The sequence below is a fragment of the Bacillus cereus group sp. BfR-BA-01347 genome, assembly GCF_022663835.1.
Lineage (GTDB): Bacteria > Bacillota > Bacilli > Bacillales > Bacillaceae_G > Bacillus_A > Bacillus_A thuringiensis_K.
Map to the genome: position 1 here is coordinate 1 of NZ_JAKUGG010000017.1, position 57,671 is coordinate 57,671.

Here is a 57,671-nt window from a genome sequence, read left to right on the forward strand (position 1 = left end):
TTTGTTTCTCCTCAGCCTCTTTTTGTTCTTTAGCTTTTTGTTTCTCTTCGGCTTTTAGCTTTTCTTCATCTTCTTTTTGCTCTTTAGCTTTTTGTTTCTCTTCGGCTTTTAGCTTTTCTTCATCTTCTTTTTGCTCTTTAGCTTTTTGTTTCTCTTTGGCTTTTAGCTTTTCTTCAGCCTCTTTTTGCTCTTTATCCTTTTGCTTTTCTTCGGCTTTTAACTTTTCTTCAGCCTTTTGTTTAGCGAGAATTTCTTGTTTTTCCTGTGGTGTCATGTTCATGTTAACTACAATTAATGAAATAATAGATAAAATAAAAGCTATTCCTGTAAACTTAAAATATTTCTTAGTGTTTGGTTTCTTTTTTAAACGAAATACCAAAGATGTGATTAATAAAATAAACGTGGCCAGCATTGCTATTGCAAATAGAAATGAGAAAAATATTTTCATTTATGTAGCTCCTAACTTATAAAGTTGTATTTAAAATTCATATTAATAGCTTTTTAAACGAGCAAAACTTTCTGGAATTCCATAGATTTCAGCTATTTCTTGAATTGATAGATTTGTATCTTGATATTCAGAAATCATTTCATCAGGTAATAAGAGTTCGACTGCAAATGTATTTGCTTCGATCTCTAATCGATCTACAGAAAAAAAGGTTTTATTTCGTAAAAATGGAGTATTAGCTTTTGGGTGTAATAGGGCATGTCCTAGTTCGTGGGCACACACAAAGCGTTGTGTAGTTTCGTCAATCCTATTATTAATATGAATGAATTTAAAGCGTTTATAAGTGTTGTAAAAACCAAGAGTATTCCCTAGGTCTTCAAACAACACTATAATATCTTTTCGTTTAGCGATTTCAAAGGGGTTTGTTGTGCCGTGTTTTTTTACGATTTTCATTACGTAGTCTTTAATTTTCATTTCTCGCTCCGTTCAATCTTTTTTGTACTTGTTTGGAGTGAATTTTTGTTTTGCTAATTGTTTTGCCATGCGCATAGAGTTTTCTAGAGAAATACGAATCATTTCTTTTGTGTGTTCGTCTATTGGTTCGCCGTCAAACATTAAAGCATCTTCGCTATTTTCTAATTCTTCTAATGTTTTTTCTAAATCACGTGCAATATCGCGTTCTTCCTTTTTAGAAAGTTTGTTAGACCTACCCAATAATTCGTCTGTAGATATTTCATATAAATCAGCTAATTTGCCTAATGTTGTTGTATCGGGATCACGATAGTCGCGCTCATAATTTGAAAGGACAGTATTTGTAATACCGATTTTTTCGGCGACAAACTTTTGAGACCATTTGCGTCTTTCTCTTTCTTTTTTTAATCTATAGCCTAAAGTCATAGTTTATCCTTCCATTCTTCCATTTGTCTTTTCGTTAATTATTTTAACAATATTTCACGTTATGTGAAACTTTATTCACTAAAAGTTAAAAAATTCATTGACTTTCACGTTACGTGGAATTATTATTGATACATAAGGTTCACGTTACGTGGAATGAGGTGGTGTTAAATGGAGATTAATCAAAAGATACGGGAATTAAGAATTTCTAAGGGTATTTCACAAGTATTTATGGCAAAAGAACTTAGTATTTCTGTATCAGCTTATAACATGAAAGAAGCAGGAAAACGTTCGTTTAAAGCACAAGAATTAAAGTGTGTTGCAAAGGCACTAAATGAACATCCATCAATTTTTTTTGAATAAATATTACACGTAAAGTGGAATTTGTTGTGAAACTTGTGTAAAAGTAGGTGAGAAAATGCCAACAACTAACATGGCAGTACCAACAGACCCGTCGCATAAACATATAAAAAGCACTTCAAGAGGTGACACCATGAGCCAACAAGAAGAATATGCGGCGACTTATGAATTTGGAAAAACGAAAGTCCATGTTGTGGCTCCTGAGCCAAAATCACAAAAGGATATTGATAAAATCCGTCAAGCATATTACAAGGCTGGTTGGGCCATCATCAAAGAGATACAAGTAAAAGCAAACGTTGAGGAATAGTTCCTCTCTTTTTATACGAAAAGTAGACAAGTTACATATGTACTAAGTTCATTGTAACCATTTGAAAACTAAATATGGAGGCGAACAGATATGGGAACAAGCATATACTGCAATTCAGCGATAGGGGAATTATTACAGAATGCTAGAGAATGTTGTGACAATGTTCAGCTGAAAACGAAGAAAGGGCTATCTAAGTACCTTGGTATTACACATGAAAGATTAACCCGTATTGAATCTGGACTTTCTAAACCAGAATTTGAACTTGCGATGGATTGGTGCCATGCAACAGGAGCAAAATTGAATCAACAAGCGATTAAACATATTTATGGTGTTGGGTTACCACCTACAGATCCACGTTTAACTCAAGATGTAAATCTACAATTGATGAACTACATTAAGCAAGCTGAAGAGGGAATTGCGGCAGCAAAGGAAATCATGAACTTACAAGTTACAACAAGGTCATGGAAGCATGATGAAAAAAAGAAACATGAATACGCAGTTCATGCAAAAGAAATCTTCGATACAATCCAAGCTACTCAATGTGTAGTACAAGCTCTTGAACAAGTTCATTTTGGCATTATGGAACAAATACAAAGAAGTTGGTTGCAAAAGGCTATGGCAGAAAACGTTATTATTCAATCGGTGGATAGCTTAATGACTTTAACGAAGATGCTGTAAAGGAGGAAGAGAAATGACAGTAGATTATAAGAAACCTAGTTTAAAAGAATATAAGGAATTAATTCGATATGACGCAAAACTAACTGGTGAAATAAAAATAGCAGAATTACTTAATGAGGATGTAAAAACAGTTGAGTTAAAGCAAGAGAAGAAATTGTTGGGGATTCGAATCAAAATTATTGAAGCATCATTTATTTTGAAACATAAATGGGTAAATAAAAAAGCTACCGCCTAGACAACAGTAGCTCTGAAAAATATCGTAAAGCAATTATAACATTATATAAATCATTTGGACAAGCCGCTGTGCTTGTCGTTATGACCAGAAAGGGATTATTCCTCCCTTACCTCTACAATGTTCCTTTCTGGTTGTAACGATGCGTACAGCATCAATTTAATTAGAAAGGAGATGTAATTCATGAACGATAAAAACAATTGTCTTCATGATCTTGTTCTTCCTGGAGATTTTTCATTTGCGAATAAACTTCGTAACTGTATGAGTGAATGTATTTATAACATGTTTAATGCAGAATCAACCGAAGAATCAAATCACTGGGAAGAAGAGCTGGAGCGATGTACAAGGGAATTTAAAATGCTTCGTAATACAAAAGAGGAACATGAGGCATCAATGAGTTATCGTGTAGTGATTAAAGATTTAAGAGCAAGAGGAGTTAACGCTTCGTTAGTAACACGTAGAAAATAAAAAAGATCTATCACTTGGCAGAGTGATAGACAAACGGTCTTGCAAAGATCTTAGGATTAATTATATCAAATTAGCATTCGTATAACAACGGAGTGTGCTACATGCTTTTAGACAAATCGTTACATAGAGTGTTGCTGAACCCTAAAGTGTTTCAACAAGCAACATCAGAGCAACACCTAATTTACTTAATAAAACAATATCTCAAAATAGGATATAAGAATTATCGCTTATTACGTGTAGAGGACGGATTCGCGATATGTAAACGGGAGGATGAATAATATGGCAGTTTATAGACCAGTACACGTTTCATTTTGGCAGGATTCATTTGTTTTAGATCTTACACCGGAGGAGAAGTATTTCTACTTATATTTGATGACAAACAGTAAGACCTCTCAATCAGGAATTTATGAGCTTCCACTTCGTATCATTGAAACTGATACAGGATATAACCGTGAAACTGTTATGAAGCTATTAGAACGTTTTGCTGAGTACGGAAAAATTAATTACAACCAAAAAACAAAAGAGTTATTTTTAATCAACTGGTTGAAATTCAATCCAATTAAAAATGTAAACATTGAAAAATGCGTTTTAAAAGAGATTCAATCTGTGAAGGACCAGGATTTTTTAGTTGATTTCTATGAAACTTGTTTGCAATTAGAAAAAGAGCAAGATTTTAAAATTCCTCGTATTAAGGAGTATTTATCAGTCCGTTTGGAGGGGCTTATAAGGGGCTTCCAAGACCCTAGCAAGGAAGAAGAAAAAGAAAAAGAAAAAGAAGAAGAAAAAGAACAACAACAAGAAGAACGCGCAGGCGCGGAAGAAGTTGTTGAGATTAATCCAATTTCTTTTTACGAGCAAAACTTTGGATTCATTACACCTTTTATCGCAGATGGTATTTATGCTTGGATAGATGATTTAAATGCAGAGCTAGTTATTAAGGCTATGGAGATTGCTTTAGAGAAGAATACGAGAAACATGTCTTACGTAAATACGATTTTAAGGGATTGGCATCTTAAAGGATTTAAAACAGTAACTGATGTTGAGGCAGCTGATAAAGCATTTCGTGCTCAGCGATTAACGAAAGCTCAGCAACAGACACAAACACCTTATCAACAAAAAGGCTTATCGGAATCTACTAAAAACGTAATACAGCAGCAACAAGCATGGGAGCAGAACATTCCAACAGAAGAAGAACTTGCAGTACTTAACCAACAGAATGCGTGGTTGGCCAAATGAGTAACGATATGATTCGTAATGTTGAAGCTGAACAAAGTGTTTTAGGTAGCATAATCCAAGAAGGCGATTTAATTAAAGATTGTCAGTTAAAGGTAAAACAGTTTTCTTTACCAACACACCAAGTAATTTTCAAGGCAATGAGAGAATTAGAGGATGCTGAGGTTCCGATAGATCTTGTTGCCCTCATTGGAAAATTCGACGAAAGCTTTATGCATCAAATTGGCGGAATTGAATTCTTTGTAAACTTAACAGAAGTTGTTACGACTACTAAAAATTTCTCGTATCACGAAGGTTTAGTTATCGAAGCTTGGAAAATGCGGCATGCTCAGGAGGTTGCTGGTAATTTATATAACCGCCTTCAGCAAGATAGGGATATGAGTGCTATTAGTACATCAATTGATGAATTAAGCGCCATTGAAGAAACAGGTTACTCAGATGAATTTAACTTGAAAGATACGCTTGTTGATTTGTATAAGAACATGCAAATTGATGTAGGAGATTTAACCGGTATACCAACTGGTTATGACGACCTGAACAGAATGACAGCAGGATTACAAGAGGGTGATTTAATCATTGTCGGCGCCCGTCCTTCAATGGGGAAAACAGCATTTGTATTAAATGTTGCTTTTCATGCAGCAAGTGCTCATACAGCAACTGGAATCTTCTCGCTCGAGATGGGGGAGGAGCAGCTACTAAAGAGGATGATCTCAAGTACTGGAAATATAGATGCTACGAAATTAAAGAATCCTAAGAAGCTATGTAATTTAAAGGATTGGGAAAAAATTAGTCAAGCGATGGGATTGATTAATGATTTGCCATTAGAAATTTACGATAAAGCAAATGTAACGATGCAAGAGATTTATGCAAAGGCTAGGAAATTAAAGCGTAAGTACCCTGATAAAAAGGTTTTAATTGCAATTGATTATTTGCAGCTTATTGTAGGGGATCCAAAGCATAGAGGGAACCGCATGCAAGAAATAGGTGAGATTAGTCGTAAGTTAAAACTGATGGCAAGAGAATTAAATGTATGTGTAGTTGCATTATCACAGTTAAGCCGTGCTGTAGAAAGTAGGCAAGATAAGAGGCCGTTGCTATCAGATTTACGTGAGAATGGTCAAATTGAGCAAGATGCGGATTTAATAGCATTCTTATACCGTGAAGATTACTATGACCGCGAGACAGAAAATAAAAACATAACAGAAATTATTTTAGCGAAACAGAGGAACGGTCCGGTTGGTGTTGTTGAACTAGCATTTATTAAAGAATTTAGTAAGTTTGTAAATTTAGAGAGAAAGTTCATCCATCAACAGGAGGCTTAATCATGTTGTTACGTCAGGAAGTAGAACGTAAAAAACTAATAATCATTCGTAAATTATTGGGATTAGGATTAACTGAAATTAACGGACAAACATTAGATCAACTAACGTTAACGCAGCTTGAAGGAATCTTACTTGCAAGCTTGCGGGTATTGGAGGGGAAAAACAATGCCAAAGCAACTAACAATTTTTGATGTGGAACCAGTTGTATCATTTGATCCTAAGAAAGCTCATATTCAACGTTTAAATTCAAAATTACGGTATGCAGATGTGGTTGTGCAAATACCACGTCAAGCTAAAGCAATTGATGAATTAAAACCAACGACAGCACCTGATGAGCGGTATGAGTTATTTGAGGATTATACGATTGGGATTTGGCGTTATAAACGAGCGGAGGATAAACAATTTGTATGGGAAGAGGCAGAAGAAATGTGTAAGCGAGCAAGAGATGAAAAAAAGCCGATTCCAATACGGCTCCATTTATCGCTTGAACAATCATTTGTTCCAGAAAATGTTGTGCAATATTTGTAGACAAATAAAAAAAGCTGAGATCACTCTCAACTCACTCCGACAAAGTAATTATAACATATGGGAGTGATTTTAGTGGGAATTAGAAAAGAAAATATTGTTGAAATGACAGCTGAAATAGATTTGAAAACAAATGGAATATATATTGTTAAAAATGGTCAGGTGCAACTAATAGAACCACCTCAAGGTGGATTTGGTGAACAATCATTTATATATCAAAGCGGAAAAGTAATTCGTATGGAAGAACGAAAAACACAGTTATTATAATCAAATTTGAATTTTGTTAAGAAAGGGAGAATGAGAAATGGTACAAAGAAAGTTTTCAATTGAGGAAATAGATGGTGTGTTACAAATGTTAGTTAACCAAGGACACCTTGCTGATGGTGATGCTGATGAAATACTGAATGTACTTTATGGAAAGTTAGGAGAAGATGGTTTCGAAAAAATCTAATCAAAGCGTTATTTGAATACAAAAGGGGGAAGTGGAAAATGGAATACGTTGAAAAAGCAACTAAAGATATTAGAGAGAATTGGTTTGGAGATCATGTAGCTGAAATTCAAGGTGAAGAAGGATTACAGGTTATTTATTGGGGCAAGCCTGGAACAAATATGTATCGTACTAAATTTGTTCTTGCAGGATATAACGTATTTATTTCAGGTGATATTGGCGAAGCGGTGTATAACCTTACATGTCCAGCAACATTAGAAAATATTAAAGGATTCAATTTAGGGTATTTCACTGAAAAGTTAACGGCTTTTTGTGAAGAACGTTGGAATTTTGATGAAGAAAAGGCAAAAAGGGAACTTGATGAATATTGGAAGGAATACGATATAAACGAAACAAGAGAAGACGGACAGGAAGTATATGATCGTATTATTTCAGCAATTGATGAGAGTTCATCTATGGAAGGTTACCATTTTTGGTTAAGTGACGTTTATCATAGCAGCTCATTAGATTCTGACACGTTGGAAGACATTTGGAATTTCGGTAAAAGGTTGCCACGTCGTTTAATTGGTTACTGGTTAGGATTGCAAATGGCAATTGAACAATTAGAGAAAAGTAAACCTGCAGCAGAAGCAGTGACTTTATAACAAAATAGTTATTGTATGATGAAAAAATTAAAGAACCTGTTATTACTAACAGGTTCTGTGTACAAGGAGTTCAAGGAATACAAGGTAACTGGTCCAGAGAAACCTGTGTATTTCTTGGCTTAGTAGTAATGTATTCAAAATAAGCAAAAAAATGAATAAAAGTTAAATAAAAACTAAAGAAAATCTATATTTAATAAAAAAATCGCGTACAAAAAATGTACACGATTATATAGGAACTATGTCTTGTCTGCTCATTACATTGTATGTAAAACGTGACACATTGCAATAAATTAAAAGAGCACTTTTGACAGTGCTCTTAGGACCAAGACTCTTATTGTAAAAGAGTACATGATAATATATGTGACTTTTTTAAGAAAGTGAATCATTTGACCAGAACTTTTATTTGAAAACTAAAGAGCGCTTTCAAAGGCGCTCTTTAAGTAAAACGAAATTTGAAAAAGAATACCACATGATAGAGTATGTATGCTGTGTAAGTATGTGCAGTTTTACAACAAAATTCTTATTTAAATAGAAAATGACAGCTGAAATGTCAAGGACGTATCAGCTGTCACTGAAATAGATATTAACTTTTATTATTAGGTTTTTAGTTCGTACTTTTGCTCTTATTTCTAGAAGAGATTGTACCAAATATTGCTCCGGACATTGCTCCGATTAAAGTCATAAAAATTGCACTCCATGCTGCAAATGACATAATTACACCTCCTAATAATAAATTTTTGCAACCATATATTTTATTATATCTTAATTTATGGATGTAAGGTAGGCAAAAGGTTAGAAAACTAAACAAAATCGTTATTTGAAAAAATACCAGCTTAAATATTGCGTACATACATTTAAGCTGGAACAAAAAAATAAAGTTATTGTTTATGTTTTTCCTCTTTATCAAGGAAAAATACGACGAATATTGCTAGGAGTATCGGAAACCAAACTTCGTGTGGCATATTAAAACCCCCTTAAAATATATTCTTACTATATTTTACCATATGTAAGAGGTTCAATGTAAGGCAACGAAAAAGATGAGTTTATAACAAAAACGCTATTTTAGTAGAAAACATTAAAAAGGACCCGATTAGGGGTGCGGGTCCTTTTAATGGAACAATAGAACTTTATGGGATTACCAATACATTACCATAAAAGGTAATCAATTTCCATAACTGGAGTGTTGAGAAACCTTTTTATAAAAACTTCATTTTACACAACAAAGCAGCTAGCTAATCTAGCTAGCCGCTCCATTGTAATGCACTGAGGAGTCCTACTAAGCATACATATTATGAGTTGTAACAAAAAGTTACAACTATAGTATAAACAAATCACAAAATAGTATGTATGAAAGAAAACTAAATAAAAATTTCATTTTGTAGAAATAAGGAAAATAAAAAAGAGCACCATGCATAAGTGCTCTTTAAGATAGGAGGTAACACTTTGAGCTGGGTCTAGGTTAGAAGTATATGGTGTAAAAAAAGAAATAAGAACAAGATTTTATTAACTCAGTACAAAAAGCAGCTAGCAGAAGCTAACTGCTCAGCCCTCAGAGAAAGGGAAAAGAAAATTACAGAGGTCACTGTGAATTCAAGCTGTATCAGCCCATTTATAGTATTGGAAAGAATCTAGAATTTTATTCGGACAAACTAAAAAAGAGCAGTTATCATAGCTAACTGCTCTGTGAATAAGAAGAACACAATGGTCATTCGTATTCAACCTTGGTGTACGTATATTGTTAACATGTTTTAGAAATTTATTCAATATAAGAGCAGTTAACTTTTGTTAACTGCTCAAGTAGATACAACTTGGGTAAGAAGCAAGTTGTATTGTGATTAGTATTGTTTGAATATCGAATTTTATTCGTTTTAATAAAAAAAGCAACTAGCAAAAGCTAGCTGCTGAGCCCCAGGGAAGGGAGAGGAGCGATATATTAGGTCTAAGTTTGGAATAAGGGTTTAAATTTTAAGACCTAACCTAAATATAGTATGGATTTTGTTTGAGTTATTATGCATATAACTTGTTCCTCTTAAAAGAATGATTAACAAACAAAGCAGCTAGCAAAAGCTAACTGCTCAGTCTTAAATAAGATTCTAACTGGTTACAGCACATTAAAGATGGGTTATCTATAGTATGGATGGAATATTGAGTTTTATTCAAGGGGGTAGAAGGTCTTTTGCAAAAGAAAAGGCTAGGATTTCTCCTAGCTAGTCATAGGGTATTCGTGCATAGACGAATTTACGTATATTATAACGTAATAACTAGCTGTATGAGATGTTAATGTAGTTAAGTTTTTTACAAGATAATTACATTTATTAACTAAAGTTTAAGTTAGATTTATACAAAATAATCCTTTTAAAGTAAAACAAACAGAATATAGTCCGGCTAGAAAACTAGAGGACACCAATTCATTAAAGCAGCAATTAAAGCTGTTTTAATGAATTGGTGTCCTTTTTATTTTGAAAAGGGAGATGGGGAAATATGAAGGCACTAAAAGACCAATTACGCGAGTGGAAAAAGCAATCCAAGCAAGGAAAGAAGAAAAACAAGAAAAAACAAAAAGAGAAATTAAGTACTCGTGAAATTGAGGATTTAATGGGGATGCATAGACCTTGTTATGAACGAAGACGTGGAGCTTTAAGACAAAAGTAATTTAAAAATAAAAAGGAGTGGTCTTACATGACTAAACAATTATCTTTCTTACCAAAAATTGATAGAACAGCAACACAAGAGGAATTAGAAGGTGTGTTGGAAAGCGTACGTATATATAGACAGTTTGGGATGATGCGTAAAGAAATGAAAGTCACTCCTTCTTATGAAATACGTGAGCATGGTCCTACACATGCAGTCGGAAAACCGTTAGAAGATGTTGCTATAGCGAATATTCAACAAAGTAAACGAGAAGAGTGGCTTGAGAGAATGTCATTACGTATTGATCAGTTTCTAACTCGATTAGGAAACGGTCGTGCTGGAAGTATTCAAAGGGATATTATTTATAAACGTTATTTAGAAGAAGAGGACGTATGTGATTACATGGTTTATAACGAAATAGGAATGTCAGAGCGTACTTACCGACGTTGGAAGTCTAAAGCGTTTTATAAACTTGCTTTTGCGCTTGGATTAGAAGTTTACGAGGCAGAAGAAACAGGAGGTAATGAATAATGAATTTTGTTCAACCGATACGTGATCCAGAGCAAATACAACAGCTAAAAGAGTACTTTAAGGAAAAAAGCGTACGTAATTACATTCTCTTCATTATGGGTATTAATACAGGTCTTAGAATCTCAGATATTTTGAAATTGAAGGTAGAAGATGTCAAAGGTAGTCATATATCCATGAGGGAAAAGAAAACAGGGAAGCAGAAAAGAATACAAATTACTGCAGCACTGAAAAGAGAACTTAAATGGTTTATTGAAGAAAGAGAAGACAATGAGTATCTATTGCAAAGTAGACAAGGAAAGAATCGTCCTATTGGTCGTAGCATGGCATATAAGATACTCAGTGGAGCAGCAGCAGAGTTTGGATTAGATGAGATAGGAACACATACGTTAAGAAAGACGTACGGGTATCATATGTACATGCAAACGAAAAACATAGCATTACTCATGGAGATATTCAATCATTCGTCAGAGAAGGTCACATTACGGTATATAGGTGTTAACCAAGATGCAATGGATAAAGCAATGAGTAGGTTTAAAATCTAATCACCGCTTATTTCTTTTTAAATCTAGGGGTATTGTAGCATTTTGGAAAAACTCACGCTAAGAGTAAGCAAGATCTTATACAGTTCTAGTAACAAACAAGAATCCTAAAACCGCGCTAGGATAGGAATGTATAAAAAAATGCATAGATCCATAGAACAAAAAAGAAGGTTTCTTGGTGAGAGTACTGTTTCCTTCCTTTTCCTTGCTACCGATAATGATGCGTTATGTTAACTAAAATTGTATACCATATACAGCTTAAAAACAGAAAAAGACTACCTTTTCCCAGTTAAAAAAAGTAGTCTTTTTCTATTACGTAATTGGGTTTCATAAATGATGCCTTATCGCATCTTGGATAGTTTGCTCAAAGGATATTTCCCACCATTATGGAAAATATCCTTTGTTTGTTAAGTTTATTGTTGGCTAGATTGTTGGTTCTTTTTAGCTTCTGCTTGAGCGTTTTGTTGTTTTACTGCTTGTACATCTGTTTCACTAGCAAATTCCGTTCCAAATTTGTTAGATGCAGATGCAGCATTTGTTCCTACAGAAGTTTTATTTGGTTGTTTGTTATTATTCATTACAATCACCTCCATAAAAATTAATGTTCCCAATAAGATCGTAATTATCCCAAAAAGCTTTTAACGAATATACGATTGCTAATAATAGGACGTTATGTTAACTTCACGTGTATATGTTATACATCAAAACTCCTCATCCAGCGTTCCCCCACATGGTACAATTAAGAAAAGGAGGAGAACTTCAAAATGATTTTAGAAGCAGTCATGTTGCAAGTAAAAGACGGTATGGAGACGGAGTATGAATCGGTATTTAAGCAAGCATCCTCAATTATCTCTTCCATGCAAGGATACATAAATCATGAATTACAACGCTGTATGGAGCAGAAAGGAAAATATTTGCTCCTTGTGCAATGGGAAACTTTAGAAGACCACACGATAGGATTTCGTCAATCTGAACAATATCAAGAGTGGAAAGCATTATTGCATCACTTTTATGATCCATTTCCAACAGTTGAACACTTTGAGCGTGTAGAGTTATCACGAAACTGAACTTGACCGTCTATTAATACTTGAAAAGTAACTTCCAATAACCATAATTATGTAAATAAGCTGTCCACATGGGCAGCTTATTTTATTTTTCCACATAGCGTAGGTTATTTTGCAAAATGCTGGTGGCATCTCTATACAGTTACTCATAATTTTTGTACTGTGTAACTCAAAAGAGAAAGTTAAATGAAATCAATGATACCAAGGGATTCAGCGAAGGGGTCAGTTACACACAATATAAGATATGGGTAACTAATCAAGTTCAAAAGGCAGGTTGTTAGTGTTACAATATTCAAGTGATAAAATATGGAAAAGGATTGATGTAAGATGAGTTTTGTTTCTGTAGTAGGAAGAAGTGACTTCTTATCTGTAATGACGGATGGGAGAGTAACTGATGGAGAAAAAATTTTGCAAGAAGATTATCCGAAATATAGGATGATAGGTGAAAATATAATTGTAGCTTTTACGGGAGATCGTGCAGCATGCGAATGGATATTTTATGTGTTAAATCAAGAAGTAGTGATGAAGCAGGATTTTATGATAACTGCACGAGATATAAAGGAATTGTTAAATCACCATCCGAAATTAAAAGGATGTGATGTTAGATGGATTATTGGAGGAATCAATCCACAGAATGAAATTGAATGTATAACTATTAGTACAGAGGAGAAAGAACCAATTCGGCATGAAGTACCTTCTGAGAAGGTATTGGCGGTGTATGCATATGCTTTCGATGCGGATCAAAAAGAGCTCGGTGAAAAATTTGCTGAATTTATTAAACAGGAAGGCGAGTTAGCAAGTGCGCAACAACTTCTTAATGATTATGTTGCAGATAAAGATTTTACGGTTAATAAAAATACTTATCATGTATTAATCCGAAAATAACTGGCAGAGTCGTGACCGTTTTTTGGCAGTAAATGTGCCGATTGTTTTGGATTCAGCGTGATATATTTGTATTGTGAGAAGTGGCGGAAAACACAGCTCATAAAGGTTCCTTTATAAACTATATGTTGTCTAAACGGTTTCATAATGACGGCACATAAAATCCGAAACCAGCAGATGGTACTGATTGAGTGATACCGTTATTAAGGAGAGCTTTTGCTCTTCTTTGAGCTAACAACATCCTAGGTAGATGGAATGAGGGAAACTTGATAAGTTTGCCAATAGTGTCTGTCGTGGTTGTTAGCTGAAAGAAGAATAAAACTTCATTTACCGTATGTTAATTTACTGTAAATAATAAAAACCTCCATAAATTCAGAATTATATATAGATAAAAGGATATTACGTCTCTTTGTCGAAATATAGAATGATAGAAAGGAGGTGTGCAAGGATGGCTAGAACATTGCATACAAGAGTTATTATGGATAGCGGTAAAGAGTATGATCTTGATGTTCACCCAGAAGACTTTATGAGTAGTATCTCAAATAAAGAAGGTGAATTGTATAAAGGGTTTGTTCACTTTTTAAACCTTTCAATAAATCCTCTACATATTTCTTCAATTGAGACCCTAGAAGTGCAAATTGATGAGAGTTTAGGAGTTGCTGCAAAGTCTGTACTTAAACCATTTATTACAGGTATTAAAAGAGGATAGGAATAGTTAATAACTGCAAGGTCGCTATCGATATGGATGGCGACCTTTTATTTTGGAATTAAAAGGTGGTGAAAATAATGGATGCCATGTTAGAAAACATCAAGTTGAAAAAGAAACTTGGATTTTTATCTAATATAGCTAAAGAAAATCAAGAATTAAGGAAATCAGTAAATGCATTATTTCAAACTGTGGAGGGCTTAAAAGATAAGGTAAATCTATTAAGTGATCAGGTAAGTGCAAGTTATAGCGCGGATAATATCTTAGCTACTCTTGAGGATGCACTTACAAGAATAAGAGAATATGAATTAATGGAGGATGAATGACATGGCTAATAACAAATCAAAGATTAATATCGATACGGATACTCCTGAAGCATTAAAACAAATGAAAGAAGTAACTGAAGCTGTTAATGAATGTGTAGATGCATTAGAGAAATTGGAGAAGGTTATGGGTAGATTTGCAAACCAAAGCGATACAGTAGAGCTTTATTGTCAAGGTAATAAGGATTGTTTGGTAAAAACAAATGAAACGGTATAAAACCAAACAACAGAAGCGTAAGTTTTATGACAGTGGTGATTGGAAGAGTGTTCGTGAACAAGTAAAGAAGCGTGACAACTATGAATGTCAGGAATGTAAACGTAATGGTCGAGTACAAACAGACACGAATGAATACAGTGAGAGTGCCAAGCGTAAGAAGATACAGCTCGTTGTCCATCATATCAAAGAGCTCGAGCATCATCCAGAACTTGCATTAGAAATGGACAATCTCGAAACAGTCTGTGTGGATTGCCATAACAAAGAACACGGTAGAACATTCAAAAAGAAACCGAATAAATGGAAAAACGATGAAAAGTGGTAAAAATGATTCGGGAACAGTCCCCCCCTTAAAATATTTCATCAAAAATTGCTCTAAGGGGCACCGGAGGAGGGGGTTAACTGTCAGGTTTTTTTCGATTTTACGCACGTAAGGGGGGTGGGTAGATGGCTGTTAGTATTGTGAGGTTAAAAGAACAGCTTATGAATAGTATTGATATTACAGATTTAGTCGAAGTTGAAAAGGTAGAAAGATATATTGATCTTGTAAAAGCATTTAGAAAAATAAATAAAACTATTAATAAAGAAGGCGAGTCCGTAACGATAAAAAACGGTTCTCAAGTTTTTGTTAAAGCCCACCCTCTTATAAGTGAGAGGAATAAAATTAACAGTTCATTAATTGCTTTGGGAAGAGATATAAAACTTTCTCCTAAAGTTGGTGCTTCTAATTCGGGTTACAGTCCAAGTGATTTAGTATGATTAGGCAAAAATATGTAGATGAATACATTGAACTTTATAGAAGTGGTAGAGTAAAGTTCAACAATGAAAGAGAACTGTTAATTGAATACCTGGAAAAATACGTTTTAAATAGAGACGACTTGTATTTTGATGATGAAATGATCGAGAAGTGTATCCGATTTGGTGAAAAGTGGTACTTTCCATTACAATCATTTCAAAAATTCTTAATAGCATTCGTCTTTTTATTTTATAAGAAAAATGGCCGTATATTTTATCGTAAATTCTTGTGGATGCTTGGCCGTGGCGGCGGTAAAAATGGTTTAATGACAGTTATTCTTCACTTTTTAATAAGCGAATTACATGGAATTCCTGAATATAACATTTCCGTTGTCGCAAACAGTGAAGAGCAAGCAAAAACAAGCCCAGATGAAATTCATAAATGTATTAAAAGAAATGAAGTTTTACAAAGAGCTTTTAAAACAACATTAACACAAACCATTTCGAAATCGACTGGAAGTGTAGTGAAGTTTAGAACATCAAACGGAGACACAAAAGATGGTCTTCGCGATGGCGCTGTAATGTTTGATGAAGTCCATCAATATGAAAGCAATAAAGATGTCCGTGTTCACATCAGTGGTTTGGGAAAAAAGAAAAATCCGCGTGAGTTTTACATTGGTACAGATGGATATGTAAGAGATGGATTCTTAGATAAATTAAAAGAAAAGGCAATGAAAGTTTTAAAGGGTGAGGCCCGTCCGAATGCGCTGTTCCCTTTCATCTGTAAATTAAATGATGAAAAAGAAGTTGATGAAATCGATAATTGGGAAATGGCGAATCCAATGTTATCTCAGCCGTTAAGTGAGTATGCTGAAGGCTTACTTGAAACAATAAAAGAAGAGTATGAGGATTTAGAGGACGATCCAAGTAACCGAGAAGAGTTCATGACAAAGCGAATGAACTTACCTGTTACAAATTTAGAACGGTCCGTTGCAAAATGGTCAGAAATTCTTTCTACAAATCGTCCTTTTCCTGATTTATATGCTCAAGAATGCATAGGGGCGTTAGACTTTGCAAGTATTCGGGACTTTGCAGCATGTGGTCTTTTATTTAGACAAAATGGGGAATACATTTTTAAAACTCATTCCTTCGTACGAAAAGAATTTGTTGATATCTATTACGGATATTCTAGAAAAGCAGGCGAGTTCAAGAAACAAAAATTCGCTCCAATTAAAGAGTGGGAAGAGCAAGGATTACTAACAGTTGTTGATGAACCGACTATTAATCCTCAACGCATTGTTGATTGGTTTGTAGAAATGCGAGAACAATATGGGATTAAAAAAATTATAGCTGATAACTTCCGTATGGAAGCAATAAGACCACTATTAGTGGCAGAAGGATTTGAAATAGAAGTTATACGAAACCCAAAAGCAATTCATAGTTTGTTAGCTCCACGTATTGAAATGGCATTTGCGAATAAACAAATTGTTTTTGATGATAATCCGCTAATGCGTTGGTATACACAAAATGTATTGGTTGTTATCAAAGCTGATGGAAATAAAATATATGAAAAGAAAGAGCCCGTTCGTAGAAAAACAGATGGGTTTCAGTGTTTTGTTCATGCTCTTTATCGGGCGGATGAGATACAAGAAGCTACTGATTTTGTTATAGGCAATATTAAATTCTAATAAAGGGGGTGATAACCATTGGGTGGTTAGGTTCAGTATTTAAAAGAAATAAAGAACTAGAATTCATGTTGGATCTGGACATAATAACTGATACAGCAAACAGGCTTCATATGAAACGATTGGCAATTGATACATGCGTTTCATTTTTAGGAAGGACGATTAGTCAATCTGAATTTAGAATAAGAAATGGTAAAGCATTTAAGAAGAATGAGCTTTATTATCGATTAAACGTAAGACCAAACAAGAATATGACCGCAAGTACCTTTTGGGAACGGTTTGTTCGAAAACTTATTTATGATAATGAGTGTTTGGTTATACAAGCAGATGATGGTGATTTACTTATTGCAGATGGATTTCAACATAATGAGTACGCTGTGTTTGAAGATACTTTTACGGATGTAAGGGTAAAAGATTATACGTTTAAGAGAAGTTTTAAGCAAAGCGAAGTTATTCATTTGAAGTATCGGAATGATAAATTAACCCCACTTATTGATGGATTATTTGCAGATTATGGGGATTTGTTTGGCAGAATATTAAACTCTCAAAAACGTAAAAATCAAGTTCGTGGAACAGTTGATATGGATATGATTGGTGCTAAAACTGAGGAACAAATAGCAAAGTTACAAGAGTTTATAGACAACATGTATAAGTCAATTGGTGCGAAAGATATAGCTATTGTTCCGCAGCAAAAAGGTATTAATTATAACGAGATATACAATGGTGTTGCAAATGGCCCAAGTGTGGAAGAAATCAATAAAGTAACAAATGGTTTCTTAAATCAAGTAGCTATGGCAATCGGTATTCCTATAGCTTTGATATATGGAGAAATGGCTGATGTAGAAAAGCAAACGAAAAATTATATGCTTTTCACAGTACGACCATTATTAAAAAAACTATCTGATGAAGCGAACGTTAAATTCTTTGAAATGAGTGAATATCTTTTGGGACAAAAAATTGAGGTTAAAGCTGTTTCCTATCAAAGTATATTTGATCTTGCGACAAGTATTGATAAGCTCATTTCTTCAAGTGCATTTACAGGAAATGAAATTCGTTCAGAAGTAGATTATGAAGAGTCAGATGATCCAAACCTAAATGTCCATCATATTACGAAGAACTATACAAAATTAAATGAATCTGAAGGGGGTGAGAAATGATGGAACATGTGAATATGAGTAAGCTTTTGAATTTAAAACGAGACATTCGTTTTGAAGCTAAAGGTGAAAATGAATACAAATTAACTGTTTATGGATCAATTGGTGGATGGTTTAGTGAAAATAATGCTGAAGCAGTAAGAAGAAAAATTCAAGATGTTAAAGCAGAAAAAATTCACGTTCATATTAATTCGGGTGGAGGTTCCGCATTCGATGGTGTAGCAATTTGTAATCAGTTAAAGCAGCATAGTGCAGAAATTATAGTTCATATTGATGGTTGGGCAGCTAGTGCCGCATCTGTAATTGCAATGGCAGGAGACAGAATTATTATGCCTAGTAATACTATGATGATGATTCACCAAGCAAGTACCTTTGAATATGGAAACGCAGATCTTTTTGAAAAAACAGCAAGAGATTTACGAAAGATTGATTCAGCTTTAGCAGGATCTTATAAGAAACGTTTTGTTGGAACAGATGAAGAATTAAAACAACTTTTAAAAGATGAAACTTGGCTAACAGCAGAGGAAGCAGTAGCTCTTGGTTTAGCTGATGAAATTGCTGATGAAATTAAAATTGATGATACGCAAGAGGATGAAGAGGAGGAAGTTGTAGAAAACTTAAAAGAAAGTTTAGTAGCTAAGTATACGAAACAACAAAATAATCAAAATCCAAAAGAGCTTATTCAAGAGCCTGTTAATACAAAACAGAATCTGAGTACGCTCTTTTTAACATTAGGAGGAAAATAAAATATGGTTATCAAGTTTAATAATTTTGAAGAAAAGAAACTAGCATTTGCAAAAGCTACACAGGAAGGTACAGCGGAAGAACAATCAGTAGCATTGAACTCCATGATTGAAGCACTTGCTACAGATGTAAGAACAGATATTTTAAATCAAGTGAATGAATCAATGGTAGATCGTTCTATTATGCAATCTCGCGGTGCTAATGTATTAACAAGTGAAGAAATGAAATTCTTTAATGCAGTTGTGGAAGAAGGCGGCTTTAAGTCTACTGAAACTTTACCTAAGACAACCCAAGAACGTATTTTTGATGATTTAGTTGAAGATCATCCTTTCCTACAACATATCGGTCTTGAAAATCTGGGTGCAGTAACAGAATTTATTTACGGAGATCCAGAAGGCGCAGCGGTATGGGGACCATTATTTGATGGTATTAAAGGTCAATTAAATGCTACATTCCGTAAAGATAGCATTTCCCAACTTAAATTGACGGCATTTATTCCATTAGCAAATGACATGTTGAAACTTGGGCCTGTATGGGTAGAACGTTATGTTCGTACAATGATTACAGAAGCGATGAAAGTAGGTTTAGAACGTGGATTTGTAGCTGGTACAGGTAAAAATGAACCTATTGGATTATTAAAAGATCCAAGTGGAAGTGTTGTGAATGGAGTATATCCAGATAAAAAGCCAGTAGGCACTTTAACGTTCGAACCAGGCCGCAAAACAATCAATGAATTAAAAGGTGTTGTTAAACTACTAGCTAAAAAATTAAATGCTGATGGTTCAGACGCAGATCGACCAAAAAATATTGCTGGTAAAGTAGTTATGGTAACTAATCCGTTTGATACTTTTGATATTCAAGCAAACGCGACAATTCAAAATGCGGCTGGAGTATATGTAACTAGTTTGCCATTTAATCCAATTCTTACAGAGTCAGTGTTTGTACCTCAAGGAAAAGTATTATTCTTTGTTAAAGGTCAATATGTTGCAGCAATGGGTGGAACAGAGCCAATCAAGAAGTATGAAGAAACATTAGCTTTAGAAGATGCAACTGTTTATATTGCTAAACAATATGCTACAGGTAAACCGAAGGATAAATACACTTCACAAGTTTACACATTAAAGCTTGAAGAAGTAACTCCACCAACACAAGGATGATGTGAATGGATACAGTAATTTCAAATGAAATATTACAGGAATTTAAAGATAGGATGCACTTGGGTGATGAGGAAGATGATAACCTAAAGCGCATCCTTTCTACGTCTAACAAGGCATTACTTAGGGTTTGTGGGAATTATGATTTAAATAAAGACGAGGAGTTCAAAGAATTAGTCTTTGAACGTTCTCGTTATGTTTATAACGATGCATTAGAGTATTTTGACAAGAATTTTTTAAGTCAGATTAATAGTTTAGGTATCGATAAAGCATTAGAAGAAATTAAATTGGACGGTGATTAATATGCGTCCTTTTCAGTACAAGAAACCACTGAATACAGGTGATTGTAGAAATCGAATTATCATTGAGCAACCTGAAGTAATAAAAGATGATTTGAATCAAGAAGTTGAAACAGGTAATTGGCAAGAAGTAAAAAAAGCGTGGGCAATGATAAAAACGGTAAAAGGTTCAGAGTATATTGAAGCTTCGGCTTCACAGTCTACACGAATTTATCGGTTTGTAATTCCTTATACAACAGGAATTACAGAATTAATGCGAATTAAAATGAAAAATCGTATCTTTGACATTATCGAACCACCAATGAATGATGATGAAATGTATCAAACATTGACTATTATCGCAAAGGAGCATGTTTAATATGAACGATTTTGCGAGTGATCTTGCTAGAGAATTACAAAGATATGCGAATGTTGTGGAAGAAGAATTATTGACAGCACAAGAAGAAGTAGCTGATCAAGCTGTAAGTAAATTAAGTCAAAGTGGTCCTAAAAAAACAGGTGCTTATCGTAAAGGGTGGCGTAAGAAAAAAGAAGGTAATAGCGTTGTTGTCCACAATACAAAAGGGCAACTAACGCATCTTTTGGAAAATGGCCATGCAAAGGCTGGTGGTGGAAGAGTTCCGGCTCAAGTACATATTCGTCCAGTTGAAGAGTATGTACTTAATGAATTACCAAGACGAATTGAAAGGGCACTTGAATAATGACATTAGGTGAATTAACAAAAATCCTTGAAGCTACAGGTTATCCTGTGGCTTATTCGCATTTTACAGCAACGCCCGGTAATCCAGTACCAAAACCACCATACATCTGTTTTCTTGTAGACGGATCAGCAAATTTAATGGCTGATAACAAGGTGTATCACAAGATAGACGATGCAAATATTGAGCTTTATACAACTAAGAAAGATTTAGTTGCAGAAGAAAAACTTGAAAAAGTCCTAGACGATCATGAGATTCCTTATGACTCGTATGGGACTTTTATTGAATCTGAAAAAATGTATCAAAAAAATTATGAAACGAGGTTGATGTAGGTGAATGAAAACAAAGTAGCTTTTGGTCTGAAAAATGTCCACTATGCACTCTATGACATTAAAGATGGTGTAGTTACATTTAGTACACCGATACGATTACCAGGTGCGGTTGAATTAACATTTGATCCACGAGGGGATTTAATTGAGTTCTATGCAGATGACATGCTTTACTATGCAGCAAGTAATAACCAAGGTTATGATGGGACGCTATCTATTGCGACTATTCCAGAGCAATTTGCAGTTGATGCATTAGGAGAGGAATTAGACACAGAAGACGGTGTATTAAATGAATTAGCTGACGCAAAAGGAAAACCATTTGCTTTATTGTTTGAATTTGATGGCGATGTACGAGCGACTCGACATGTTATGTTTAACTGTTCAGCAAGTCGTCCAACAATTGCATCTAAAACGAAAACTAATTCAGCGGAGCCAAATACAAATGAGCTTAAATTTGTATCAAGCCCTATTGATATTAATGGAAAACGTATGGTTAAAACGAAAACTACTACTAAATCAAAACAAGAAATCTATGATAATTGGTACAAAAAAGTTTATACAAAAGTACCTGCATTACCAAAAGGGGCGTAAGTGAATGGAAAAGACAATTACAATAGATGGAAAACAAGTCAGATTAAAAGCTAACGCAGCATCAGCCAAGCGATATAAGGCGCAATTTAGACGGGATTTATTTGCCGATATGTTTAAATTAGGAGCTATAGGTACATTCGCTTCGCAAGATGCAACAGAAGGTACTATTGATTTTTCTAACTTAGATTTCGACAAGGTAGATTTTGAAGTTTGTTACGATTTAGTTTGGTTATACGCTAAAACAGCTGATCCTGAAATTCCAGACCCGATGACTTGGTTAGAAGGATTTGATGAGTTCCCTATTTACGATATAATGCCGGAAATTAATGAGATGGTTCAAAAAACAATGGGAGCAAAAAAAAAGTAAAGAAAATTAATGGAGAGCAAGGGACCTTCGGTGATGAAGAATTAAGCACTGAATTGTTCCTTGCTCTTTGTTATGAAGCAAAGCTCACATATTGGGACTTAGAAGTAATGACGATTGGTGATTGTTTTGATTATATCGCTGAGTATGCTGAAATGAAAAATCCAGGAAAAGAAAAAGTTCGAAAAGCAACTCAAGAAGACTTTAATGCTTTCTAAGAAAAAAGGGGTGAGATAATGGCAGGAGGAAAAATTAAAGGAATTACGATTGAAATTGGAGGAAATACGCAGCCGTTACAAAATGCCTTAAAAGACGTGAATAAGCAAAGTGATTCTTTGGCTAAAGAGTTAAAAGATGTTGAACGTTTATTAAAGTTTGATCCCAGTAACGTTGAGGCACTTGCTCAAAAGCAACAGTTGCTTACACAACAAATTGAAAAAACTACACAAAAGCTAGATAAATTAAAAGAAGCGGAGCAACAGGTTCAAGAGCAATTTCAAAATGGGAAAATCTCAGAAGAGCAGTACCGCGCATTTAGGCGTGAAATTGAATTTACACAAGGGTCACTTGATGGTCTGAAAAACAAGCTCGGTAATATGAAAGCCGAACAAGAAAATGTAGCAAGTTCAACACGGCAATTAGAAACTTTATTTAGTGCTACAGGAAAAAGTGTTGATGATTTTGCTAGCGCATTAGGTAATCGTCTTGTAAATGCAATTAAAAGTGGATCGGCTACAAGTCGACAGTTAGAACAAGCAATTGGTCTTATTGGTCGTGAAGCTTTAGGAACTGAAGCTGATATTGAAAAATTACAACGCGCCCTCCGATCTGTGGATGCCGGAAACTCTATTCAACAAGTACAAAATGAGTTAAGAGACTTACAACAAGAAGCTGGCAGAACCGAGAAGAAGTTTGAAGGTCTAAAAGTGGGATTAGAGAATGTTATCGGTGGATTAGCAGCAGGTGGTGGAATTGCAACAGCTGTTGAAAAAGCACTTGATATGTCAAAATTGAAAACCAAAATTGATATATCTTTTGATGTCCCTGAATCCTCGAAAAAATCAGTAGAAGAAGCAATAAGAGGCGTAACAGCTTATGGAGTGGATGCTGAAGAATCACTTGCTGGTGTACGTAGGCAATGGGCTTTAAATAAAGATATTAGTGATGAAGCGAATGCATCTATCGTTAAAGGTGCAGCAACAATCGCGCAATCCTATGACGGTATAGATTTTACAGAGTTGATTCAAGAAACCTATGAAATAGGAAATGAATTAGGAATAACGCAAGATAGTGCTCTTGGTATGGTTGATGCTTTGTTAAAAATGGGATTTCCGCCAGAACAGTTAGACATCATTGCTGAATATGGTAGCCAGCTAACCCGTGCAGGCTTTAAAGCTGAGGAAGTCCAAGCAATTATGGAAGCTGGTGTTGAAACTGGTAGTTGGAATATTGATAATCTTTTAGATGGACTGAAAGAAGGTAGGATTCAATTAACTGAATTCGCACAAGGAGCTGATAAGGCTTTAAAAGAAGCGCTTGACGGTTCTGGTATTGCAACTGAACAAATAGAAAAATGGGGAGCGTCTGTCGCTAAAGGCGGAAGAGATGGCGCGGCAGCGATGGTAGAAGTAGCTAAAGCTATTGACGGAATAGAAGACCCAGTTAAGAAAAATCAGGTTGGGGTTAAAGTTCTAGCCACTATGTTTGAAGATCAAGGTCAAAATTTAACAAACACTTTAATTGAAGCTTCTAAGAAAACAAAAGATCTTCAACAAAACCAAGACAACTTGAATGAATCTGTTAAAAAATTAGATGCAAATCCAGCAGTAAAGTTCCAAAAAGCGATGGGCGATTTACAAATGGCTCTTGAACCTATACTGGGAGTAATTGCTGATGTTGTTGCTAGTATTGCTGATTGGATTTCTAATAATCCAGAATTAGCAGCGACATTAGCAGCAGTTGCAACGGCTATTGGAGTAATTTCAGGGGCACTTATGGCTATTGCACCAATTGTTGTATCGGTCATGGGGGTATTTGAAATTGGGGCCGCCGCGGCACTAGGTATAGTTGCTATTGTTCCTATTATCATAGCCGCTATAGTTGCGCTAGGAGTGGCTATTTATAAAAACTGGGATGATATTAAAAATTGGACAATAGAAGCATGGGATTCTATTAAAGAGTACTTAGTAGAGCTTTGGGACGGGATATCCCAATCCTGTAGTGAAGCATGGTCTTCATTTTTAGAAGCAATGCATGAATTTTTTGATCCAATAGGTCAATTTTTTAGTGATTTATGGGAGGGTGTAAAGCAGGCGTGTAGCGATGCATGGAATTCTACTGTTGAATTCTTTTCTGAAGCATGGTCTTCTTTCATAGAAATGATGCATAGTTTCTTTGATCCAATAGGTGAATTCTTTAGTAGTTTATGGTCTGGTATTGTTGAAACTGCTTCCTCCTGGTGGTCCTCTTTAGTTGAAACAGCATCTGAATTGTGGGGAACATTAACGCAAGCATGGCAAGAAACATGGGATACAATTCTTACTGTTTTAGATCCAATTATTTCGGCAGTTTCAACCGTTTTAGAAGCTGGTTGGTTGTTAATACAGGCAGGTGTACAAATCGCATGGGCAGCAATCTGTCAATATATTATTCAACCAATTCAGGAAGCTTACGACTGGGTAAGTACACAAATCGGTGAAATGGTCACTTGGCTTGGTACACAATGGGAAATTGCAAAAGCTATGGCACAGATTGCTTGGGGACTATTTAAGCAATATATTATTCAACCTGTTTTAGACACTTGGAACTTAGTAAAAGAAAAGTTCAGTGATTTAGTTTCTTGGCTAAATTCACAATGGGAGACAGTTAAATCATATACATCAGCAGCATGGGGTTTATTTAAACAATATATTATAAAACCTGTACAAGATACTTGGAATTTAGTAAAAGAAAAGTTTAGTGATTTATCCAATTGGATGTTAGGAATTTGGGCGAAAATAAAAGGTTATACACTTGAAGCGTGGAAGATGATTTACACATACATCGTTGAACCAGTTATTTCAGCTTATAATTCTGCAAAAGAGAAATTCAATGATATGTACAACACAGCACGGGAAAAATTTGAATCAGTTAAGAATGCAGCTCAAGAAAAATTTGAAGCGGCAAAACATTTTATTATAGATCCAATTAAAGATGCAGTTGACAGTATAGAAAAATTCATTGGAAAGATTAAAGGATTCTTTAGTGACTTGAAGTTAAAAATTCCAAAACCAGAAATGCCACCTCTTCCACACTTCAGCTTACAAACAAGCACGAAAAATGTTTTAGGTAAAGATATTACATTTCCGTCAGGAATTAATATTGATTGGCGTGCAAAAGGTGGTATCTTCACTAAACCAACTATCTTTGGAATGAATGGCGGAAACTTGCAAGGTGCAGGAGAAGCGGGGCGAGAAGCAGTGCTTCCCTTGAATAAAAAGACACTTGGAGATATTGGTGCAGGAATAGTAGCAGCCATGCCACGACAACAATTTGTTATGCCGGGAGAAATAAATCAATTAATGGGTGATATGAGCCGTATGATGGCTAGTTCTGTGAGTCAATTATCAGGATTAAAGAGTGTCATGAGTGGTGTGTATGGAAGCATGTCAAATAGTAGACAAGCTATGGCAAGCAGCGTATCAAATCAAGTGATTAATTACGGATCTGGTTCGTCTTCTAGTGGTGGAGTTATTCCAATGCTTGGTGGAGATTTAGTTATTGAAGTGCCTGTTAATTTAGAAGGAAGAGACGTGGCACGCGGTACTTATCGCTATACAACCGAGTATCAAGAAAGAGAAGCAAAAAGAAACTCAGCCTTTTAGGTTTGGGTTTCTTTTATCTTATAAAGAAATGAGGTGTTGGCATGAGTTCTTTTACTTTTAACAACCAACGAAAGGAGTACATTCAAATAGAAAAGGGATGGAGTCCACCAACATGGGCACCTCTAAAACGCAATTTCTTAAAAACACCTGGATATCCTGGTGCAAGATTATTAGGAACAGAAACGGATCCTCGTCCACTTCCTGTCCCTGTAGGAATTATCGTTCCAGATGGAACAGATTTAGAAACGTTAAAAGAAGAAATAGCAGCATGGTTAATTACAGAAGAAGCAGTTGAGCTAGTATTTGATGCAACCCCTGATAGAACATATTTAGCTATAATTGATGAGGATTTTAATCCTGATGATTTCGTTACGTTAGGTAAAGGCACTTTGAAGTTTATTTGTCCGATGCCTTATAAGTTAGGGCCTACTAAAACGGTAGAATTTGAAATGGATGGACATGGGTTAATAGCAAATGTTCAAAACAAAGGGAGCGTCGAATCTAACCCAATTATAGAAGTTGAAGTAACGAAGCCTTCCACATTTCTTGATGTATGGAATGGAACGGATTATTTTCGCATTGGATATCCATTGAAAGCAGACCAGGTTCCAGTGGAAAGAAATCAACGTGTGTTATGGGACGAGATGGGGACAACCATAGGATGGACGGATCTCCCTAAAACAGAAGACATGACAGGTGGAGGAAAGTTTAAATCAGATGGATATCGTTTTATGGCTGAATATCTAGGTGAACCTACAGTAAAAGGTTGGCATGGTTGCATAGCCAAAAAGAATATTCCACAAGGACCATTACAGGATTTCATTATGCAAGCCTATGTACGTATTAATAGTCATCATTGGGATCAAATGGGACGTGTGGAAATCGGTCTTCTTGATGAAAATAGCGATTATGTAGCTCGTATATCGATGAGCGATGTTCAATGGGAAGCCGAGCAAAACAGTGGATTCGCTTCTGTTGGTAATAGTAAAAAACCAGGTGGACAGGTATTCATTAATGAACATGGAGATCACCCAGACACTTGGACAAATTTTAGAGGTCGTTTATGGCTTGCTAGAACTGGGAACAGATGGGAAGCGTATATTTCTAAATTTATTTTAGGTACGGAGATTGATGATGCTGAAAGGTTTGTTGTATGGTTCGATGAAAATAACGTCAATATGAATAAAATTACTCAAGTACAAATTAGTATTTCTCAATTCTCTAACAACATGTTTTGTTCGGAAATGTCTATTGACGATTTGAAAATTTGGAAGGTTAACATGAATACACAAAATAATCCGCCTTATATCTTTGATGTTGGTGACAAAGTAGTTATTGATACTGAGCGAAGTCTTGTAACGATAAATGGTAAAAGTGCTATTAATCTAAAAGATATATTTAGTGACTATCCTGTTATTCATAAGAGTTCTAATAAACTAGAAATCATGCCTTCTACTGTCGGAACAGCCAAAGTAACGTATAGGGAGCGATTTAGATGAGAACACCAAGCGGAATTTTACATGTTGTTGATTTTAAAACGAGTCAAATCGTTTCCAATATACAACCAAAAGATTATTGGGACGATAAACGACATTGGGAAATAAAAAATAACATTGATACATTAGAGTTTAAAGTGTTTGATAATACAGATCATGCAGTGACACTCATGCAGCAAAATTTAGTTTTAAAAGAAGTATGTGATGGTCGCATTATTCCATATATAATTACTGAAGCTGAAAAAGATTCAGATGATAGATCAGTCATTGCTTATGCATCTGGTGAATGGATTCAACTCGCGAAAGCTAGCATTATCAATCCACAGAAGATTGTAGGTAAAACAGTCAATGAGTTTATCGATATAGCTCTTGTGGGTACGAAGTGGAAAAGAGGAAAAACAGAGTACGCTGGCTTCCACACTATGACGATTGATGAATTCATAGATCCACTGAAATTTTTAAAAGACATTGCTTCCTTATTCGATTTAGAAATTCAATATCGCGCGGAAGTTGTAGGGTCTCAAATTGTTGGTCGTTATGTAGATATGGTGAAAAAGCGAGGACGTGATACAGGCAAGGAAGTAACTCTTGGTAAAGATTTGATGGGTATCAAACGAATTGAGAATTCCCAAAACATCTGTACAGCCCTATTAGGGTTCGTAAAAAAAGAAGGTGGAGACTTTATAACGATCTCTAGTATTAATAATGGAGTTCCTTATCTTGTAGACAATGATGCATTTCAGCGATGGAATGAACGAGGACAACATAAATTCGGATTCTATACACCGGAGACAGAGCAAGATATAACACCACAACGTTTAATGACTCTTATGAAAACAGAGATAAAGAAACGCGTTAATACATCTGTTTCTTATGAAGTAAATGCACAAAGTATTGGTCGTGTATTTGGACTAGCTCATGAGCTGATTAATGAGGGGGATACAATTCGAATAAAAGATACAGGATTTACACCGAAACTTTATTTAGAAGCACGTGCAATCGCTGGTGATGAATCATTTACAGACCCTTCACAAGATAAATATGTATTTGGTGATTATCGTGAAATTACCGATCCGAATGAAGAAATGCGAAAATTATACAATAGAGTACTTGCTTCTTTAGGTAATAAAGCTAATAAAGAACTATTAGAACAACTAGAAAAGTTAGCAGAAGAAGCGAAGGGTACAGCCGAACAAGCTCAAAGAGAATCTCAAGCAGCCAAGAAACTTGCTGAAAAGGTCCAGGAAAATCTAAAAAATAATACGGTAAATATTATTGAAGCTAAAAATCCACTGACCGATAATCTTATAGTAGGTAAAACATTATGGAGAGATATTAGCAACGGTAAACCAGGTATTTTAAAAGTGTGGAACGGTAAAGGTTGGGAGCTTCTTATTCCTGATGTAGAGTCAGTAAAGGAAGAAACACTGAAACAAGTTAATAAAGATATTCAGCTCACAAAAGAAGAATTAAACAAAAAAGTGGAAGAAGCACAAAGCGAAACCAATGGACAATTCAAGGAAGTTAAAAATAGTCTCCAAGAAGTTTCGCAAACTATTAAAAATGTACAAAACTCTCAAGATGAAATTAATAAAACTGTTTCTGGAATGAAACAAACTAACGAGGGTTTTACTAAATCTATTGAATCATTAACAAAAAAAGATGGTGAAATCACTGGAAAATTAAATACAGTGGAAGATACAGTTGAAGGTACAAAACAAACTATTGCCGATGTGAAGCAAACAACAAACGTTTTAACAAAAACAACAAATGAAATAAAGAACACGGCGACTTCAAATAAGCAGACCATTGAACAATTACAAACCGACATAAGTAACATTTCTGTAGGTTCAATTAATCTAGCAAGCGATTCAGAAACAGGGTTAAACAAACAGAATATGACCGGAACATGGTCAGACAGTAAACAAATGACTCTTTCTAATAAGATTAATTACAGAAATAAGACGTTTACTATTTCTTTTTTATTCACTGGGAAAATGACTAAACTTAATACAAATCCTTGGTTCGGTGTAGAAACGGCAATAACTTATACAGACGGAGAGCAAGAATGGAAATCTGTACGTGCAGATTCACAATTAAAGGTTAATGTAGATTATAAGGACGAGCCTCTAACTGTTACATTCAAAACAAAAGATAAGGATGTAACTCAAATTAGGTTTTATTACTCTGGACGCAATATTGATGGTAATTTAAACTCACATCATGCGAAATTGGAAGAGGGGAACATAAGAACTACATGGCAGCCTGCTAATGATGAAGTTACTTCTAAAGAAACGTTCACGAAAAAAACAACTGAGATTGAGCAAAGTGTGAATAGAATCAAAGAAAGTATTAAAACGGTAGAAAAAACACAAACCTCTTTTAATGAACGTGTTAACACTGTAGAAAAGAATGCAGAAGGAACAACTGCAAGTGTTAAGAGATTACAGGAAACACAAACTGAGCAAGGAAAAACGCTTAGTGAGGCTACTACAACAATAGGTCAACATTCTGAAGCATTGAAATTAACAATGAAAAAGAAAGACGTTGAGGATTATGTAGGCGGTTTAGGTACTGTCAACGAATTGCGTGATGCGGATTTTAAGTTAGGGCAGAAATATTGGTTTTGGAATAGTGGTAATGGAGCAACTGGATCTGTTGATACGAATTTAAAATACAAAGGTATGAATACATTTGCAATTACCGGTACTGGCCAGACTCAAGATCGTTGGTGGGGACTTACAAGTCAATTCATTGAGTGTCAGGTTAACGAGGACTTTGTTGCATCAGGTTATTTCAATACGGATGGGAAAACACTTATTGATAGTGGCGGTGCATTTATAGAAATTGAATGGTGGACGGCTGACAAAAAAACTCGTGTTAAAACAGCTAGAACTAATATCAAGTTTGTAAATCATACATGGGTTCGTGCTATATGTACAGATAAAGCGCCAGCTAATGCAGCGTTTGTGAGATGGCGTTATTACGTTACGAGAAATGGGCGTTTATGGTGTGCTGCACCTATGTTACAACGCGGCACTATAGCTACAGAATTTTGGTTACATCCGAAAGATCAAACCGATGTTGATAAAATGCTAGAAGATATAGCTAATAGAGTAGCTACTGAGAAATACAATCAGAAAGTTACAGAGTTAGAAAGAAGTATTAGTGCTACTGAAAAAGGCGTTTCAATTATCTCTGGAAAACAAGAAACGTTTATAAATGAGACTTATAATGCCTATGTAAAGAAAACGGAATCTAAGTTAGAAGTGTTAGATGAAGGGATTTTAGCGCGGATTTTAAAGGACGGCATTGTCACTGCGATTAATATGTCCCCTGGGAAAATTACAATCAATGCTGCAAAACTGGATATTAATGCCGATACAATGGTGCGATGGTTAACCGCAAAGGGTATTGATACGAATCTTATCAAAATTAATGGCGATAAGATTACCATCGATAAAAACGGCGTTACTATTAAAATGTTAGACTTCCTTTTTGAAGATGAGTGGGGAACGAAAACAACTGTTATGCCAAAACGAAATTTAATAGCCGATCATGATTTTTCTAGTGTTCCAAAATTGAACATAGGTAACCCCAATTATCAGGGGTTTGGTGCTGGATATGGTCTACCTTGGAAAGTACAAGGAAACGGTGTAGTGATAGAAAATAACACTTTTATATTTAACTATGAACAAATGGTAAATGCAGTCCGTGTCGACACATATAATTATCCAGAAACAAAGGTTCAAAACGGGATTCATCCAGGAAACTCTTATACATTGTCAGCACATTATCGAACCGCACAGATTAACGGTGTGCGTACAACTGCAAAACCACGATTGCAGGTATGTTTTGTTACGCCATTGGATGAAGTGAGTTATAAAATTTGGCATGAAATATATAAAGATTTTCCAGAGCCATCTACATTTTATGGTGAAATTAGAAGGTATAATTTCACATTTACCGTTCCTAACAATTACAATCCACAAGAACATATGATTGTAGTTAAAGTTACAGCTGCAAATGCGCAAGTTTCTGCGGGTAGAGCTGTTTGTGTTTCAGGTATAACATTGGTTAGTGGTAACTATGCTTGCATGTATAACTGGGATCGTGCGGCAGCAGAAAGGGCCGATGGTCTTCAACCGTTTAATAAAATTGCTATAGGCAGCGTAAATAACAACATAGGTCCAGCTGCTCATGGGCAGACCTTTGATATAAGTACAGAAAAGGATGTATTCATAAATCAACCTATTCTAACGCAGGGAATAAATTTAGGGCGTAATAAAATGGGCCAAGCTGGGTCCATTCGTTTCTTTGATGGCGGTCAAGGCTATGGGTTTTATTTTATGGGAATGGGAGGACAATGGTACAAGCTACCTAACGTTTAGGAGGAAAATATATGGATGATTACAAAGATTTACAAGGTTATCCCTTACAAGCAGGGCAAGGTGCTCCGTTTGCTGGTAGGTTAGTAGATTCAGAAAGAAACGAAAACGGAGTATTTGTGCGAATTCCTTTTGATATGCTAAACAATGCCGGTTTATATGGTGCTAATAAAGTAGAGGTGTGGGGGGAAACGGATGGAACGATATATTTCCGTATTGCAACAAGATGCGAAATATGTAAACGTGGAGCACGTCTATATGAACTAGATATGGGATTTGCGAAAAAGCACATATGTATGGAGTGTTATACATCGCTTACCAGTTCTTATCCATCACAAGAACCACCAAAACCGACTAATGAAAATAATACGCAAACAGAGTAGGAGCAGCATTAGCTGGTCTTTTTTTATTTCTGTTTATATTAGTTTTTAAGTGTTTTAATTATTAATTATAATATATAATAAATGTGATTTTATTGTCATATAATTTAATATTTCATCTAGGAGGTATATTATGAAAAAGAAATTTATGTTAATGATGCTTCTGTTTGCATTAATGGTAGGGGTACATCCTAATTCAATGATCAAAGCCGAAACCATTAACACACAAGGGATACAATTTGAACAAGGAAAATATGATTTAGAGGCAGAGGCTCCTTTCGGGCAGCACTGGAGCAGAAACTCACCTTATGCAGGTGCAGAAACATCTAATGTAAAATGGGAAAATAAACTCTATGATAAAGATGGAGGGAAAAATTTCAGTAATCAACCCGCAATTGGGCGTGACGGTACAATCTATATAGGAAATTACAATGGCAAATTATATGCTTTTAATAAAGATGGTTCAACAAAATGGATTAAAGATAACTTAATTACGCATTATGGTTCACCAGTTATAGCCGAAGATGGGACTATTTATGTGCCTGGCTATCAATTAACAGCTTTAAATCCAGATGGATCGATTAAATGGCAGGTTAAAATAAACGCTGTTGAAACACCAATTATAGGTAAAGACGGGACTATTTACGTACATAATAACGGTAGACATCGATTAGAAGCCTATAATCCTGATGGCACGTTGAAGTGGGAATCAAATGAAATTTTTAGTGGAAGAAATCAAGTACTTTCTTCAATGCTCTCACAAAATGGAACAATTTATACTGTAGTTACAAGTGGTGAGACTAATTACCTTTATGCTCATGATCAGAATGGCAAAGAATTATGGAAAAAATATGTTTGGAGTAATGGAGGTAATACTGGATTTACTCTTGGCTTAAATGATGAAATATATATTAATGGCGGAAGTAAGTTTTATGTGTTTGATAAAAATGGGGATTTAATAAAAGAATGGAAATGGCATCCTTACAACCCTTCATATGCATTTTCTGCTCCTGCTATTAATGCTAAAGATGGAACAATTTATGTCAGTGGGGCAGATGGATTATATGCCTATAATCCAGATTATACATTGAAGTGGAAATATGTCGCTAATAGTTTTACCGGTGCACCAATAATAGATAAAAATGGTGTAGTTTATATTACTACAAATGGTATTGGTGGAGTATATGCAATAAACCCAGATGGTACACTTAAATGGAGACTCCCAAAGACATATAATATAGTAGATAACTTTTCAAATAGTTCTATGACTCTTGGCAAAGATGGAACATTATATGCTATGGCAAGTAGAGGAACTGAATATTATTCACTAATTGCTATTGGCGACTCTTATACAGACACTGTATGCACTAAAGATAGTACATACATGGAAGTGCTTAAATCGTTGGAAGCAAAGAGTAAGAATGCTAAATTAACAGATGAAGAGAAGAAAGAAGCACGTGATATTTTAAAGGAATTATCGGATGATCTTGATAAAACAGACAAATAAACTTACTTGGATTAATACAATTGAATGGTTTTTGAGAAAAGAGGGACAAGCGTCTCTCTTTTTTTATTATAAATAAGGAGATGGAAAGATGGATCGTATTGATGTATTAATGAAAGCATTTATTGCTACATTTGGTGGCTTTTGTGGGTATTTCTTGGGAGGATGGGATGCAACATTGAAAATCTTAGTAACGATGGCAGTTATTGATTATTTAACTGGCATGATTGCAGCAGGGTATAACGGAGAATTAAAAAGTAAAGTTGGTTTCAAAGGCATCGCCAAAAAGGTGGTGCTTTTTCTTTTAGTTGGAGCGGCAGCTCAATTAGATGCAGCGTTAGGAAGTAACAGTGCTATTCGTGAAGCAACAATTTTCTTCTTCATGGGTAATGAGTTACTTTCACTTTTAGAAAATGCTGGACGAATGGGTATTCCGCTTCCGCAAGCTTTAACAAATGCAGTTGAGATTTTAGGCGGTAAACAAAAACAAGAAGATAGAAGAGGAGATGTTAAGTAATGGGACAAATTATTGATATTTCAAAATGGAATGGTGACATTAACTGGCCTATAGCAAAGCAATACATTGATTTCATCATCGCTCGTGTACAAGATGGTTCAAATTATGTAGATCCATTGTATAAAGGATATGTACAAGCCATGAAGCAACATGGTATTCCTTTTGGTAACTATGCATTCTGTCGTTTCGTTTCTGAAAATGATGCACGAATAGAAGCTCGTGACTTCTGGAACCGTGGAGACAAGAGCGCGACAGTCTGGGTTGCAGATGTTGAAGTAAAAACAATGAATGATATGAGAGTGGGCACACAAGCATTTATTGATGAACTACGCCGATTAGGTGCTCAGAAAGTTGGTTTATACGTTGGTCATCATATGTATGCTCCGTTTGGTATGGCAAATGTAAAATCTGACTTTGTTTGGATTCCTCGTTATGGCGGTAACAAGCCTGCTTATCCATGCGATATTTGGCAATACACAGAGACAGGTAATGTACCTGGTATCGGTAAGTGTGATTTGAACCAATTGACTGGCAGTAAACCGTTATCTTGGTTTACAGGTGAGGAACAAACAGAACAATCTGTTGCTAATGGTGGCTATCAATACGTTAAATCTGGTGGATTTGGCATTTCACTGGTTCAGGAAGTCGTAAATGCTATGAATGAGCGTGGAACAAAAGGGAAGGTTGTCTCTGATCCATTAACTGGTTTAGCGTACTTACAAACTGAAGTACTACCTAATGGCGAGCTTGATAAGATTACAGCTTGGATGGATGAAAGAAACTGGTGGTACGAGTACATTAAAAAATAAAACAAAAGAATAGTTTTATGAACAAAATTATTATCTGGTTCTATATGTAGATAATTATATATTGATTTTCATCTTTATAAATGTTAGGGTAAATATACACCGTTTCTTATTTATCTATGAGTACTGTCTGTAGAACGAATAGAATAATTTGAAAAAAATCCCCTTTTGCACCTATATGCAGAAGGGGATTTTAATATTTATGAGATTTAAAATTTACTTTTAGATAATGCTTTAAGTATTGGCTTTACAATTAAACTTATTAAACGAAAGCCTTTAAATATAGAGCGTACAACTTTCAAGGAATGTTCCTCCTAGTTGATGTTAATAAATGTATCATTATATAAAAAATAGAGATATAAAAATTTTTCTTCCATTTATCTTGTTCTTTTAAATTCTTCTTTCTTTGCCCTTAGAATCTAGCAAAATAGCATAAAAATTAATTAAAAAAGACAATTATTCTATTTATAAAACTATTCACTAAATTATTACCTTAATTAATCTTTAGAATCCTCATCGCTCATAATATATTCAATATCTTCATCTGTAAATTCATTGCCTTTAAATACTGGATGCCCATTTGGATCGAGCATACCCATTACTTTTTTATCTCTATCAGACACAATTAGTGTATAGTCCTCCATAAGAAAAGGGTTTTTTGGTAAATCCACTAATATTCTCCAAGCTGGTCTTATATCATCATTGTTTCTATTTTCTTTCACAATTTTAAATGTATAAGCCTCATCAAAGAAAAGCTGGTTGATATCTTCATTAACTACTCCATCTAATTTATTTTTCTTATGATAATGTTTAGCAATTTCTATTGCTTCCTGAGGCTTTAACATTACATCTACAGTAATTTCATTTATTTTCCTATAATGTCTTGAAAAATCTTCTTGCTTTAATTTTATATAATTTTGAAATTCTTCAGTAGACAATTGTTTAAACTCTTCATCAGACATATTTTTATACTTATCTAAAGACATATAAAATTCCCCTTTTATTTATATTTCAATCTTAATCTTTCGATATATTCTATTGAATGGTCAATAGAAGCTTTATCAAATAAATGTTTATTTTTCATTACTTGTTCAAATACATATTCTTCTCTTTCTAACCTACTAAGATTCATATATTGCTCTTTTCCTATATCTAACCACTGCTCTGCATGAAAACCCTCATGATGCATATTTATGACGGATGGTTTTTTCTTTAAATATATATCCCCATTAACAAAATCAAACGCTGCTTCTACATTGTTTGGAAGAATTGTTCCTTTTTTATCTATATTAACTTTTATACCTAATTCTCCCCATTCCTTTTTATACGCTCGAATTTCCTTTCTAGTAGCTAAAGTTTCTCCAATTTCATTGGTTTGAATATTTACTTTTCTAAAATCCAAGTCAGCTCCGCTTGTTGCCTTATTAACTTCAGCTGTACTTTCAGCAAACTGATGAGTCAATAATTTTTCTTTAGATTGTTTAAGGGCATTGCTATCTGAGAAAGAGTCTACAATATTTCTTCCTGTATAAGCAAATTGATTTTTTGGCATTAGAATATTATTCAACATGTCAACGCTTTGCTTATACTTATCTAAAGTTATTACGTTTTTAGTGCCGTGTATAAAATTTACACTTTCACTAAGTTTTGAGGTTTTGCCTAACGTTGAAACTTTATCTACACCTTTTGTTCCTACGAATAATTCAGCGATTGCTAATTTAACTTGCATCTCTACATTTCCATACCATTTAGCTCTGCTATTCCAATCTCCATTTACAACATCTTGATTCCACGAATCAGAAATAGCTTGTTCTACAGCAGCAAATGTTTCGTCGATGTGAGAAAGAGCATACACAGCACCCTCAACACTATCTATTGGATGTAAAATTGTGTTTAATATTCCTTTAAGTTCATCTAACACCGCTTCATTTTGCCCTTTTTTGTAGTTGTAATATTGCCCAATAAGGGGAGTGTTTTCTATCTGGCGAATAAACTTTTCGTACAACTGATCTATCGCTTCTACGTTATTTTCAACAGTATCTTTAAATTTATCGAACAACGATTCTTCTATAATACTACTTCCTTCAGAATGACGTTTTTTTTCTTCTGTAATCGCTTGGATAGAAGTTATCCACTCCATATTCAACCCTTGCGTACTAAATGTACCACTTGCAGGACTAAAGCCTTTTCCACTTTGAACTTCCGCCAAACCCATCGCAATGCTAGCGGCTAGTTGGAGTGCAGTATCATAATTATTACTAGAAGTATAATTAAATTCATATAGATGTTCTAATTTTTCTTGCAGTTTTTTCCTCATGACAGTAAAAAGATTCGCCATAGCGTCCATACCCGAGATTGGCATAGCTTGATTGATGGCTTCTATACTTGTTTTCATTCGGTCAATTTCTCGAATTTGTTCTAGTAACTCTTGTTCAACGACATCCGTGGAAGCGACCTGTGATTGGAATTGACTTGGAAAAGCATAATTCTGACGAATTAACTCTTCACACAGATAAATGATTCCTTGTGCTAAAGGGCGAAAGGTTTGTACAAAAAATGATTTTGCACTGCTATATGTTTGTCCTTGTAACACAGTATCAATTGCAAAAGCGTCAATCGACTGAATCGCTTGTTCCATACCTTGAATGGTAGCCGTACATACAGCATTCATACTTTGGGTTTGGGCATGTACTTCCCCTAAATACATATTTAAACTCAAAAATCTCCCCCCTTTTATGCGAACAAGTAAATCATACCAATTAAAGGATATATATGTAAATATGCTGCTGTAGTAAACTCAATATCAAAGTAGAACTTTTCCATTTAATTACTAAAGTACCGTCTAATTCGTCTATGGGTACCTGTGAAGAATATGGTATACAAAATAAATTTACAGGATTTGAAATGAATATATAATAGAAGAGAAAAGAAATGTTTATATTGTCGCTACCATGTTGGCGTCAACCTCATGCGCCTAATGGCAACGAAAAACATCTACTTCGTCCCATTCGGCCAAGATGCACCAGAGAAAAAACCGAACTCAATGGTAGCTCGCATGGAGCTGCTGGAAGATACAGTATTAGAAGCGCTGCAAGGGAAGCAATTGCAACCTGTGGTCGTAGAAAAATTCAGATATATGAATTAAAAAACGAAAAAAAACGGACAATTTTTGATGAAACCATCATTCTTACTGTAGAATATGATAAAATTAACGTTATTAAGATTAGAAGGGGTATTGTATACTCCTTCTGATTCTAAGTTATAGAAGGATTGGTATCTAGAAAGGGGCATAGTGATGGAAAAGCAAAAAACTTTTCATGTCGCTGTAGTTGGAGCAACCGGCGCAGTTGGTGAACAAATGTTAAATACTTTAGAGAAACGAGAATTTCCAATCGGGAAATTAACGTTACTTTCATCTAAACGATCTGCAGGTAAGAAACTTGTATTTAAAGGCGAAGAATTTACGGTTCAAGAGGCAACTCCTGAAAGCTTTGAAGGAGTAGATATCGCACTATTTAGTGCTGGTGGATCTGTATCGAAACAATTAGCCCCAGAAGCAGCAAAACGCGGTGCGATTGTTGTTGATAATACAAGTGCATTCCGTATGACAGAAAACGTGCCACTTGTTGTACCTGAAGTAAATGAAAATGACTTAAAAGAACATAATGGTATTATTGCAAATCCAAACTGTTCTACAATTCAAATGGTAGTAGCTCTTGAGCCAGTTCGTCAGCAATATGGTTTAAAACGAGTAATCGTTTCCACATATCAAGCTGTATCAGGTGCTGGTGCGGCAGCTATTGAAGAACTGCATGAACAATCACAAGCAATCTTAAATGGCGAAGAAGTTAAGGCAAATGTTCTTCCTGTATCAGGTGATAAGAAGCATTTCCCAATTGCTTTTAATGCGATTCCACAAATTGATAAATTCCAAGATAATGGATTTACATTTGAAGAAATGAAAATGATTAACGAAACGAAAAAAATTATGCATATGCCTGAATTAGAAGTAGCGGCAACATGTGTACGTTTACCAGTTGTATCAGGACACTCTGAGTCTGTTTACATCGAAGTAGAAAAAGAAGGCGTAACAGTAGCAGAATTAAAGAGCTTACTTGCAAATGCGGAAGGTATTGTTCTGCAAGATAATCCAGAAGAGCAGTTATATCCAATGCCAGCTACTGCAGTAGGTAAAAACGAAGTATTCGTTGGAAGAATCCGTAAAGATTTAAATAACGATAAAGGATTCCATCTTTGGGTCGTATCTGATAACTTATTAAAAGGCGCTGCATGGAATTCTGTTCAAATTGCAGAGCGCTTAGTAAAATTACAATTAGTGTAAACGGCTAAGAGAAGGTGCAAAATATGAAAATAATTGTTCAAAAATTTGGTGGCACATCAGTACGTGATGACAATGGACGTAAGCATGCGCTTCATCATATAAAAAAATCATTAGCTGCTGGTTATAAAGTAGTTACTGTCGTATCTGCTATGGGCCGTAAAGGTGAACCATATGCAACGGATACGTTATTAAGTCTTGTAAATCAAGAGGAATCTACTATTTCTAAACGGGAGCAAGATTTATTATTATCGTGCGGAGAGTTAATCTCTGCAATTGTTTTCTCTAATATGTTGAATGAGAACGGTATAAAAGCAGCAGCATTAAATGGTGCACAAGCTGGTTTTGTAACGAATGATGATTTTACGAATGCAAAGATTATTGAAATGAATTGCGATCGTATACATGAAGAGTTGGAAAATGTAGATGTAATCGTCGTTACAGGATTCCAAGGGCAAACGAAAAAAGGTGATACGACAACACTTGGGCGCGGAGGTAGTGATACTTCAGCTTCAGCATTAGGTGTTGCACTTCATGCTGAATACATCGATATATTCACTGATGTAGAAGGTGTTATGACTGCGGATCCTCGTATTGTAAAAGATGCACGTCATCTTCAAACTGTAACGTACAACGAGATTTGTAACATGGCTTATCAAGGTGCGAAAGTCGTTCATCCACGTGCAGTTGAAATTGCGATGCATGCAAAAGTGCCACTTCGTGTACGTTCTACGTATTCTGATAGTGAAGGTACACTTATTTCAGCATATGACGGTGCTACGAGAGGTCGTGATGTAGAAGAACGTCCTGTTACAGGTATTGCCCACGTATCAAACGTAACGCAAATTAAGGTGCTTGCAAAAGAAACGGCATATGATTTGCAACAACATGTGTTTAAAGAGATGGCGAACGAAGGAATAAGCGTCGATTTAATTAATATTTCACCTACTGGCGTAGCATATACGGTGAGTGATAATGTATCAAGTCATGCAGTTAAATTATTAAAGAACCTTGGATATGAGCCAATTGTGACAGAACATTGTGCGAAAGTATCTATCGTTGGAGCTGGAATGGCAGGATACCCAGGGGTTACTGCGAAAATCGTTACAGCTCTAGCGGAAAAAGGTATTCAAATCCTACAATCGGCAGATAGTCATACAACAATTTGGGTTCTTGTAAAAGAAACTGATTTAGTGGAGGCTGTAAATGCATTACATAGTGCGTTTGAGCTTTCAAAAGAAAAGCAACTGGAACAATAAGGAGTGAGACCATGATAGATTTTGGGACAATTGCAACCGCGATGGTAACACCGTTTGATATAAACGGGAATATCGATTTTGCAAAGACAACGAAATTGGTAAATTATTTAATTGATAACGGTACAACAGCAATCGTGGTAGGAGGAACGACAGGAGAATCTCCTACATTAACTTCAGAAGAGAAAGTAGCGTTATATCGCCATGTCGTATCTGTTGTCGATAAAAGAGTGCCCGTAATCGCTGGAACAGGTAGCAATAATACGCATGCTTCTATTGACTTAACTAAAAAGGCAACAGAAGTTGGTGTGGATGCAGTAATGCTAGTAGCACCGTATTATAACAAACCGAGCCAAGAAGGGATGTATCAGCATTTTAAAGCAATTGCTGAAAGCACGCCGCTTCCGGTTATGCTATATAACGTTCCGGGACGATCTATTGTACAAATCTCCGTTGATACAGTTGTTCGTTTATCAGAAATAGAAAACATTGTTGCTATTAAAGATGCCGGCGGCGATGTGTTAACAATGACAGAGATCATTGAAAAAACAGCGGACGACTTTGCGGTATACAGCGGTGATGACGGTTTAACGTTACCAGCTATGGCAGTTGGAGCGAAAGGTATCGTTTCGGTAGCATCTCATGTTATCGGAAACGAAATGCAAGAGATGATTACAGCATTTCAAGCAGGAGAGTTTAAGAAAGCACAAAAATTACATCAATTACTTGTAAGAGTAACTGATTCATTATTTATGGCGCCAAGTCCAACTCCAGTAAAAACAGCGTTACAAATGGTTGGATTAGATGTAGGTTCTGTACGTTTACCACTTCTTCCATTAACAGAAGAGGAAAGAGTAACGTTACAATCTGTTATGCAATCTATCCCTCGTTAATAAAAAATGACCTAGTGTAGAACTAGGTCATTTTTTATTATATGCAAATCTTTTCCTCTTTTTCTCACCTATATGTGTTTTTATAAGAACATTAATCGCTTCTTCATTATGTGTATAAGAAAATAATCATACCCCTTTAACTGAGTCAAAAAATGATAGATATTATGGAATAAACGTAATAAACCACGGTGTCTGTTTTTAGAGAAATCCCCTAAAATGTGACGTAATTCATAAAAAAAATCCATTTTGTAAGTGTTTTTGTTGGATTCTAGAAAAATAAATCTTGAAACTTCCTATTATGAAATGAATTTGGCGTATGTATGGCTAGTTCTTCAAAATAATATGGAGTATAAAATCGGAGTAAATATAAAGGAAATACGTTCGATACTTTTATTGTCATTCCGTTCTTTTCCTCTTTCTTTCGCACGATTTAACTTGTGTTCTATTTCTTGTATCAGGTATAATATGGCTAAGTAGCTTAGTACGGGTATGCTTAGCAAAATTGGTAAAAATTATAATTTGATTACATTTTCATATCATATCGAATAAGATATTTGATTTATATAATGAAAGAGAGGTGAAACCTGGTTTAAAAAATAAACAAGGACATGATATCGCATAACGGTAAGGACATTCGTCTTGGACGGTGAATATATGGTGGTTGTAGAGTTTCCCCTGGTGTCTCTGCAATTTTAGTGAAATCAGTGTTTGAAAGATTTTTAAACCAGGCAACAACATGAAGAGAAAAGAGAATGAGTCTGTTAAAGTATTTGCTCTTGGTGGAGTAGGTGAAATCGGGAAAAACATGTACTGTGTTGAAATTGATTCTGAAATCTTTATTGTAGATGCAGGGTTAATGTTCCCAGGAGATGAAATGTTTGGAATTGATATCGTTATTCCTGATATTACATATTTAGTGGAAAACCAAGAGCGAGTAAAAGGTTTATTTATTACTCACGGTCATGAAGATCATATTGGTGGTATTGTTTACGTACTTCGTAAATTATCTATTCCAGTATATGCAACGAAATTAACAGTAGGACTTATACAAGAAAAACTTGGCGAAGCGGGTATGTTAGGCCGTGTAGACTTAAAAACAATCGATTCAAATTCAACAGTAGAGTTTAATACTACAACGGTGTCATTCTTTGGAACGACACATAGTATTCCAGATTCTGTTGGTGTTTGTTTCCATACATCAAAAGGTGCGATTGTATATACGGGAGACTTTAAATTCGATCAAACTCCAATTGGAAATAGTGGAGCAGACCTTGGGAAAATGGCGCAAATCGGAAATGAAGGCGTACTTTGCTTATTATCTGATAGTACAAACGCAGAGCGCCCAGGTTATACAGGTTCAGAAAAAGAAGTTGGTGTAGAAATCTCTAAAGTGTTCTACGGCGCAGAAGGTCGTATTATTGTTGCTTCATTTGCATCGAATGTACATCGTATTCAACAAGTATTTGATGCAGCTGCTGAAACAGGGCGAAAAGTGGCGGTTGTAGGACGTAGTATGGTGAAAGTGGTAGATATCGCAAGACGTCTTGGTTATTTAGATGTTCCAGAAGGTATGGTTATTTCACTACAAGAAGTAGACAATTTCCCAGAGAAAAAGGTAGCTATTTTAACGACAGGTAGTCAAGGTGAACCGATGGCTGCTCTATCTAGAATGGCAAAGCAAGCTCATAAACAAATTTCAATTCGTAAAGGTGACACGGTTATTATTGCGGCTTCTCCAATTCCGGGTAATGAAATATCTGTATCAAAAATTATCGACTTGTTATTTAGAGCGGGAGCTGAAGTTGTTTATTACGGTGAAAGAAAAGTTCACGTTTCAGGTCACGGTAGCCAAGAAGAATTAAAATTAATGTTAAATTTAATGAAACCAAAGTACTTTGTACCCGTACACGGTGAGTTCCGTATGCAAAAAGCACATGCATACTTAGCTGAAGATGTAGGTATTACAAGAGAAAATATCTTTATCGTAGAAAAAGGCGATGTAATTGCTTTTGGTGACGATGAAGCGAACTTAGTCGGTAAAGTACAAGCTGGTAATGTTTTAATTGATGGATTAGGTGTAGGTGACGTTGGTAATATCGTTCTTCGAGATAGAAAGATGTTATCTCAAGATGGAATACTAGTAGTTGTTGTAACGCTTGGTAAAGATGAAAAGAAAATTATCTCTGGTCCAGAAATCATTTCACGTGGTTTCGTATATGTTCGTGAATCAGAAGCGTTAATTGAACGATCTACAGAGATTGTACGTATGATTGTTGAGCAGTCAATTAAAGAATATTCAATTGAATGGTCAATGTTAAAACAAAATATTCGTGAATTATTAGGACAGTTCTTGTACGAAGAGACAAAGAGAAAACCTATGATTTTACCGATTATTATGGAAGTATAAAAAAGATCACCCTTATGGGTGATCTTTTTTCTTTTTAACCCTATCGAATGAAATTTATAACTTAAGAAATAATAGTTATATACGAGTGAAAGGGGATGCGAAATGACAGAACGTGATCGATATACAAATGAAGAAAAAGAAGCTGAGCCAAAAGAAGCTGGAAAAGAGGTTTCAATAGTCGAAAAAATTCAACAGCTTGGACAGACAAATGTACCACAGATGAATGAATCACGTATTCATTGTTTAACGATTATCGGACAAGTGGAAGGTCATGTTCAATTACCACCGCAAAATAAAACAACAAAATACGAGCATATCATTCCGCAAATTGTTGCGATTGAACAAAATCCGAAAATTGAAGGTTTGCTTTTAATATTAAATACGGTTGGAGGTGACGTTGAAGCTGGGCTAGCAATTTCTGAAATGGTAGCTTCACTTTCAAAACCAACAGTGTCTCTAGTTTTAGGTGGGGGACATTCCATCGGTGTACCGATTGCTGTTTCTACTGACTATTCGTTTATTGCGGAAACTGCGACGATGACAATTCATCCAATTCGTTTAACAGGTCTTGTCATAGGTGTGCCACAAACATTTGAGTATTTGGATAAGATGCAAGAAAGAGTCATTCGTTTTGTGACGAAGCACTCGAAAGTAACAGAAGATCGTTTTAAAGAGCTTATGTTTGCGAAAGGAAATTTAACGCGAGATATTGGGACGAATGTAATTGGTGGGGATGCAGTAAAGTACGGTCTTATAGATGATGTAGGCGGTATTGGAAATGCTATTCGAAAATTAAACGAATTAATAGATGTTCGCGCGGAAGATAGTACAGAAGGGACAATGCTACAATGATTTTATATACAATTATGCCAGAGCAACTTGTGTATCCGGCCGATTATTCACAATGTGAAAGTCAAAAAGTCGTAAATATAAATGGTGTGGAATTAATGGTTTCTGAAGAGGAACATGGATTTTATTCTATTGTACGTGTGCTAAGTACGGACCCACTTCATTATTTAGAGTTTGAGCCCGGTCAGAAAATAACCTTTTAGCAAAAAGAAGGATTTTGTTTAGAAGCTATGGTATAATATAAAAAACAAGACGGTTGAGCAGCCATGAGTAGGCTGCTTTCTTCTGTTTATTTAGCATTTTACAAGAAGTGTAAAAATAGAAGATATAAAGACCTGAAAAATAGAGAAAACAGACATATAAATAGAGCATTTTGAGGGGAGCTTTACTTATATGTAGAACACGAGGTGAAGAAATGGCAAAACAAAAGCAAAGAGGGACGAAGTCAAAGGCAAGACGTACGATAAAGCCAACTTTGTATTATGAAATTGTCGGTTTAACTCTTTTTGCACTTTCAATCATTACGATTTTACAGCTAGGCGTTGTAGGGAAATCGTTTGTGTTATTTTTTCGCTTCTTCTTTGGTGAGTGGTACATAATTGGTGTGTTAGGTGTAATAGCTTTATCGGTTTCCTTTGTTATAAAACGCGGATGGCCGAACCTTTTAAATAAACGATTAATTGGATTTTATTTAATTGTATTGGCGATATTAATGTTTAGTCATATTACATTATTTAACCTTCTTACAAAAGATGGAGCAGTGCAAAATACTTCTGTTATTGTGAGTACGAAAGATAACTTCTTTCTTGAAATGAAAAAGGGGCCAGATAGTGTTCATTTAGGTGGTGGTATGTTTGGTGCGCTTATGTTCGCAACATGTTACTTCTTATTTGACGAAGTAGGAGCTTATATCATTGGTATTATTCTAGTTATTCTCGGTATACTTTGTATAACAAATAAGCATATTGGAGAAGTGTTAGCTCCAGTTGGTAGAATTCTTAGAAGTCAGTTTCAAGTGATGCAAGGGGATTATAAAGATTGGAGAGCTAAAAGAACGGCTGAACAAACAGAAAAGAAAAAAACAACAAGAAGCACAAGAAGCAAACGTGCTGCAGAACAAGAAGAAATTATTGAGCCGATGGAAGAAATCTCAATTGATCCTCCGATTATTTCGAATTTCACTGAGAATTATCCTGTAAATGAAGAAGAGGATAAACGAATCGAAGTAGAGCAAGAAGATTTGATCACTTCAACGTTTATTGAAGAGACTCCGCCAATTGAAGAACCAAAGAAAAAGCGTGGAGAAAAAATTGTTGAATCGTTAGAGAGTGAAGCGCAAGCACCTCCTATGCAATTTTCAAATGTAGAAAATAAAGATTACAAGCTTCCTTCACTTGATATATTAAAATTTCCAAAGAATAAGCAAGTTACAAATGAAAATGCGGAAATTTATGAGAATGCTCGTAAATTAGAGCGTACATTCCAAAGTTTCGGAGTGAAAGCGAAAGTAACAAAAGTACATAGAGGTCCGGCAGTTACAAAATATGAAGTGTATCCTGATATGGGGGTAAAGGTAAGCAAAATTGTCAGTTTAAGTGATGATTTAGCCCTTGCTTTAGCTGCAAAGGACATTCGTATTGAAGCGCCAATTCCCGGGAAATCAGCTGTAGGGATCGAAGTTCCGAACTCAGAAGTTTCGATGGTAACGCTGAGGGAAGTTCTTGATTCTAAGGCTAATAATCATCCGGAAGAGAAGTTGTTAATTGGTCTTGGCCGAGATATTACAGGTGAAGCTGTATTAGCCCGTCTAAATAAAATGCCTCATTTACTCGTAGCTGGTGCGACAGGTAGCGGGAAAAGTGTATGTATTAACGGTATTATTGTTAGTATTTTAATGCGTGCAAAACCGCATGAAGTAAAATTAATGATGATTGACCCGAAAATGGTAGAATTAAATGTATATAACGGTGTGCCTCATTTATTAACGCCAGTTGTAACTGATCCGAAAAAAGCATCGCAAGCATTGAAAAAAGTTGTGAGTGAGATGGAACGTCGTTATGAATTGTTTGCTCATAGTGGTACACGTAACATTGAAGGATACAACGATTATATAAAAGAGCATAATAGTCAATCAGAAGCGAAACAACCCGAATTACCTTATATTGTAGTAATTGTGGACGAGTTAGCAGATTTAATGATGGTTGCTTCGTCTGATGTAGAGGATGCGATTATGCGTCTAGCGCAAATGGCTCGTGCTGCTGGTATTCATTTAATTATTGCAACGCAACGTCCGTCAGTTGACGTTATTACGGGTGTTATTAAAGCAAATATTCCATCACGTATTGCATTCGCTGTATCTTCTCAAACAGATTCTCGTACAATTCTTGACGGTGGTGGCGCAGAGAAGCTACTAGGTCGTGGAGACATGCTGTTTATACCAATTGGTGCATCGAAACCTGTACGTGTACAAGGCGCATTTTTATCAGATGATGAAGTTGAGAGAGTTGTAGAATATGTTATTGGACAGCAAAAAGCACAATATCAAGAAGATATGATTCCGCAAGATGTTCCTGATACGAAGCAGGAAGTAGAAGATGAATTATATGATGAAGCGGTTCAACTTGTAGTGGAAATGCAAACAGCATCTGTTTCTATGTTACAACGTAGGTTTAGAGTAGGTTATACGCGAGCTGCTCGCCTAATTGATGCAATGGAAATGAATGGTGTAGTAGGTCCGTATGAAGGTAGTAAACCGAGAGAAGTGCTCATTAATGATGTACAAGAAAAAAGTTCTTAAAAAAAGCCTAATTGTTTTTACAATTAGGCTTTTTTATATAGTGTTTTTGTTATATACTATACTCAGCAATAAAGAAAGGGCTTACATTTAGAGGTGTTCTTTAGAATACGAATACTTTGATTATGTTTTGTGTAAATGTTCGATATTTAATGCAGAAAAATGTTAGATTTTGTTGACACGTATGAGAGCAAGTGGTAAGATTACTTCGAAAAGAATCACTGCCTCATATAATCTTGGAGATAAGGTCCATAAGTTTCTACCTGGCAACCATGAATTGCTAGACTATGAGGGGAAAAGTGTGTAACAAAGGATGTAAAGGATCTTTGTGCCGAACTTTTTCTCGAAATGAGGAATGTTTATGGTGCAAAGTTTTTTTTATGCAATAAAGAGTGAAAATTTTATTTAAAAAAATTATTATTATTTATTCGACAATTACGCTTATTTTGGTGTTTAGTCATTTGTACTATGTTGTAAGTTGAAAAAAGAGAAAAGAAGTCTTACATCAGAGGTCGAATAATTGAAATGCGGGGGAGTCTTATGTCAGTAAAATCCGATAGTCGTCACCTATATCTACGGGTGATTGATCACATCAAAGAAAAAATTAAAGATGGGGCTTATAAAGAACGACAAAAGTTACCATCAGAGTTTGATTTAGCGAAAGAACTTGGCGTAAGTAGAGCGACTTTAAGGGAAGCATTGCGTATTTTAGAAGAAGAAAATGTTGTCATTCGTAGACATGGTGTAGGGACATTTGTAAATGCAAAGCCATTATTTTCTTCTGGAATAGAACAACTTTCTAGTATTACAGATATGATTTCTAGTGTGGGGAAAACACCAGGAACAATCTTTTTATCATCATCTACTACAACTTTAACAGAAGAGGAAAAAGAGAAGTTTAATAGTGAAGATGGTTTTAATGCAGTGATGATTGAACGCGTGCGTACAGCAGATGGGGAACCTGTTGTGTATTGTATCGATAAACTTGCAAAAGAAATATTGCCAGATTTATCGGGTTACAATGAGGAATCATTATTAACGGTGATACATAATAACACGCATAAGCGCATAACATATGCGGTTGCTCACATTGAGCCAATTGGCTATCACCCTAAAATCTCACCGATTTTAGAATGTGAGCCTGAAACAGCGCTGCTTGTATTAAAACAAATGCACTACGATCAAAATGATGAGCCAATCTTATATTCTATCAATTACTTTAGAGCTGATAAATTTAGCTTCCACGTATTAAGAAAGCGTATGTAGGTAAATTCCTTTTTAGGGAGGTGACAGCAAGAAGTAAGGAACAGCAGCGTATAAAAAATAGACAAATCATTTCAGGAGGGGTTTCTAGTATGAAGAAAAAAACAGGTCTTTTATTATCATTAACATTAGCAGCAAGTACGGTGTTAGGTGCATGTGGTAACTCGGATAAGGCGAGCAGTGATAAGAAAGAAGATAAAGACTTCAAAGTTGGTATGGTAACGGATGTTGGGGGCGTTGATGATAAATCATTCAACCAATCTTCTTGGGAAGGTTTGAAAAAGTTTGGTAAAGATAATGGATTAAAGGAAAAGACAAATTATCGTTACCTACAGTCTGAAAAAGAAGCAGATTATATTCCAAACTTAAAGAAATTTTCAAAAGATAAGTATGATTTATCTTTCGGAATCGGTTATAAATTAGAAGGTGCAATTAAAGAAGTTGCAAAAGAATCTCCAAAACAACAATTCGCAATCGTTGATACTGTTGTAGATGCACCGAACGTAACAAGTATTACATTTAAAGATCATGAAGGATCATTCCTTGTAGGTGCGGTAGCAGCTATGTCAACAAAATCGAATAAAGTAGGATTTGTTGGTGGAATGAAAAGTGATTTAATTAGTAAATTCGAAAATGGATTTAAAGCTGGTGCAAAGGCAGTAAATCCAAACATTGAAATCGTATCTGAATATGCGGAAGCATTTGATAAACCTGAAAAAGGTACAGTTCTTGCATCAGCAATGTATGGTCAAGGTGTAGATGTAATTTATCATGCTGCTGGTGGTACAGGTAACGGTGTGTTCACTGAAGCGAAAAACCGTAAGAAAAAAGGTGAAAATGTTTGGGTAATCGGTGTTGACCGTGACCAACATCAAGAAGGTATGCCTGAAAATGTAACATTAACTTCAATGATTAAACGTGTGGATGTAGCTGTAGAAAAAGTAGCTAAAGAAGCAAAAGATGGAAAATTAAAAGGTGGAAAAATTGAAGCGTTTGGTTTAAAAGATGACGGTATTGGTATTTCAAAAACAACTGATAACGTGAAAAAGGTTAACCCTGAAATTTTAACAAAAGTAGAAGAGTTTGAAAAGAAAATTACAGATGGTGAAATTAAAGTACCGGCTACAGATAAAGAGTATAAAGAATATGAAGCTTCTCTAAAAAAATAAATAGAGAAATAGCAAAGGTTAGTTCATAGAACTAACCTTTGTATGTATAAAAATTCCAAATCGCTTAATAAGTTAATAGTGTAATAGGGAATGTTCCCTGTTAAAAGGAGGAACGAAATGGAATACGTAATTGAGATGAATAACATTACGAAAGTATTCCCAGGCATTGTAGCGAATGATGATATTACGCTGCAAGTAAAGCAAGGAGAAATACATGCTTTACTTGGAGAAAATGGTGCAGGGAAATCCACATTGATGAATGTACTATTTGGTTTGTACCAACCAGAGCAGGGTGAAATTAAAATTAAAGGTAAACCTGTAAAAATCACAAATCCGAATATAGCAAATGACCTTGGTATTGGAATGGTCCATCAACACTTTATGCTTGTTCATAATTTTACAGTTACAGAGAATATTATTCTCGGAAATGAACCGAAGAAAAAAGGGAAAATTGCTGTTGAGGAAGCTGCTAAAGAAATTCAAAAATTGTCTGAACAATACGGTTTAGCTGTAAATCCATATGCGAAAATACAGGATATTTCAGTGGGTATGCAACAGCGTGTTGAGATTTTGAAAACTCTTTACCGCGGTGCAGAAATTTTAATATTTGATGAACCGACAGCCGTGTTAACACCACAAGAAATTCATGAGCTAATTCAAATTATGAAAAAGCTTGTACAAGAAGGAAAATCTATTGTTCTTATTACACATAAGTTGAAAGAAATTATGGAAGTTTGCGATCGTTGTACGATTATTCGTAAAGGAAAAGGGATTGGAACGGTTGACGTTGCAAATACGGATGAAAATAAACTTGCAGAATTAATGGTCGGACGTCAAGTGAATTTTAAAACAGAAAAAATAGACGCGAAGCCAAAAGAAGAGGTACTTTCAATTGCAAACCTTGTTGTTCACGATGCACGTCAACTACCTGCTGTAAAAGGCCTTGACTTAACTGTTCGTGCGGGGGAAATTGTTGGGATTGCAGGGATTGATGGAAACGGACAAAGTGAATTAATAGAAGCAATTACTGGTTTACGAAAAGTTGAGTCAGGTTCTATTGCAATTAAAGGAAAAGAAATAACAAATTGGCCTGTTAGAAGAATAACAGAAGAAGGAATTGGTCATATTCCAGAAGATCGTCATAAACACGGACTCGTACTTGATTTTTCTGTTAGAGATAATATAGTTCTTCAAACGTACTATAAAAATCCATTTTCAAAGAAAGGGATTTTAAATTTCAGCAAAATTACAGAAAAAGCAAAGGCTCTTATTGAACAGTTTGATGTACGTACACCTAGTGAGCAAACGTTAGCACGCGCTCTATCTGGGGGGAATCAACAAAAAGCAATTATTGCACGTGAAGTAGACCGAGATCCAGATTTATTAATTGCGGCACAGCCAACACGTGGTTTAGATGTAGGAGCAATTGAATTTATTCATAAGAGATTAATAGAGCAAAGGGATAAAGGAAAAGGTGTATTACTTTTATCATTAGAGTTAGATGAAATCTTAAATGTTAGCGATCGAATTGCTGTTATTTATGAAGGGGAAATTGTAGCAATAGTTGATGCGAAAGAAACGAATGAACAACAGCTTGGATTGTTAATGGCTGGAGGAACAAAGAAGGAGCAGGTGGGTACAAATGGCTAAAAAGCTTTTAACAGAACGAACGATAAATATTTTAGTCCCAGTACTATCCGTTATTTTCGGCTTACTTGTAGGAGCGATTGTAATGCTAGTTAGTGGCTATGATCCAATTGTTGGTTATAGTGCACTTTGGACAGGAATGTTCGGCAGCGCAAGTGCGATTGGTGAAACTCTCCGTACAATGATACCGCTTATTCTTGCTGGCTTATCGGTGGCGTTTGCATTTCGTACAGGCTTATTTAATATCGGGGTAGAGGGTCAATTGTTAGTTGGTTGGCTTGCAGCAGTTTGGTTCGGTTATGCAGTTTCGCTACCAGCTGTTCTTCACATGCCGTTATCAATTTTATTTGCAGCATTAGTAGGTGGAATTTGGGGTTTCATCCCTGGATATTTAAAGGGGAAATTTCAAGTTAATGAAGTTATTGTAACAATTATGATGAACTATATTGCTTTATACGTAACATATGACATTATTAAGCGTTTCTTACACGAGGGTAATGATAAAACGTATGACATTAAAGAGAGTGCGTCACTATCTTCAGACTGGCTTGCTTCTATTACTGATGGTTCACGTCTACACTGGGGAATTATTGTAGCAATTTTAATCGCTATTTTAATGTGGTTCTTATTAGATCGAACAACTTTAGGTTACGAATTAAAGTCGGTAGGATTTAATCAGCATGCCTCTCAATATGCAGGTATGAAAGTTTCTCGTAATGTAGTATTCTCCATGACAATTGCTGGTGCATTTGCGGGGATTGGTGGAGCGATGGAAGGATTAGGGACATTCCAGAGTATGACAGCGATGTCTTCGTTTACAGGAGTAGGGTTTGATGGGATTGCCGTAGCATTACTTGGAGGGAACAATCCGTTTGGTATAATCCTTTCAGCTTTATTGTTTGGTGGTTTGAAAAGTGCTTCCCCTCAAATGAACTTTGAGGCAGATGTACCGTCAGAGCTTATTAATGTAATTATTGCATGTATCATCTTCTTTGTTGCATGTAGTTATGTGTTAAGATGGGCGCTTACACGCATGAGCAAGGAGGGGAAATAAATGAGCTTTTTAGATATATTAGCCATTCTTGTGACGGGTACGTTATATACATCGGCACCTATCATTTTCACAGCACTAGGTGGTGTATTTAGTGAACGATCAGGTGTTGTAAATATCGGATTAGAAGGACTAATGCTATTTGGTGCATTTATTGGAGTTGTTACAAACTTATTGATGGGTGATACTTGGGGAACGATGACTCCGTGGATTGCGTTATTATTTGCGGCAATTGGTAGTGGTTTGTTTGCATTACTTCATGCGGTAGCTTCTATTACATTCCGAGCAGATCAAGTTGTAAGTGGTGTAGCAATTAACTTCTTATCTCTTGGATTAACGGTATTTGCAATTAAGAAGATTTTTGATAAAGGACAGACTGACTTTATTCAGTACCGTATTGAAAAGATTGATATTCCAGGCCTTTCAGATATTCCGGTTTTAGGGAAAATATTCTTCTCTAACGTACCAATAACGTCGTATATTGCCATTATTTTAGCATTCGTTGTTTGGTATGTTATTTATAAAACACCGTTCGGTCTTCGTCTTCGTGCGGTTGGTGAGCATCCAATGGCAGCGGATACGATGGGGATTAACGTATATAAAATGCGCTATATTGGCGTTTGTATATCAGGGGTGTTTGCTGGAATTGGTGGAGCAATTTTTGCGATGTCAATTTCTAATAACTTCTCAGGGGCAACTATTACAGGACAAGGTTTCTTAGCATTAGCTGCTATGATTTTTGGAAAGTGGAATCCACTAGGTGCATTAGGTGCAGCGCTATTCTTTGGTTTTGCACAATCATTAAGTGTAACAGGTGGAACAATTCCTGTATTAGATCAAATTCCGAGTGTTTTATTAACAATATTACCGTATGTATTCACAATATTAGCACTCGTTGGTTTTGTAGGTCGTTCTGAAGCTCCGAAAGCATTAGGAACTCCTTATGAAAAAGGAAAACGATAAGTATAAAAAGCTCGCACATTAGTGCGGGCTTTTTTACATAGACTATATTTAATACGGAATTTTACTATGTTCCTTACATATTACAGTTTTTAGAAAGGGCCTTATGTAAGTATAGTGAGGAAGAAAAGTTGATTTTTCATTTCTAAAAACTGTATATTGAAGAGGAATATTCCTATATACGTAAAGGAGGGCTATAAATGAAACTAATGGAACAACAACTACATGAGTTAGGTGGTTTGCGCGTACATATTATTCCGACTGATAAATATAAAACGAATACCTTTGTATTTCGTTTTAAAGCGCCTTTAAATGAGGAGACGGTGACAGAGCGTGCCCTATTGCCATACGTATTGCAAAGTGCGACAGAAAAATTACCTTCTGTAATTCGTCTTCGTCAATATTTAGAAGAATTATACGGATCTTCTTTAGCGGTAGATGTAAGTAAAAAAGGGGAAGACCATATTATCTCCATTTATGTAGACATTGCAAATGAAGTTTATTTACATGATGCACCACCGTTATTTGAAAAAGCGCTTTCTATGTTGTCAGATATCGTGTTACATCCAGCAACGGAGGAGAACGGTTTCCTATCTTCTATCGTAGAAAGTGAAAAAAGAGCACTGTTACAGAGAATTGAAGCTACTTATGATGATAAAATGCGTTATGCAAACGAGCGTTTAATTGAAGAAATGTGCAAAGTAGAACCGTATCGTTTAAGTGCAAATGGAAAAAAAGAGAGTGTTACGTCTATTACAAATGAAAGTCTGTATCAATATTATCAAAAGGTGCTAGCGGAAGATGAAATGGATTTATATATTATTGGTGATATTTCAGAAAACGCCGTTGATCTTGTAAGTAAGTATTTTTCTATTTCAGCTCGTCCAGTGAGAGAAAGAAATGTACTCCTTCATAGACGAAATAATGAAGAAAAAGAAGTTGTTGAAAAACAAGAATTAAAACAAAGTAAATTACACATCGGTTATCGTACATTTGTCACATATAAAGATGAAGATTATTTTGCATTGCAATTGTTCAATGGATTGTTTGGTGGCTTTTCTCATTCGAAGTTATTCGTAAATGTGCGTGAAAAAAATAGTTTAGCGTACTATGCAGCATCGCGCTTTGAAAGTCATAAAGGTTTATTATTTGTTATGTCAGGAATCGAAGCGAAAAATTATGAAAAAGCAGTTGAGATTATTAAAGAACAAATGCTTGCGATGCAAAACGGAGAGTTTTCTGAAGAAGAAATACATCAAACAAAAAGTGTCATCCAAAATCAAATATTAGAGGCAATTGATACACCACGTGGTTTTGTAGAAATGCTATATCATGGTATTATTTCAGATCGTACACGTCCAGTTGAAGAATGGCTTACCGGTATAGAAAGTGTGACAAAACAAGAAATTGTAAAAGTTGCTAAAAATATTGAACTAGATACAATTTACTTTTTACAAGGAACGGAGGGAGAGTAAATGGAGAAAATTGTTTATGAACAATTAAAAGAAACACTCTATTATGAAAAACTTCCTAATGGATTAGATGTATATGTTTTACCGAAACAAGGATTTAATAAAACATTTGCGACGTTTACGACGAAATATGGTTCTGTAGATAATACATTTATACCATTAGGGAAAGAAGAAATGATTCGTGTGCCTGATGGAATTGCACATTTTCTTGAGCATAAATTATTTGAAAAAGAAGATCACGATGCTTTCCAATTGTTTAGTAAACAAGGGGCATCGGCAAATGCTTTCACATCTTTCACAAGAACAGCTTACCTTTTCTCATGTACATCAAATGTAGAACAAAATTTAAATACATTGTTAAACTTTGTACAAGAGCCTTACTTCTCTGAAAAAACCGTTGAAAAAGAGAAGGGTATTATTGGGCAAGAAATTCAAATGTATCAAGATAATCCAGATTGGCGCTTATATTTTGGATTAATTGATAGCTTGTTTGTAAAGCACCCGATTAAAATTGATATTGCAGGGACGATTGAGTCTATTAGTAAAATTACGAAAGACCTACTATATGAATGTTATGAAACGTTTTATCATCCAAGCAATATGTTAATGTTTGTTGTAGGTGCAATTGATCCAGAAAAAACGATGGATTTGATACGTGAAAATCAAGCGAAGAAAGATTATAAAAACCAACCAGAAATAGTACGTTCATTCGAAGAAGAACCAGATGAGGTAAATGAAAAGAAGAAAATTATTTCAATGCCTGTACAAACTCCGAAATGTTTAGTTGGTATTAAAGCGACAAACTTAAAAGAAAAAGGGGAAGCTCTTTTAAAACAAGAAATTGCGCTTACGTTACTTTTAGATTATTTATTTGGGAAAAGCTCCGTTCATTACGAATCTTTATATAACGAAGGGCTCATTGATGATTCGTTCTCGTATGATTATACAGAAGAGAATAACTTCGGTTTTGCAATGGTTGGCGGCGATACGAAGCAACCTGATGAGCTGGAAGAGCGTTTGAAAGGTATTTTATTAAACACAAATTATGATCAATTAGATGAGGCGGCATTAGAACGAGTGAAGAAAAAGAAAATAGGTGGCTTTTTACGTTCCTTGAATTCACCGGAATATATTGCAAATCAATTTACACGATATGCGTTTAATGAATCGAGTCTGTTTGATGCATTGACTGTATTAGAAAGTCTAACGGTTCAAGATTTACAAGAAGTAGCTCAATTACTATTATCAGAAGAGAAAATGAGTGTTTGCCAAGTTTTACCTAAAAAATAAAAGGTTTCATAACAATACCCTCATCTTATCATTGATAAATTGTAAGATGAGGGTATTATTTATTTGTAGGGAAAAGATTTTTTTGAGATAAGAGAGGAATTGTATGAAAAAGTATGCATTAGTAACTGGAGGAAGCGGAGGGATTGGCTCTGCTATTTCGAAACAATTAATTCAAGATGGATATACAGTATATGTTCATTATAATAACAGTGAAGAGAAAGTGAATGAGTTGCAGAAAGAATGGGGTGAAGTAATTCCTGTTCAAGCGAATTTAGTTTCTACTGATGGGGCAGAGCAATTGTGGAAACAAATTGAACATCCTCTTGATGTTATCGTATATGCAGCTGGGAAGAGTATTTTTGGACTCGTAACAGATGTAACGAACGATGAATTGAATGATATGGTAGAACTTCAAGTGAAGAGTATCTATAAATTATTATCGATGGCATTGCCATCTATGATTCAACGGAGAGGCGGTAATATTGTACTTGTTTCGTCTATATGGGGACAAATTGGAGCGTCATGTGAAGTGCTTTACTCGATGGTAAAAGGTGCGCAAAATTCATATGTGAAAGCTTTAGCAAAAGAAGTTTCATTAAGTGGAATAAGAGTGAACGCGGTGGCGCCAGGTGCAATTGAAACGGAAATGTTAAATGTATTTTCAGAAGAGGATAAGAATGAAATTGCGGAAGAGATTCCGTTAGGACGATTAGGATTACCAGAAGAAGTAGCAAAAACTGTGTCATTTCTCGTATCATCAGGTGCATCTTATATAACAGGACAAATTATCGGAGTAAATGGCGGGTGGCATTGCTAAAAATTTCTTACATAAAAAATGAAAAACTGTACAAATTAAGCATGATTCTATTACTAAGTAGTGAGGTGCTTACACATGTCAGTTTTAGATAATTTTGATCAATGGAAGAGCTTTTTAGGAGAACGTTTAGAACAAGCGCAAGGAAAAGGTCTTGATGGTGGTGCTGTATCAGATATGGCATTTCGTGTTGGTGATTATTTAGCAAATGAAGTAGAAGCACGCAACGATCAAGAGAAATTATTAGCTGAACTTTGGAAAGTTGCTGACGAACAAGAGCAACATACAATCGCAAACTTAATGGTAAAGTTTGT

At 35.3% G+C, this 57,671-nt stretch carries 60 protein-coding genes, 2 pseudogenes and 1 riboswitch (1 of these 63 running past the window's edge); of the genes and pseudogenes, 56 read left to right on the top strand and 6 right to left on the bottom strand.

From position 1 onward, the window contains the following. From MR143_RS22150 to MR143_RS22160, 3 genes and pseudogenes are all read right to left on the bottom strand, one after another. A pseudogene (locus tag MR143_RS22150) lies at positions 1–448 on the bottom strand (hypothetical protein); the annotation flags it as partial. Between the two features lie 42 nt (positions 449–490). Beyond that, positions 491–919, bottom strand: coding sequence for an ImmA/IrrE family metallo-endopeptidase (locus tag MR143_RS22155; protein WP_063548463.1), 429 nt, complete (start codon positions 917–919; stop codon positions 491–493). 12 nt (positions 920–931) lie between these two features. After that, complete coding sequence (locus MR143_RS22160) at positions 932–1,342, bottom strand: helix-turn-helix domain-containing protein (RefSeq protein WP_000172329.1); 411 nt, start codon at positions 1,340–1,342, stop codon at positions 932–934. Positions 1,343–1,510: 168 nt separating this feature from the next. On the opposite strand from MR143_RS22160, the gene MR143_RS22165 reads away from it, so the two are divergent. From MR143_RS22165 to MR143_RS22235, 15 genes are all read left to right on the top strand, one after another. Beyond that, positions 1,511–1,702, top strand: a complete 192-nt coding sequence (locus tag MR143_RS22165) for a helix-turn-helix domain-containing protein (protein WP_097826050.1) — start codon at positions 1,511–1,513, stop codon at positions 1,700–1,702. 55 nt (positions 1,703–1,757) lie between these two features. After that, positions 1,758–2,006: a hypothetical protein gene (locus tag MR143_RS22170; protein WP_063537157.1), complete on the top strand. Its 249-nt coding sequence runs from the start codon at positions 1,758–1,760 to the stop codon at positions 2,004–2,006. A gap of 90 nt (positions 2,007–2,096) precedes the next feature. After that, positions 2,097–2,684 (top strand): hypothetical protein, encoded by a 588-nt coding sequence (locus MR143_RS22175; RefSeq protein WP_000537278.1) that lies wholly within the window; start codon positions 2,097–2,099, stop codon positions 2,682–2,684. 13 nt (positions 2,685–2,697) lie between these two features. Next, positions 2,698–2,919, top strand: coding sequence for an RNA polymerase subunit sigma (locus tag MR143_RS22180; protein ID WP_098975714.1), 222 nt, complete (start codon positions 2,698–2,700; stop codon positions 2,917–2,919). A 180-nt stretch (positions 2,920–3,099) separates the two neighbouring features. Further along, a complete protein-coding gene (locus tag MR143_RS22185; protein WP_242280965.1) occupies positions 3,100–3,384 on the top strand; it encodes a hypothetical protein in 285 nt (94 codons plus the stop codon). 279 nt (positions 3,385–3,663) lie between these two features. Next, on the top strand, positions 3,664–4,620 hold the full coding sequence (locus MR143_RS22190; protein WP_242280966.1) for a DnaD domain-containing protein: 957 nt from the start codon (positions 3,664–3,666) through the stop codon (positions 4,618–4,620). Next, entirely contained in the window at positions 4,617–5,939 is a 1,323-nt protein-coding gene (gene dnaB, locus MR143_RS22195) for a replicative DNA helicase (RefSeq protein ID WP_098520360.1), read from the top strand. Before MR143_RS22190 ends, dnaB begins: the two co-directional genes overlap by 4 nt. Before the next feature lie 2 nt (positions 5,940–5,941). Next, complete coding sequence (locus tag MR143_RS22200) at positions 5,942–6,130, top strand: hypothetical protein (protein WP_242280967.1); 189 nt, start codon at positions 5,942–5,944, stop codon at positions 6,128–6,130. Beyond that, positions 6,105–6,467: a hypothetical protein gene (locus tag MR143_RS22205; RefSeq protein WP_001126001.1), complete on the top strand. Its 363-nt coding sequence runs from the start codon at positions 6,105–6,107 to the stop codon at positions 6,465–6,467. The genes MR143_RS22200 and MR143_RS22205 overlap by 26 nt, the downstream gene beginning before the upstream one ends. A 72-nt stretch (positions 6,468–6,539) precedes the next feature. Further along, the gene (locus MR143_RS22210) at positions 6,540–6,731 is read left to right on the top strand and encodes a DUF3954 domain-containing protein (RefSeq protein WP_242280968.1); all 192 of its coding nucleotides are present in this window, start codon (positions 6,540–6,542) and stop codon (positions 6,729–6,731) included. A gap of 37 nt (positions 6,732–6,768) precedes the next feature. After that, positions 6,769–6,915, top strand: a complete 147-nt coding sequence (locus tag MR143_RS22215; RefSeq protein WP_199669731.1) for a hypothetical protein — start codon at positions 6,769–6,771, stop codon at positions 6,913–6,915. A gap of 38 nt (positions 6,916–6,953) precedes the next feature. Further along, positions 6,954–7,556: a hypothetical protein gene (locus MR143_RS22220; RefSeq protein WP_199669730.1), complete on the top strand. Its 603-nt coding sequence runs from the start codon at positions 6,954–6,956 to the stop codon at positions 7,554–7,556. Between the two features lie 2,481 nt (positions 7,557–10,037). Then, a complete protein-coding gene (locus MR143_RS22225) occupies positions 10,038–10,208 on the top strand; it encodes a hypothetical protein (protein ID WP_090688799.1) in 171 nt (56 codons plus the stop codon). Between the two features lie 27 nt (positions 10,209–10,235). Then, positions 10,236–10,718, top strand: a complete 483-nt coding sequence (locus MR143_RS22230) for an ArpU family phage packaging/lysis transcriptional regulator (protein ID WP_242280969.1) — start codon at positions 10,236–10,238, stop codon at positions 10,716–10,718. After that, positions 10,718–11,260 carry a site-specific integrase gene (locus MR143_RS22235; RefSeq protein WP_242280970.1) on the top strand — a complete coding sequence of 181 codons (543 nt, stop codon included), beginning with the start codon at positions 10,718–10,720 and terminating at the stop codon, positions 11,258–11,260. The genes MR143_RS22230 and MR143_RS22235 overlap by 1 nt, the downstream gene beginning before the upstream one ends. A 410-nt stretch (positions 11,261–11,670) precedes the next feature. On the opposite strand, the gene MR143_RS22240 is transcribed toward MR143_RS22235, so the two are convergent. Beyond that, complete coding sequence (locus MR143_RS22240) at positions 11,671–11,835, bottom strand: gamma-type small acid-soluble spore protein (RefSeq protein WP_001063579.1); 165 nt, start codon at positions 11,833–11,835, stop codon at positions 11,671–11,673. A gap of 186 nt (positions 11,836–12,021) precedes the next feature. Between MR143_RS22240 and MR143_RS22245 the strand changes: the two genes are divergently transcribed. The 24 genes from MR143_RS22245 (at position 12,022) to MR143_RS22360 (ending at position 35,156) form a co-directional block, all read left to right on the top strand. Further along, positions 12,022–12,324, top strand: coding sequence for an antibiotic biosynthesis monooxygenase family protein (locus MR143_RS22245; RefSeq protein WP_016107055.1), 303 nt, complete (start codon positions 12,022–12,024; stop codon positions 12,322–12,324). Positions 12,325–12,648: 324 nt separating this feature from the next. Next, complete coding sequence (locus MR143_RS22250) at positions 12,649–13,206, top strand: Ntn hydrolase family protein (protein ID WP_242280971.1); 558 nt, start codon at positions 12,649–12,651, stop codon at positions 13,204–13,206. Positions 13,207–13,651: 445 nt separating this feature from the next. Then, positions 13,652–13,912 (top strand): hypothetical protein, encoded by a 261-nt coding sequence (locus tag MR143_RS22255; RefSeq protein ID WP_242280972.1) that lies wholly within the window; start codon positions 13,652–13,654, stop codon positions 13,910–13,912. 77 nt (positions 13,913–13,989) lie between these two features. Next, on the top strand, positions 13,990–14,235 hold the full coding sequence (locus MR143_RS22260) for a hypothetical protein (protein ID WP_242280973.1): 246 nt from the start codon (positions 13,990–13,992) through the stop codon (positions 14,233–14,235). A 1-nt stretch (position 14,236) separates the two neighbouring features. Next, complete coding sequence (locus MR143_RS22265; protein WP_242280974.1) at positions 14,237–14,449, top strand: hypothetical protein; 213 nt, start codon at positions 14,237–14,239, stop codon at positions 14,447–14,449. Further along, the gene (locus MR143_RS22270) at positions 14,436–14,771 is read left to right on the top strand and encodes an HNH endonuclease (protein ID WP_242280975.1); all 336 of its coding nucleotides are present in this window, start codon (positions 14,436–14,438) and stop codon (positions 14,769–14,771) included. The genes MR143_RS22265 and MR143_RS22270 overlap by 14 nt, the downstream gene beginning before the upstream one ends. 122 nt (positions 14,772–14,893) lie before the next feature. Further along, the gene (locus MR143_RS22275; protein ID WP_000301142.1) at positions 14,894–15,205 is read left to right on the top strand and encodes a P27 family phage terminase small subunit; all 312 of its coding nucleotides are present in this window, start codon (positions 14,894–14,896) and stop codon (positions 15,203–15,205) included. Continuing rightward, a complete protein-coding gene (locus MR143_RS22280) occupies positions 15,202–16,869 on the top strand; it encodes a terminase TerL endonuclease subunit (RefSeq protein ID WP_242280976.1) in 1,668 nt (555 codons plus the stop codon). Before MR143_RS22275 ends, MR143_RS22280 begins: the two co-directional genes overlap by 4 nt. 8 nt (positions 16,870–16,877) lie before the next feature. Continuing rightward, positions 16,878–18,023, top strand: coding sequence for a phage portal protein (locus tag MR143_RS22285; RefSeq protein ID WP_065845253.1), 1,146 nt, complete (start codon positions 16,878–16,880; stop codon positions 18,021–18,023). After that, a complete protein-coding gene (locus tag MR143_RS22290; protein WP_242280977.1) occupies positions 18,023–18,766 on the top strand; it encodes a head maturation protease, ClpP-related in 744 nt (247 codons plus the stop codon). Before MR143_RS22285 ends, MR143_RS22290 begins: the two co-directional genes overlap by 1 nt. A 3-nt stretch (positions 18,767–18,769) precedes the next feature. Then, positions 18,770–19,921, top strand: a complete 1,152-nt coding sequence (locus MR143_RS22295; protein ID WP_242280978.1) for a phage major capsid protein — start codon at positions 18,770–18,772, stop codon at positions 19,919–19,921. A gap of 5 nt (positions 19,922–19,926) precedes the next feature. Then, positions 19,927–20,220 carry a hypothetical protein gene (locus tag MR143_RS22300; protein WP_029442425.1) on the top strand — a complete coding sequence of 98 codons (294 nt, stop codon included), beginning with the start codon at positions 19,927–19,929 and terminating at the stop codon, positions 20,218–20,220. Between the two features lies 1 nt (position 20,221). Then, positions 20,222–20,575, top strand: coding sequence for a phage head closure protein (locus MR143_RS22305; protein WP_001247276.1), 354 nt, complete (start codon positions 20,222–20,224; stop codon positions 20,573–20,575). Between the two features lies 1 nt (position 20,576). Further along, entirely contained in the window at positions 20,577–20,918 is a 342-nt protein-coding gene (locus tag MR143_RS22310) for an HK97 gp10 family phage protein (RefSeq protein ID WP_242280979.1), read from the top strand. After that, positions 20,918–21,247, top strand: a complete 330-nt coding sequence (locus tag MR143_RS22315) for a hypothetical protein (RefSeq protein ID WP_242280980.1) — start codon at positions 20,918–20,920, stop codon at positions 21,245–21,247. Before MR143_RS22310 ends, MR143_RS22315 begins: the two co-directional genes overlap by 1 nt. Continuing rightward, the gene (locus tag MR143_RS22320; RefSeq protein ID WP_242280981.1) at positions 21,248–21,835 is read left to right on the top strand and encodes a major tail protein; all 588 of its coding nucleotides are present in this window, start codon (positions 21,248–21,250) and stop codon (positions 21,833–21,835) included. Positions 21,836–21,839: 4 nt separating this feature from the next. Then, positions 21,840–22,202: a hypothetical protein gene (locus MR143_RS22325; protein ID WP_242280982.1), complete on the top strand. Its 363-nt coding sequence runs from the start codon at positions 21,840–21,842 to the stop codon at positions 22,200–22,202. A gap of 233 nt (positions 22,203–22,435) precedes the next feature. Next, on the top strand, positions 22,436–26,062 hold the full coding sequence (locus tag MR143_RS22330) for a phage tail tape measure protein (protein WP_242280983.1): 3,627 nt from the start codon (positions 22,436–22,438) through the stop codon (positions 26,060–26,062). Between the two features lie 41 nt (positions 26,063–26,103). Then, complete coding sequence (locus tag MR143_RS22335; RefSeq protein ID WP_242280984.1) at positions 26,104–27,561, top strand: distal tail protein Dit; 1,458 nt, start codon at positions 26,104–26,106, stop codon at positions 27,559–27,561. After that, positions 27,558–31,949 (top strand): phage tail spike protein, encoded by a 4,392-nt coding sequence (locus MR143_RS22340; protein ID WP_242280985.1) that lies wholly within the window; start codon positions 27,558–27,560, stop codon positions 31,947–31,949. The genes MR143_RS22335 and MR143_RS22340 overlap by 4 nt, the downstream gene beginning before the upstream one ends. Before the next feature lie 11 nt (positions 31,950–31,960). Beyond that, entirely contained in the window at positions 31,961–32,329 is a 369-nt protein-coding gene (locus MR143_RS22345; protein WP_242280986.1) for a hypothetical protein, read from the top strand. A 130-nt stretch (positions 32,330–32,459) separates the two neighbouring features. Continuing rightward, positions 32,460–33,833: an outer membrane protein assembly factor BamB family protein gene (locus MR143_RS22350; RefSeq protein WP_242280987.1), complete on the top strand. Its 1,374-nt coding sequence runs from the start codon at positions 32,460–32,462 to the stop codon at positions 33,831–33,833. 88 nt (positions 33,834–33,921) lie between these two features. Next, a complete protein-coding gene (locus MR143_RS22355; protein ID WP_070179436.1) occupies positions 33,922–34,347 on the top strand; it encodes a phage holin family protein in 426 nt (141 codons plus the stop codon). After that, on the top strand, positions 34,347–35,156 hold the full coding sequence (locus tag MR143_RS22360; RefSeq protein ID WP_242280988.1) for a GH25 family lysozyme: 810 nt from the start codon (positions 34,347–34,349) through the stop codon (positions 35,154–35,156). Before MR143_RS22355 ends, MR143_RS22360 begins: the two co-directional genes overlap by 1 nt. A gap of 494 nt (positions 35,157–35,650) precedes the next feature. On the opposite strand, the gene MR143_RS22365 is transcribed toward MR143_RS22360, so the two are convergent. Then, a complete protein-coding gene (locus MR143_RS22365) occupies positions 35,651–36,139 on the bottom strand; it encodes a hypothetical protein (RefSeq protein ID WP_000050864.1) in 489 nt (162 codons plus the stop codon). A 14-nt stretch (positions 36,140–36,153) separates the two neighbouring features. Next, positions 36,154–37,872 carry a zincin-like metallopeptidase toxin domain-containing protein gene (locus tag MR143_RS22370; protein ID WP_242280989.1) on the bottom strand — a complete coding sequence of 573 codons (1,719 nt, stop codon included), beginning with the start codon at positions 37,870–37,872 and terminating at the stop codon, positions 36,154–36,156. Between the two features lie 237 nt (positions 37,873–38,109). Here MR143_RS22370 and spoVFB point away from each other — a divergent pair. The 17 genes and pseudogenes from spoVFB to MR143_RS22455 all read left to right on the top strand — a co-directional run. Then, a pseudogene (spoVFB, locus tag MR143_RS22375) lies at positions 38,110–38,298 on the top strand (dipicolinate synthase subunit B); the annotation flags it as partial. Between the two features lie 150 nt (positions 38,299–38,448). Further along, positions 38,449–39,495, top strand: a complete 1,047-nt coding sequence (gene asd, locus MR143_RS22380) for an aspartate-semialdehyde dehydrogenase (RefSeq protein WP_000414846.1) — start codon at positions 38,449–38,451, stop codon at positions 39,493–39,495. 23 nt (positions 39,496–39,518) lie between these two features. Next, positions 39,519–40,751 (top strand): aspartate kinase, encoded by a 1,233-nt coding sequence (gene dapG, locus MR143_RS22385; protein ID WP_000692450.1) that lies wholly within the window; start codon positions 39,519–39,521, stop codon positions 40,749–40,751. Positions 40,752–40,762: 11 nt separating this feature from the next. Next, positions 40,763–41,641 carry a 4-hydroxy-tetrahydrodipicolinate synthase gene (gene dapA / locus MR143_RS22390; RefSeq protein WP_000564763.1) on the top strand — a complete coding sequence of 293 codons (879 nt, stop codon included), beginning with the start codon at positions 40,763–40,765 and terminating at the stop codon, positions 41,639–41,641. A gap of 736 nt (positions 41,642–42,377) precedes the next feature. Then, the gene (locus MR143_RS22395) at positions 42,378–44,048 is read left to right on the top strand and encodes a ribonuclease J (protein ID WP_000823089.1); all 1,671 of its coding nucleotides are present in this window, start codon (positions 42,378–42,380) and stop codon (positions 44,046–44,048) included. A 102-nt stretch (positions 44,049–44,150) separates the two neighbouring features. Continuing rightward, positions 44,151–44,900, top strand: a complete 750-nt coding sequence (tepA, locus tag MR143_RS22400; protein ID WP_000139808.1) for a translocation-enhancing protein TepA — start codon at positions 44,151–44,153, stop codon at positions 44,898–44,900. Next, positions 44,897–45,100, top strand: a complete 204-nt coding sequence (locus MR143_RS22405) for a YlzJ-like family protein (protein WP_000605023.1) — start codon at positions 44,897–44,899, stop codon at positions 45,098–45,100. Before tepA ends, MR143_RS22405 begins: the two co-directional genes overlap by 4 nt. A 212-nt stretch (positions 45,101–45,312) precedes the next feature. Next, positions 45,313–47,694 (top strand): DNA translocase FtsK, encoded by a 2,382-nt coding sequence (locus tag MR143_RS22410; RefSeq protein ID WP_001118802.1) that lies wholly within the window; start codon positions 45,313–45,315, stop codon positions 47,692–47,694. Between the two features lie 203 nt (positions 47,695–47,897). Then, a riboswitch (purine riboswitch) is annotated at positions 47,898–47,999 on the top strand. Positions 48,000–48,231: 232 nt separating this feature from the next. Beyond that, positions 48,232–48,957 carry a GntR family transcriptional regulator gene (locus tag MR143_RS22415; RefSeq protein WP_000114182.1) on the top strand — a complete coding sequence of 242 codons (726 nt, stop codon included), beginning with the start codon at positions 48,232–48,234 and terminating at the stop codon, positions 48,955–48,957. Between the two features lie 89 nt (positions 48,958–49,046). After that, the gene (locus MR143_RS22420; protein WP_000730604.1) at positions 49,047–50,123 is read left to right on the top strand and encodes a BMP family lipoprotein; all 1,077 of its coding nucleotides are present in this window, start codon (positions 49,047–49,049) and stop codon (positions 50,121–50,123) included. Between the two features lie 117 nt (positions 50,124–50,240). Further along, a complete protein-coding gene (locus MR143_RS22425) occupies positions 50,241–51,773 on the top strand; it encodes an ABC transporter ATP-binding protein (protein WP_000456911.1) in 1,533 nt (510 codons plus the stop codon). Then, complete coding sequence (locus MR143_RS22430; RefSeq protein ID WP_001085260.1) at positions 51,766–52,824, top strand: ABC transporter permease; 1,059 nt, start codon at positions 51,766–51,768, stop codon at positions 52,822–52,824. The genes MR143_RS22425 and MR143_RS22430 overlap by 8 nt, the downstream gene beginning before the upstream one ends. Next, positions 52,825–53,784 (top strand): ABC transporter permease, encoded by a 960-nt coding sequence (locus MR143_RS22435; RefSeq protein ID WP_000008857.1) that lies wholly within the window; start codon positions 52,825–52,827, stop codon positions 53,782–53,784. It abuts the gene before it with no gap. A gap of 197 nt (positions 53,785–53,981) precedes the next feature. Continuing rightward, the gene (yfmF, locus tag MR143_RS22440) at positions 53,982–55,256 is read left to right on the top strand and encodes an EF-P 5-aminopentanol modification-associated protein YfmF (RefSeq protein WP_000772411.1); all 1,275 of its coding nucleotides are present in this window, start codon (positions 53,982–53,984) and stop codon (positions 55,254–55,256) included. Beyond that, positions 55,257–56,543 (top strand): EF-P 5-aminopentanol modification-associated protein YfmH, encoded by a 1,287-nt coding sequence (gene yfmH, locus MR143_RS22445; RefSeq protein ID WP_000411968.1) that lies wholly within the window; start codon positions 55,257–55,259, stop codon positions 56,541–56,543. 103 nt (positions 56,544–56,646) lie between these two features. Further along, positions 56,647–57,360 (top strand): elongation factor P 5-aminopentanone reductase, encoded by a 714-nt coding sequence (gene ymfI, locus MR143_RS22450; protein ID WP_000759623.1) that lies wholly within the window; start codon positions 56,647–56,649, stop codon positions 57,358–57,360. Between the two features lie 75 nt (positions 57,361–57,435). Beyond that, positions 57,436–57,671, top strand: the 5' portion of a protein-coding gene (locus MR143_RS22455) for a DUF3243 domain-containing protein (protein ID WP_000114454.1). It continues 13 nt past the right edge of the window; only the first 236 of its 249 coding nucleotides appear in the window; it begins with the start codon at positions 57,436–57,438; its stop codon lies off the right edge, out of view.

Bases quoted from the DNA above. Each gene is read 5' to 3' on its own strand.
- MR143_RS22200 (WP_242280967.1), top strand. From the start codon at position 5,942: ATGTTGTTACGTCAGGAAGTAGAACGTAAAAAACTAATAATCATTCGT.
- MR143_RS22355 (WP_070179436.1), top strand. From the start codon at position 33,922: ATGGATCGTATTGATGTATTAATGAAAGCATTTATTGCTACATTTGGT.
- MR143_RS22245 (WP_016107055.1), top strand. From the start codon at position 12,022: ATGATTTTAGAAGCAGTCATGTTGCAAGTAAAAGACGGTATGGAGACG.
- MR143_RS22430 (WP_001085260.1), top strand. From the start codon at position 51,766: ATGGCTAAAAAGCTTTTAACAGAACGAACGATAAATATTTTAGTCCCA.
- MR143_RS22165 (WP_097826050.1), top strand. From the start codon at position 1,511: ATGGAGATTAATCAAAAGATACGGGAATTAAGAATTTCTAAGGGTATT.
- yfmH (WP_000411968.1), top strand. From the start codon at position 55,257: ATGGAGAAAATTGTTTATGAACAATTAAAAGAAACACTCTATTATGAA.
- MR143_RS22275 (WP_000301142.1), top strand. From the start codon at position 14,894: ATGGCTGTTAGTATTGTGAGGTTAAAAGAACAGCTTATGAATAGTATT.
- MR143_RS22305 (WP_001247276.1), top strand. From the start codon at position 20,222: ATGCGTCCTTTTCAGTACAAGAAACCACTGAATACAGGTGATTGTAGA.
- MR143_RS22345 (WP_242280986.1), top strand. From the start codon at position 31,961: ATGGATGATTACAAAGATTTACAAGGTTATCCCTTACAAGCAGGGCAA.
- MR143_RS22435 (WP_000008857.1), top strand. From the start codon at position 52,825: ATGAGCTTTTTAGATATATTAGCCATTCTTGTGACGGGTACGTTATAT.
- ymfI (WP_000759623.1), top strand. From the start codon at position 56,647: ATGAAAAAGTATGCATTAGTAACTGGAGGAAGCGGAGGGATTGGCTCT.
- MR143_RS22235 (WP_242280970.1), top strand. From the start codon at position 10,718: ATGAATTTTGTTCAACCGATACGTGATCCAGAGCAAATACAACAGCTA.
- MR143_RS22300 (WP_029442425.1), top strand. From the start codon at position 19,927: ATGGATACAGTAATTTCAAATGAAATATTACAGGAATTTAAAGATAGG.
- MR143_RS22420 (WP_000730604.1), top strand. From the start codon at position 49,047: ATGAAGAAAAAAACAGGTCTTTTATTATCATTAACATTAGCAGCAAGT.
- MR143_RS22425 (WP_000456911.1), top strand. From the start codon at position 50,241: ATGGAATACGTAATTGAGATGAATAACATTACGAAAGTATTCCCAGGC.
- MR143_RS22240 (WP_001063579.1), bottom strand. From the start codon at position 11,835: ATGAATAATAACAAACAACCAAATAAAACTTCTGTAGGAACAAATGCT.
- yfmF (WP_000772411.1), top strand. From the start codon at position 53,982: ATGAAACTAATGGAACAACAACTACATGAGTTAGGTGGTTTGCGCGTA.
- MR143_RS22340 (WP_242280985.1), top strand. From the start codon at position 27,558: ATGAGAACACCAAGCGGAATTTTACATGTTGTTGATTTTAAAACGAGT.
- MR143_RS22360 (WP_242280988.1), top strand. From the start codon at position 34,347: ATGGGACAAATTATTGATATTTCAAAATGGAATGGTGACATTAACTGG.
- MR143_RS22155 (WP_063548463.1), bottom strand. From the start codon at position 919: ATGAAAATTAAAGACTACGTAATGAAAATCGTAAAAAAACACGGCACA.
- MR143_RS22260 (WP_242280973.1), top strand. From the start codon at position 13,990: ATGGATGCCATGTTAGAAAACATCAAGTTGAAAAAGAAACTTGGATTT.
- MR143_RS22315 (WP_242280980.1), top strand. From the start codon at position 20,918: ATGACATTAGGTGAATTAACAAAAATCCTTGAAGCTACAGGTTATCCT.
- MR143_RS22395 (WP_000823089.1), top strand. From the start codon at position 42,378: ATGAAGAGAAAAGAGAATGAGTCTGTTAAAGTATTTGCTCTTGGTGGA.
- MR143_RS22295 (WP_242280978.1), top strand. From the start codon at position 18,770: ATGGTTATCAAGTTTAATAATTTTGAAGAAAAGAAACTAGCATTTGCA.
- MR143_RS22310 (WP_242280979.1), top strand. From the start codon at position 20,577: ATGAACGATTTTGCGAGTGATCTTGCTAGAGAATTACAAAGATATGCG.
- MR143_RS22250 (WP_242280971.1), top strand. From the start codon at position 12,649: ATGAGTTTTGTTTCTGTAGTAGGAAGAAGTGACTTCTTATCTGTAATG.
- dnaB (WP_098520360.1), top strand. From the start codon at position 4,617: ATGAGTAACGATATGATTCGTAATGTTGAAGCTGAACAAAGTGTTTTA.
- dapG (WP_000692450.1), top strand. From the start codon at position 39,519: ATGAAAATAATTGTTCAAAAATTTGGTGGCACATCAGTACGTGATGAC.
- MR143_RS22255 (WP_242280972.1), top strand. From the start codon at position 13,652: ATGGCTAGAACATTGCATACAAGAGTTATTATGGATAGCGGTAAAGAG.
- MR143_RS22185 (WP_242280965.1), top strand. From the start codon at position 3,100: ATGAACGATAAAAACAATTGTCTTCATGATCTTGTTCTTCCTGGAGAT.
- MR143_RS22280 (WP_242280976.1), top strand. From the start codon at position 15,202: ATGATTAGGCAAAAATATGTAGATGAATACATTGAACTTTATAGAAGT.
- MR143_RS22405 (WP_000605023.1), top strand. From the start codon at position 44,897: ATGATTTTATATACAATTATGCCAGAGCAACTTGTGTATCCGGCCGAT.
- MR143_RS22415 (WP_000114182.1), top strand. From the start codon at position 48,232: ATGTCAGTAAAATCCGATAGTCGTCACCTATATCTACGGGTGATTGAT.
- MR143_RS22290 (WP_242280977.1), top strand. From the start codon at position 18,023: ATGGAACATGTGAATATGAGTAAGCTTTTGAATTTAAAACGAGACATT.
- MR143_RS22350 (WP_242280987.1), top strand. From the start codon at position 32,460: ATGAAAAAGAAATTTATGTTAATGATGCTTCTGTTTGCATTAATGGTA.
- MR143_RS22180 (WP_098975714.1), top strand. From the start codon at position 2,698: ATGACAGTAGATTATAAGAAACCTAGTTTAAAAGAATATAAGGAATTA.
- MR143_RS22220 (WP_199669730.1), top strand. From the start codon at position 6,954: ATGGAATACGTTGAAAAAGCAACTAAAGATATTAGAGAGAATTGGTTT.
- MR143_RS22335 (WP_242280984.1), top strand. From the start codon at position 26,104: ATGAGTTCTTTTACTTTTAACAACCAACGAAAGGAGTACATTCAAATA.
- MR143_RS22160 (WP_000172329.1), bottom strand. From the start codon at position 1,342: ATGACTTTAGGCTATAGATTAAAAAAAGAAAGAGAAAGACGCAAATGG.
- MR143_RS22175 (WP_000537278.1), top strand. From the start codon at position 2,097: ATGGGAACAAGCATATACTGCAATTCAGCGATAGGGGAATTATTACAG.
- MR143_RS22230 (WP_242280969.1), top strand. From the start codon at position 10,236: ATGACTAAACAATTATCTTTCTTACCAAAAATTGATAGAACAGCAACA.
- asd (WP_000414846.1), top strand. From the start codon at position 38,449: ATGGAAAAGCAAAAAACTTTTCATGTCGCTGTAGTTGGAGCAACCGGC.
- MR143_RS22270 (WP_242280975.1), top strand. From the start codon at position 14,436: ATGAAACGGTATAAAACCAAACAACAGAAGCGTAAGTTTTATGACAGT.
- MR143_RS22225 (WP_090688799.1), top strand. From the start codon at position 10,038: ATGAAGGCACTAAAAGACCAATTACGCGAGTGGAAAAAGCAATCCAAG.
- MR143_RS22205 (WP_001126001.1), top strand. From the start codon at position 6,105: ATGCCAAAGCAACTAACAATTTTTGATGTGGAACCAGTTGTATCATTT.
- MR143_RS22170 (WP_063537157.1), top strand. From the start codon at position 1,758: ATGCCAACAACTAACATGGCAGTACCAACAGACCCGTCGCATAAACAT.
- MR143_RS22190 (WP_242280966.1), top strand. From the start codon at position 3,664: ATGGCAGTTTATAGACCAGTACACGTTTCATTTTGGCAGGATTCATTT.
- MR143_RS22265 (WP_242280974.1), top strand. From the start codon at position 14,237: ATGGCTAATAACAAATCAAAGATTAATATCGATACGGATACTCCTGAA.
- MR143_RS22215 (WP_199669731.1), top strand. From the start codon at position 6,769: ATGGTACAAAGAAAGTTTTCAATTGAGGAAATAGATGGTGTGTTACAA.
- MR143_RS22365 (WP_000050864.1), bottom strand. From the start codon at position 36,139: ATGTCTTTAGATAAGTATAAAAATATGTCTGATGAAGAGTTTAAACAA.
- dapA (WP_000564763.1), top strand. From the start codon at position 40,763: ATGATAGATTTTGGGACAATTGCAACCGCGATGGTAACACCGTTTGAT.
- MR143_RS22330 (WP_242280983.1), top strand. From the start codon at position 22,436: ATGGCAGGAGGAAAAATTAAAGGAATTACGATTGAAATTGGAGGAAAT.
- MR143_RS22325 (WP_242280982.1), top strand. From the start codon at position 21,840: ATGGAAAAGACAATTACAATAGATGGAAAACAAGTCAGATTAAAAGCT.
- tepA (WP_000139808.1), top strand. From the start codon at position 44,151: ATGACAGAACGTGATCGATATACAAATGAAGAAAAAGAAGCTGAGCCA.
- MR143_RS22410 (WP_001118802.1), top strand. From the start codon at position 45,313: ATGGCAAAACAAAAGCAAAGAGGGACGAAGTCAAAGGCAAGACGTACG.